Annotated in this window: 53 protein-coding genes (2 of these 53 cut by a window edge); 25 read left to right on the top strand and 28 right to left on the bottom strand. The window is 57.3% G+C overall.

Annotated elements, in window-relative coordinates; genetic code table 11:
* From ABIE63_RS06525 to ABIE63_RS06490, 8 genes are all read right to left on the bottom strand, one after another.
* Positions 1-406: the beginning of a Xaa-Pro peptidase family protein gene (locus ABIE63_RS06525; RefSeq protein ID WP_354503652.1), read on the bottom strand. Its footprint begins 755 nt before the window's first position; 406 of the gene's 1,161 nt are visible here — the first part of the coding sequence; it begins with the start codon at positions 404-406; its stop codon lies beyond the left edge, outside the window.
* A 25-nt stretch (positions 407-431) separates the two neighbouring features.
* The gene (locus tag ABIE63_RS06520) at positions 432-1,310 is read right to left on the bottom strand and encodes a TauD/TfdA family dioxygenase (protein WP_354503650.1); all 879 of its coding nucleotides are present in this window, start codon (positions 1,308-1,310) and stop codon (positions 432-434) included.
* A gap of 35 nt (positions 1,311-1,345) precedes the next feature.
* Positions 1,346-2,203 (bottom strand): TauD/TfdA family dioxygenase, encoded by an 858-nt coding sequence (locus ABIE63_RS06515; protein WP_354503649.1) that lies wholly within the window; start codon positions 2,201-2,203, stop codon positions 1,346-1,348.
* 47 nt (positions 2,204-2,250) lie between these two features.
* On the bottom strand, positions 2,251-4,065 hold the full coding sequence (locus ABIE63_RS06510) for an ABC transporter permease subunit (protein WP_354503648.1): 1,815 nt from the start codon (positions 4,063-4,065) through the stop codon (positions 2,251-2,253).
* 19 nt (positions 4,066-4,084) lie between these two features.
* A complete protein-coding gene (locus ABIE63_RS06505; RefSeq protein WP_354503646.1) occupies positions 4,085-5,257 on the bottom strand; it encodes a Xaa-Pro peptidase family protein in 1,173 nt (390 codons plus the stop codon).
* A gap of 87 nt (positions 5,258-5,344) precedes the next feature.
* A complete protein-coding gene (locus tag ABIE63_RS06500; RefSeq protein ID WP_354503644.1) occupies positions 5,345-6,424 on the bottom strand; it encodes an ABC transporter substrate-binding protein in 1,080 nt (359 codons plus the stop codon).
* A gap of 78 nt (positions 6,425-6,502) precedes the next feature.
* Positions 6,503-7,228: a type 1 glutamine amidotransferase gene (locus tag ABIE63_RS06495; RefSeq protein WP_354503643.1), complete on the bottom strand. Its 726-nt coding sequence runs from the start codon at positions 7,226-7,228 to the stop codon at positions 6,503-6,505.
* A 216-nt stretch (positions 7,229-7,444) separates the two neighbouring features.
* Entirely contained in the window at positions 7,445-8,569 is a 1,125-nt protein-coding gene (locus ABIE63_RS06490) for an ABC transporter ATP-binding protein (RefSeq protein ID WP_354503641.1), read from the bottom strand.
* A gap of 172 nt (positions 8,570-8,741) precedes the next feature.
* Here ABIE63_RS06490 and ABIE63_RS06485 point away from each other — a divergent pair, with 172 nt between their 5' ends.
* The 5 genes from ABIE63_RS06485 (at position 8,742) to ABIE63_RS06465 (ending at position 13,260) form a co-directional block, all read left to right on the top strand.
* The gene (locus ABIE63_RS06485; RefSeq protein WP_354503640.1) at positions 8,742-9,905 is read left to right on the top strand and encodes a Xaa-Pro peptidase family protein; all 1,164 of its coding nucleotides are present in this window, start codon (positions 8,742-8,744) and stop codon (positions 9,903-9,905) included.
* Positions 9,902-11,134 carry an amidohydrolase family protein gene (locus ABIE63_RS06480; protein WP_354503639.1) on the top strand — a complete coding sequence of 411 codons (1,233 nt, stop codon included), beginning with the start codon at positions 9,902-9,904 and terminating at the stop codon, positions 11,132-11,134. Before ABIE63_RS06485 ends, ABIE63_RS06480 begins: the two co-directional genes overlap by 4 nt.
* 12 nt (positions 11,135-11,146) lie before the next feature.
* Positions 11,147-11,860: an SDR family oxidoreductase gene (locus tag ABIE63_RS06475; protein WP_354503638.1), complete on the top strand. Its 714-nt coding sequence runs from the start codon at positions 11,147-11,149 to the stop codon at positions 11,858-11,860.
* Between the two features lie 31 nt (positions 11,861-11,891).
* Positions 11,892-12,764 carry a 3-keto-5-aminohexanoate cleavage protein gene (locus tag ABIE63_RS06470; RefSeq protein ID WP_354503637.1) on the top strand — a complete coding sequence of 291 codons (873 nt, stop codon included), beginning with the start codon at positions 11,892-11,894 and terminating at the stop codon, positions 12,762-12,764.
* Between the two features lie 67 nt (positions 12,765-12,831).
* The gene (locus ABIE63_RS06465; RefSeq protein ID WP_354503636.1) at positions 12,832-13,260 is read left to right on the top strand and encodes a DDE-type integrase/transposase/recombinase; all 429 of its coding nucleotides are present in this window, start codon (positions 12,832-12,834) and stop codon (positions 13,258-13,260) included.
* Here the strand turns inward: ABIE63_RS06465 and ABIE63_RS06460 are convergent, their stop codons facing one another.
* Positions 13,261-14,166, bottom strand: coding sequence for a LysR family transcriptional regulator (locus ABIE63_RS06460; RefSeq protein WP_354503635.1), 906 nt, complete (start codon positions 14,164-14,166; stop codon positions 13,261-13,263). It lies immediately after the preceding gene.
* Between the two features lie 350 nt (positions 14,167-14,516).
* On the opposite strand from ABIE63_RS06460, the gene ABIE63_RS06455 reads away from it, so the two are divergent.
* The 4 genes from ABIE63_RS06455 to ABIE63_RS06440 all read left to right on the top strand — a co-directional run bounded on the left by ABIE63_RS06455 (position 14,517) and on the right by ABIE63_RS06440 (position 17,259).
* A complete protein-coding gene (locus ABIE63_RS06455; protein ID WP_354503634.1) occupies positions 14,517-15,167 on the top strand; it encodes an NADPH-dependent F420 reductase in 651 nt (216 codons plus the stop codon).
* Between the two features lie 49 nt (positions 15,168-15,216).
* Complete coding sequence (locus ABIE63_RS06450) at positions 15,217-15,633, top strand: DoxX family protein (RefSeq protein ID WP_354503633.1); 417 nt, start codon at positions 15,217-15,219, stop codon at positions 15,631-15,633.
* 95 nt (positions 15,634-15,728) lie between these two features.
* A complete protein-coding gene (locus ABIE63_RS06445; RefSeq protein ID WP_354503632.1) occupies positions 15,729-16,286 on the top strand; it encodes an NAD(P)H-dependent oxidoreductase in 558 nt (185 codons plus the stop codon).
* Positions 16,287-16,302: 16 nt separating this feature from the next.
* Entirely contained in the window at positions 16,303-17,259 is a 957-nt protein-coding gene (locus ABIE63_RS06440; RefSeq protein ID WP_354503631.1) for a glutathione S-transferase family protein, read from the top strand.
* A gap of 178 nt (positions 17,260-17,437) precedes the next feature.
* Here ABIE63_RS06440 and ABIE63_RS06435 read toward each other — a convergent pair whose 3' ends face one another.
* The 11 genes from ABIE63_RS06435 to ABIE63_RS06385 all read right to left on the bottom strand — a co-directional run bounded on the left by ABIE63_RS06435 (position 17,438) and on the right by ABIE63_RS06385 (position 27,886).
* Positions 17,438-18,412: a hypothetical protein gene (locus ABIE63_RS06435; RefSeq protein WP_354503630.1), complete on the bottom strand. Its 975-nt coding sequence runs from the start codon at positions 18,410-18,412 to the stop codon at positions 17,438-17,440.
* Positions 18,413-18,437: 25 nt separating this feature from the next.
* The gene (locus ABIE63_RS06430) at positions 18,438-18,854 is read right to left on the bottom strand and encodes a Zn-ribbon domain-containing OB-fold protein (RefSeq protein WP_183415139.1); all 417 of its coding nucleotides are present in this window, start codon (positions 18,852-18,854) and stop codon (positions 18,438-18,440) included.
* Positions 18,854-20,005, bottom strand: coding sequence for a thiolase family protein (locus tag ABIE63_RS06425; RefSeq protein ID WP_354503629.1), 1,152 nt, complete (start codon positions 20,003-20,005; stop codon positions 18,854-18,856). Before ABIE63_RS06425 ends, ABIE63_RS06430 begins: the two co-directional genes overlap by 1 nt.
* 25 nt (positions 20,006-20,030) lie before the next feature.
* Positions 20,031-21,236 carry a CoA transferase gene (locus ABIE63_RS06420; RefSeq protein ID WP_354503628.1) on the bottom strand — a complete coding sequence of 402 codons (1,206 nt, stop codon included), beginning with the start codon at positions 21,234-21,236 and terminating at the stop codon, positions 20,031-20,033.
* Positions 21,237-21,247: 11 nt separating this feature from the next.
* Entirely contained in the window at positions 21,248-22,255 is a 1,008-nt protein-coding gene (locus tag ABIE63_RS06415) for a proline racemase family protein (RefSeq protein ID WP_183415136.1), read from the bottom strand.
* Between the two features lie 41 nt (positions 22,256-22,296).
* Positions 22,297-23,118: an ABC transporter permease gene (locus ABIE63_RS06410; RefSeq protein WP_354503627.1), complete on the bottom strand. Its 822-nt coding sequence runs from the start codon at positions 23,116-23,118 to the stop codon at positions 22,297-22,299.
* Positions 23,115-23,954 (bottom strand): ABC transporter permease, encoded by an 840-nt coding sequence (locus tag ABIE63_RS06405; RefSeq protein ID WP_183415134.1) that lies wholly within the window; start codon positions 23,952-23,954, stop codon positions 23,115-23,117. The genes ABIE63_RS06410 and ABIE63_RS06405 overlap by 4 nt, the downstream gene beginning before the upstream one ends.
* A 7-nt stretch (positions 23,955-23,961) precedes the next feature.
* Positions 23,962-24,291: a DUF4387 domain-containing protein gene (locus ABIE63_RS06400; protein WP_354503626.1), complete on the bottom strand. Its 330-nt coding sequence runs from the start codon at positions 24,289-24,291 to the stop codon at positions 23,962-23,964.
* A 1-nt stretch (position 24,292) separates the two neighbouring features.
* Positions 24,293-25,645 carry an acyclic terpene utilization AtuA family protein gene (locus ABIE63_RS06395; RefSeq protein ID WP_354503625.1) on the bottom strand — a complete coding sequence of 451 codons (1,353 nt, stop codon included), beginning with the start codon at positions 25,643-25,645 and terminating at the stop codon, positions 24,293-24,295.
* A gap of 19 nt (positions 25,646-25,664) precedes the next feature.
* The gene (locus tag ABIE63_RS06390; protein ID WP_183415131.1) at positions 25,665-26,735 is read right to left on the bottom strand and encodes an ABC transporter ATP-binding protein; all 1,071 of its coding nucleotides are present in this window, start codon (positions 26,733-26,735) and stop codon (positions 25,665-25,667) included.
* 95 nt (positions 26,736-26,830) lie between these two features.
* Positions 26,831-27,886, bottom strand: a complete 1,056-nt coding sequence (locus tag ABIE63_RS06385; RefSeq protein WP_354503624.1) for an extracellular solute-binding protein — start codon at positions 27,884-27,886, stop codon at positions 26,831-26,833.
* Between the two features lie 122 nt (positions 27,887-28,008).
* Between ABIE63_RS06385 and ABIE63_RS06380 the strand changes: the two genes are divergently transcribed.
* On the top strand, positions 28,009-28,947 hold the full coding sequence (locus tag ABIE63_RS06380; RefSeq protein ID WP_183415130.1) for a LysR family transcriptional regulator: 939 nt from the start codon (positions 28,009-28,011) through the stop codon (positions 28,945-28,947).
* Positions 28,948-29,073: 126 nt separating this feature from the next.
* On the opposite strand, the gene ABIE63_RS06375 is transcribed toward ABIE63_RS06380, so the two are convergent.
* The 5 genes from ABIE63_RS06375 to ABIE63_RS06355 are packed head-to-tail and all read right to left on the bottom strand — an operon-like array spanning position 29,074 to position 34,029.
* Complete coding sequence (locus ABIE63_RS06375; protein WP_354503623.1) at positions 29,074-29,928, bottom strand: alpha/beta hydrolase; 855 nt, start codon at positions 29,926-29,928, stop codon at positions 29,074-29,076.
* Complete coding sequence (locus ABIE63_RS06370) at positions 29,925-30,992, bottom strand: class I SAM-dependent methyltransferase (protein ID WP_354503622.1); 1,068 nt, start codon at positions 30,990-30,992, stop codon at positions 29,925-29,927. The genes ABIE63_RS06375 and ABIE63_RS06370 overlap by 4 nt, the downstream gene beginning before the upstream one ends.
* Before the next feature lie 14 nt (positions 30,993-31,006).
* A complete protein-coding gene (locus ABIE63_RS06365) occupies positions 31,007-31,219 on the bottom strand; it encodes a hypothetical protein (RefSeq protein WP_183415127.1) in 213 nt (70 codons plus the stop codon).
* Between the two features lie 6 nt (positions 31,220-31,225).
* Positions 31,226-32,629, bottom strand: coding sequence for a hypothetical protein (locus tag ABIE63_RS06360; protein ID WP_354503621.1), 1,404 nt, complete (start codon positions 32,627-32,629; stop codon positions 31,226-31,228).
* On the bottom strand, positions 32,626-34,029 hold the full coding sequence (locus tag ABIE63_RS06355; protein WP_354503620.1) for a hypothetical protein: 1,404 nt from the start codon (positions 34,027-34,029) through the stop codon (positions 32,626-32,628). The genes ABIE63_RS06360 and ABIE63_RS06355 overlap by 4 nt, the downstream gene beginning before the upstream one ends.
* A 351-nt stretch (positions 34,030-34,380) precedes the next feature.
* On the opposite strand from ABIE63_RS06355, the gene ABIE63_RS06350 reads away from it, so the two are divergent.
* The 6 genes from ABIE63_RS06350 (at position 34,381) to ABIE63_RS06325 (ending at position 39,655) form a co-directional block, all read left to right on the top strand.
* On the top strand, positions 34,381-35,517 hold the full coding sequence (locus ABIE63_RS06350) for an ABC transporter ATP-binding protein (RefSeq protein WP_354503619.1): 1,137 nt from the start codon (positions 34,381-34,383) through the stop codon (positions 35,515-35,517).
* Positions 35,518-35,557: 40 nt separating this feature from the next.
* Positions 35,558-36,454 (top strand): ABC transporter permease, encoded by an 897-nt coding sequence (locus ABIE63_RS06345; protein ID WP_354503618.1) that lies wholly within the window; start codon positions 35,558-35,560, stop codon positions 36,452-36,454.
* Position 36,455: 1 nt separating this feature from the next.
* Positions 36,456-37,238 carry an ABC transporter permease gene (locus ABIE63_RS06340; protein WP_183415122.1) on the top strand — a complete coding sequence of 261 codons (783 nt, stop codon included), beginning with the start codon at positions 36,456-36,458 and terminating at the stop codon, positions 37,236-37,238.
* A gap of 39 nt (positions 37,239-37,277) precedes the next feature.
* The gene (locus ABIE63_RS06335; RefSeq protein WP_354503617.1) at positions 37,278-38,309 is read left to right on the top strand and encodes an extracellular solute-binding protein; all 1,032 of its coding nucleotides are present in this window, start codon (positions 37,278-37,280) and stop codon (positions 38,307-38,309) included.
* A 321-nt stretch (positions 38,310-38,630) separates the two neighbouring features.
* Entirely contained in the window at positions 38,631-39,047 is a 417-nt protein-coding gene (locus tag ABIE63_RS06330) for a DUF3830 family protein (RefSeq protein WP_354503616.1), read from the top strand.
* Between the two features lie 308 nt (positions 39,048-39,355).
* Positions 39,356-39,655, top strand: a complete 300-nt coding sequence (locus ABIE63_RS06325) for a DUF1127 domain-containing protein (protein ID WP_354503615.1) — start codon at positions 39,356-39,358, stop codon at positions 39,653-39,655.
* 416 nt (positions 39,656-40,071) lie between these two features.
* On the opposite strand, the gene ABIE63_RS06320 is transcribed toward ABIE63_RS06325, so the two are convergent.
* Entirely contained in the window at positions 40,072-42,060 is a 1,989-nt protein-coding gene (locus ABIE63_RS06320) for a hypothetical protein (RefSeq protein ID WP_354503614.1), read from the bottom strand.
* 144 nt (positions 42,061-42,204) lie between these two features.
* Here ABIE63_RS06320 and ABIE63_RS06315 point away from each other — a divergent pair, with 144 nt between their 5' ends.
* From ABIE63_RS06315 to ABIE63_RS06275, 9 genes are all read left to right on the top strand, one after another.
* Positions 42,205-42,708 (top strand): cupin domain-containing protein, encoded by a 504-nt coding sequence (locus ABIE63_RS06315; RefSeq protein WP_354503613.1) that lies wholly within the window; start codon positions 42,205-42,207, stop codon positions 42,706-42,708.
* Positions 42,709-42,763: 55 nt separating this feature from the next.
* Entirely contained in the window at positions 42,764-43,849 is a 1,086-nt protein-coding gene (gene cysK / locus ABIE63_RS06310) for a cysteine synthase A (RefSeq protein WP_183415117.1), read from the top strand.
* A gap of 3 nt (positions 43,850-43,852) precedes the next feature.
* On the top strand, positions 43,853-45,319 hold the full coding sequence (locus tag ABIE63_RS06305) for a pyridoxal-dependent decarboxylase (protein WP_354503611.1): 1,467 nt from the start codon (positions 43,853-43,855) through the stop codon (positions 45,317-45,319).
* Between the two features lie 414 nt (positions 45,320-45,733).
* Positions 45,734-46,159 (top strand): nucleoside diphosphate kinase regulator, encoded by a 426-nt coding sequence (gene rnk / locus ABIE63_RS06300; protein ID WP_354503610.1) that lies wholly within the window; start codon positions 45,734-45,736, stop codon positions 46,157-46,159.
* 232 nt (positions 46,160-46,391) lie between these two features.
* Positions 46,392-46,820 carry a hypothetical protein gene (locus tag ABIE63_RS06295; RefSeq protein ID WP_354503608.1) on the top strand — a complete coding sequence of 143 codons (429 nt, stop codon included), beginning with the start codon at positions 46,392-46,394 and terminating at the stop codon, positions 46,818-46,820.
* A gap of 450 nt (positions 46,821-47,270) precedes the next feature.
* Positions 47,271-48,203 (top strand): mechanosensitive ion channel family protein, encoded by a 933-nt coding sequence (locus ABIE63_RS06290; protein ID WP_354503606.1) that lies wholly within the window; start codon positions 47,271-47,273, stop codon positions 48,201-48,203.
* Between the two features lie 196 nt (positions 48,204-48,399).
* Positions 48,400-49,470, top strand: coding sequence for an efflux RND transporter periplasmic adaptor subunit (locus ABIE63_RS06285; protein ID WP_354503605.1), 1,071 nt, complete (start codon positions 48,400-48,402; stop codon positions 49,468-49,470).
* An 8-nt stretch (positions 49,471-49,478) separates the two neighbouring features.
* The gene (locus tag ABIE63_RS06280; RefSeq protein ID WP_354503604.1) at positions 49,479-52,595 is read left to right on the top strand and encodes an efflux RND transporter permease subunit; all 3,117 of its coding nucleotides are present in this window, start codon (positions 49,479-49,481) and stop codon (positions 52,593-52,595) included.
* Positions 52,596-52,863: 268 nt separating this feature from the next.
* Positions 52,864-54,921 (top strand): NADH:flavin oxidoreductase, encoded by a 2,058-nt coding sequence (locus tag ABIE63_RS06275; RefSeq protein WP_354503603.1) that lies wholly within the window; start codon positions 52,864-52,866, stop codon positions 54,919-54,921.
* 44 nt (positions 54,922-54,965) lie between these two features.
* On the opposite strand, the gene ABIE63_RS06270 is transcribed toward ABIE63_RS06275, so the two are convergent.
* Positions 54,966-56,060: a mandelate racemase/muconate lactonizing enzyme family protein gene (locus ABIE63_RS06270; protein WP_354503602.1), complete on the bottom strand. Its 1,095-nt coding sequence runs from the start codon at positions 56,058-56,060 to the stop codon at positions 54,966-54,968.
* Between the two features lie 71 nt (positions 56,061-56,131).
* Positions 56,132-57,164 carry the 3' portion of a GlxA family transcriptional regulator gene (locus ABIE63_RS06265; protein ID WP_183415095.1) on the bottom strand. 80 nt of this gene lie beyond the right edge of the window, so the window shows 1,033 of its 1,113 coding nt (coding positions 81-1,113); its start codon lies off the right edge, out of view; its stop codon occupies positions 56,132-56,134.

Raw genomic sequence — 57,164 nt, 5'->3', positions numbered from 1 at the left:
ACCAATCCGCCAACGCCGCATCAACCTGTGCATGGTTGGCTCCGGTCAGGCCATAGGTATCGAGTTCAATCCCGATGCGACTGTTTTTGAGACCTTTCTCTTGAAGAATTGCCCGAAGATCGAGGGCGGGTTTAGCATCCTCGCTGTTAAACCAAATACGAACATCCTCAATCACCGAGGTTTCGCGCGCCTGCTGTAAATCAGGACGACGAGTCAAAAGAGTAATCGGTGTATCGTCGGCGGTGATGACAGCCACCTGAAAGAAAAGATAGCCGGTTGAGTCATACCCTGTCAGGTAGTAGTGGCTTTCTTGCGCAAAGACCAACAAGGCCGACAGATCACGCCGTTTCAATTCCGCGCGCACGGCGGAAATTCGAGCAAAATACTCCTTAGGATCGAACTGCATTCTCGGATCTCCTGGGGCCCGCGTTCTAGAATTTGAGCTGTGCCTGTGGGCGGTAAAAGGGTCGCTCGCCGATTGTGGCTACGCGCAGCAGCCTGCGCTTGAGTGCAGGATTGAAAGCACTGCGCATATGGGCGCAACAGCGGTTGTCCCATAGGACAAGATCACCACTACACCAGTCATGGCTCCAGACGAATTCCGGTCGGGTCATATGCGCCCAAAGGTTCTTTAGGAGTTCCGCACTTTCATCCGCTCCAAGTCCTTCGATATAGCCATACCCTTTGCGACCGAGGAAAAGGCTCTCCCGGCCGGTCTGCGGATGTGTCCGGACAATCGGGTGGTACGTTCCCGGGCCCTTCGCAGGATCATTCGAAGGTCGGTATCCTGCCCGCAGCTCTCCCATAGCCGTGTAGGCCGCATCGTGTAATGACCGGCGCCCCATGATCTGTTCACGCAACTTCTGCGGCAAGGTTTCGTAGGCCATATAGAGATTCGCAAAATGCGTCTGCCCCTGCCCCGAGGGGGCCTCCACGCAATAAAGAATGGAAGCCGCCGCAGGTTTCTCGAACATCGACATGTCAGTATGCCATGTTGCTTCTGCCGAAGGTCGGGCGTCCGCCGGAACAGCGTCTTCCGATTGATTGGATATGATCTCTATCTCCGGCGCAGTTCCAGCCGGTTTGTCGCCGTAGGCCAGACCCTTGGTGACATGCAACTCACCGAAACGTCGACCGAAGGCGATCAACCCGTTTGCTGTCAGCGATTGCCCTCGGAACAGCAAAACGATGTAGCGTCGCCAAGCTGCTTCCAGTTCGGCAAACCGCGCATCATCAATTGGACGGGAAACGTCCAGGCCGCGTATCTCCGCACCCAGCGCTCCATAGCTTGGAATCACTTCAATAGACATAGGAGAATGCCCCCGACATGACCGAGCTACATTTCTCAGGTGTCCATGACCGTGACACGGCGTAGCAAACGCCGTGATTTTGGGTCAAAAGCTCCCCTTGCATGGGCAACGCAACGATTGTCCCAAACGATGAGATCTCCTGCTTTCCACTCCTGCTCCCAAATGAAGCGAGGTTGCGTCATGTGCGCCCAGAGGGCATCCAGCACCCTGTCGCTCTCCTCGACGCTCAACCCCTCGATATATCCAAAACCCATACGTCCCAAGTAAAGTGCCTTGCGGCCGGAATAAGGATGCGTCCGTACTATAGGATGACGTGCACCGGGCCCTTTCGATTTATCGGTGAGGGCCTCGTAACCAGGCCGTACACCGCCTGTCGCCAAATAGGCTGCGTCGTGGATTGACCTTCGTCCCTCTACCAGTTTCTTCAGCTCTGGATCGAGCAAATCATAAGCGTCACAAAGATTTGTGAAACGCGTATTGCCGCCGGATGGCGGGATTTCGTCACCATAGAGCAAGGTCGCGGTTGCAGGAATCTCATACATTGACATATCCGTATGCCACGTAGCCTCGCCAGCCCCCAGGGCGCCAATCGGCTTGCCATCCTTTTCTATGTTCGAAACCAGTTCCACGGCCTCGTGCAGATTCTCCGGCTTGCCGCCGTACTCAGCGCCGGCGGCATGGTGGACTTGGCCAAACCGCAGTGCGAAATCCACGAGGTGCTTGTCGTTGATGGATTGGCCTCGAAACCGAAGGACCAAATGTTCATACCAAGCATCGACAATCTGCTGAAAATCTTCATCGCTGATGCCCTTGCTGATATCCAGCCCGATGACATCCACACCCAATGCCTTTCCCGAAGGTACAAATTTGAGCGGTGTCGCAATGGATGACATGATCAACATTCTCCTTTTCGATTAAGACCACCGAAAATCCGAAGGCCTCAGTTGGTAAGCTCGTCGTGAACCGCGGCGCCCTTCGCCTGTCCCGAGCGGCGCAGCAGTTGAACAATCAAAATGGCAAAAAGCGAAAGCGTCACCAGGATCGCTGCAACGGCAGCTGTGGTGGGGTCAATCTCCTCTCGGATTCCCTCCCACATACGCTTGGGCAGCGTCTTGACCTGCACCCCACTCAGGAAGATTGCCATCACCACTTCATCGAACGAGGCCAGGAAGGCGAAGAGACTGGCCGTGATCACAGCCGGCTTAATAAGTGGAAGTGTGATCTTCCTGAACGTGACGAACTTCGTCGCGCCAAGTGTCCAAGCCGCTCGCTCGAGCGCTGGATCTACACGCTCCAGAGATGATGAAACCACGACGATTACAAAGGGAACTGCCAGTGTGAGGTGCGCAAGGACGAGACCGGTACGCGTTCCCACAAGGCCATAAGAAGCAAACAGATAATACAACGCCACCGCCGAAATGATGGTCGGTACGATGATCGGTGAAAGTAACAGCCCAAGAGTCGCCTTCTTGAATGGGAAGTCACCGCGCACCAAGGCAACTGCGGCGGCCGTTCCGATACCGGTACCAAGAACCATCACAACAACTGCCACCTGGAAGCTAATGAACGTCGGGCGCAACCAGTCGGCTCGCGACAAGTAGTTTTCGAACCATCGCGTTGAATAATCGGGCGGTGGAAAACGCAGATATGGTGCGTCACTAAATGCCAGGGGATAGAGAATCAATATCGGAAAAATAGTGATCGCCAGGACCACCCAAGCAACTATAGAGATCGCCGGGAATTCGCGCGGCGGGCGGCCGGGGTCCGAGTTTGACAGTCGTCCAATCAGGCCAGTTTGATTTGATGATCGCACTGGACCGCCAATTAAACCTAGAAACGAAATTACCCGTACCCAGATTCGGCCGAGGAGCTTCGAATTCGTCGACGAAATGATACGGTTGTAGAGGATAACCAGCACCAGGGTTGCAGCCAGCAGGGAAACCGACATGGCTGAAGCGAGTGGCCAATTAAAAAGCCTATTCACCTGTCGCTCAATCAGCATGACAAAGGTGGTATCGCCAAGGCCGCCGAGAAGTGCTGGCGTGACAAAAAAGCCGATCGACAGGATGAAGACCAAAAGGGATCCCGCCATCACTCCCGGGAGGCTCAACGGAAGGAAAACTGCGAAGAATGTCCGCGTCTTGCTGGCGCCCAGGCTTGATGCCGCAGACATGAGATTCATGTCGATGCGGCGCATTACGGCAAACAGAGGCAAGACCATGAACGGCAGCATGATATGAACCATGCCAACATAGACACTGAAGCGGTTGTAGAGCAGGCTGAACGGCGAATCGATCAATCCAAGCGACAGCAAGGTCTCATTGACTAGCCCTTTGCGACCCAGGATAACCATCCAAGAATAGGTGCGTACAAGTAAGCTGGTCCATAGAGGCAGAATGATCAGCAGCGCAATGAGCCGCTGCAGCCAACCGGCGGAACGTAGCATCAAAAGTGCGACAGGATAGCCTAACAGGACACAAATTGCCGTCACGGCGAGTGAGAGCAACAACGTGCTTATGAGCACGTCGACCAAAACCGGATCCCTGAAAATCTCAAAGTAGTACTTAAATGTGAGCTCACGACCGCCGAAGCTTTCCAGAAAAACACCACCAAGCGGAATGATGAACACCCCCAGGAAGAGTATCAACGCCGGCAGAAGCAGCAACGGCGCTAGCGAGCGATGACGGCGTCGCGGCGCCTCTTTGCCGGGCTTAACGACGTCTTCTTCCCGCAATGTTTCGAATGAAAGGGTCATTGTTGTTGCTCGGCTCCGCTTATCCTGCCGCAGCGGCCAGGATTAGTTCTCTGGGATAGTTAGTAAGACGTTCATATCCAGTCTCGGTAATCAGTATCGTTTCCGAGAAACCGAAACCCTGCGCCAGCAGATAGCTGTGGAGGGTCATGCCTGGCTCGAAACTCCAAAGCGCGGCGGGAGACGCTTCCAGACCTTCACCACCTGAAGGTGGCAGCAGCAGTCCGACACCATAGAATGTCTTGTTGCTGTATCTTTCGGCTAGTCCACGGCTGAGAACACCTTCCCGGTAAATTCGATCCGGCACAGTGGCAGCCACGCCCGGCCCCACTTCTGCCAGTGCGGCGTCCTGAATCGAGATCAACTGTTCAGCCAGCACTTTTTCGGTATCACTTGCGTACTCAATTTTGATGGTTCGCATAAAACGCGCGTGATAGTGGCGCACACAGGCCAAGACCTCGAATTGCAGTGTCTCGCCGGCTTCTATCCTTTTATCTGTGTAGCTACCGTGTAGATGCAGCGCTCTTTCGCCCGAGGCTAAGACCCCCGGCCCCTGCATATCGCTGCCCGCTTCAATCAAAGCCGATGAAATGCTAGCCGCCATAGCGCGCTCGGTTATACCGGCCGCAGCAGTTGCTTCTGCCTTGGCCATGCCCGCCTCGGCGGCCTTCGCCGCCTGTCGCATGAGATAGATTTCCGCAGGCGACTTGCGCTGGCGCAACCGCGCCACGATGTCGCTACCATCCACCAGCTCGCGCCCAGCCAATAAGCTCGTGATCTTGCTATGGCGATCAACCGAAAGCGGCCATGCTTTCAGTTCAATCGCTATACGCCCCGCTGACGGGAAGTAGCTGGCAATCAGGGTGCCCGCAATCTCGGCCGGATTGTCCGTATCACTCCAGAAGCGGCGCTCCGGAAAGACGCCTGTCTTTTCGAAGTAATAGGCCTCCATATCCCGGCAACAGGTCACTGGCTCCCCTTTAGCCGGGACCAAAACGCATTGAAACGACGCATAACCCCGGGTGAAAAACCCCGTAAGCCAAGTGACCGATTCCGGTTGGAATAACAGCAACCCACCAAGCCCACGCTCTACGAGAACTTCCTGAACTGCCGCCAGTCTTGCGTGATACTCCGATACTGCGAACCAGGGTTCGCTCAGCAGCGGCAAGTCCGTTCTACTCACTCCCTGATCCATTTTTCCGAAGCTCCTGGCATTGCAAGACCCGAATGGCCCCGGACACTTCCGAAGCTCGGAAGTGTCCGAAGTCATGTCGGTGTGAAGTTACTGGATGGACCAGCGGTTCCACATTTCCTGATTAAGCAACACGTTGCTCTTGCCTTCATCGTTGGTCGAAGCCCACCAATCGGCACTCAGGAACACCTGCTTTTTCAAATTCTCCGGATAGGAGGGGAGTTGCCGCGCCCGTTCTTCGGGAAGATGGTCAAAAGCTTTCATGTTCACCGGACCCAGAAGCTGCAACTTCACCATTTCCGCTTGCACTTCCGGACGCGTCGCATACTCAATAAACTTCATAGCGTTTTCATAGTTCGGCGCATTCTTCGGGATAATCCAGTAATCGAACTGAATCAGAGCTTGGTTCCAAGTGAAATCGATCGGAGCGCCTTCACTCTTACGACGGACGACGCGGCCGAGGGTGGCGCCGCCAACAACGGCTTCTCCGTCGACGAGCATCTGAGGCGCCATCGCCGAACTAGTCGTAAACTTCGCAACATGCGGACGAATTTTGGACATGCTTTCGTAAGCCCGCTTCATGTCCAATGGATAGAGCTTCTCAGGCGCCACACCGTCCGCCATCAACGCATATTCGAGCGGCGGAACGACCCAGTCACCGGCATCGATGGCACGCGGTCCGGGGAATTTTTCCACGTCCCAAACGTCCTGCCAACTGTTTGGATGATTCTCCCCCGGAAAGGCATCTGTGTTATAGGCAATGACTTTGGAATAAAAGAAATTTCCGATGCCGTAGGGGTGCTCCACCTCGTCGACTATATCGTCGAGCATGCCCTGGAAGTAATTCTCATAATCGAGTTTCTCGACAAGTCCTTCACGAGCCAGGACCAACAGGTCGCCGGGTACAATGCCGGATACATCCCATTCCGTGTTGCCGCTCTCTACCATGGCCTTGATCTTGGCCAGGGATGGACCGGTCGCCTCAATCACTTCGATACCCGTCTCTTTTTCGAAAGGCGCGAAAATCGCCTTACGTTGGTCTTCTTGGAACGAGCCACCCCAGGATGCCACGACGACATGACCTTTGTCCTGAGCCGTCGATTGATCCGCTCCAACGGCAAACACCATCGCCGCAGCTACCGCAGCAGCCATTAAATCAGTTCGTTTCATATTCTCCTCCCTCTCCCTGGGGACTGTCCCCAAGATCTGGCGCAAAGTTCTCTCAAATTTCCACCGCAACCGCGGCCGTCAGGCGGGTCGCTTCGCTGCGCCGTCGCAAGGCGACTCCACTTGTTTCACACTGATGTCGAGAAACCTCGCGAGAATGGTCTTCGCGTTCTCAACTTCATCTGCGTCTTTGATTAAGCGGCCGACATCGGCCCCGTCTGCCTCCAACCGCTTGCGATTTCGTTCAAACCAGCTTGGTGCCTCGTCGACCGTTATTTCCAAATGTCCCTGAACTCCCCAGACAGGTTTTTCGGCATGCCGCCAAATCTGGTTGGGGCAAATATCGCTCTTCGCCAGCACCTTGATACGAGGATGATCGTCGCGCACTTCGTCGTTGTGCCAAACGAACATGCGAACCTGCTTGCCGAGATCACCGCATACAGGATCATCGTTGGCCCCGGTCACTACTTCGAGGTCTTTGTATCCGACCTCGCACGTGCTGCGCCTGAAAACCTGATCCACTCCGAAGAGCGACGAGGCCAAAATCTGACTGCCAAAGCAAATCCCGAGCATTGGTATGGAACGCTCAGCAAGTTCTGCGATGAGACGGTGTTCCCGGTCGATCCATGCCAAACCGTCATAGGAAGATTGCGGACTGCCGGAAAGAATAACCCCGCCGTAACCGTCAAGGGATTCAGGGAATTCGCCACCTGCCGCCCAAAAAGAGTCGACGGTCGCCCGCCCCTTCGCCAGGGACACCAACGCCGGAGGGATTCCTCCCGGATTGACAGTGTTATTCAGAAACATCAGTCGCGGCAATTTTCCATCCCCATTGGCCGCCGACGGCCTTTTTCTGTTTTCCACAACCTTCCGGCTGCTGGTAAAGCAAGGCCAATACTACCGACCCCGCAATCTATCCTCTCGTGTAGGCACATGTATGTTTTCTAATATTCTTTGTGTATACACTATATATACCAACACACAAATTAGAGTCCACCAGAAAACGTCTGGCGGATGCTAATGTCAGACGGCAACGTCCATCACGGCCTTGTTGTCCGGAGAATCGGCAGAAAGCATCACGGTGTCTGCAACCTCCCAACACAGCCTTACGCTGTCGCCGCTCTTACAGGCGGAAAGAGAGCGTGCGGTCAGGGTGTTTGCCGTTACGACACCACAACCGGGAATTTCGACAAAGTACTTGCTGACTCCACCGGTCATAATTTTTTCCCGAAGAATTCCCTGTACACTGTTGTGCGAATCCTGAGCATCCCCGGCAATCTTGATTGATTCGGGCCGCACCATCAAAAAGGTCTCTTTGCTAGAGCGCATACCGTCGCGCAAAGGCGCACGGACCTTCTGCTGACCATCGAGCACTAGGGTAGCGATCCCATCCTGCTCGCCATGTAGCTGGGCGGAAAAAATATTCGATTCACCGAGAAAGTCCGCGGCGAATTTGCTGCGGGGCTGGAAGTAGATTTCCTCGGGCGGGCCAACCTGTTCAATCCGCCCGCTGTTGAAAAGGCAAATTCGATCCGACATCACCATTGCCTCCTCTTGATCATGGGTGACATAGAGGACGGTGATGCCCAGCTGCTCGTGAAGCGCCTTGATCTCAAGCTGCATGTGCTCCCGCAGCTTTTTGTCAAGAGCACCCAACGGTTCGTCCATGAGAATGATGGAGGGTTTGTAAACAATACAGCGCGCAAGTGCGATGCGCTGCTGCTGCCCACCGGATAGGGCCGACGGCAGTCGATCACCGACCTCCGGCAGGCGCACTTTCTCGAGGGCGCCGTGAACCTCCTTATTGATCGTTTGCTCCGGCACCCGCCGCATGCGCAACGGGAAAGCAATGTTCTCGAACACCGACAAATGCGGGAAGAGGGCATAATTCTGGAAAACCATGCCGATATCACGCTTATGGCTCGACAGATAGGTACAATTGCGACCGTCAATCCGGACTTGGCCGCTATCGGGCCACGATAGACCCGCAACCATCATGAGAAGGGTCGTCTTCCCTGACCCAGAAGGCCCAAGCAGCGTGACGAACTCTCCCTCCCTAACATCTAGGTTTGCGCTTTCCACTGCCACCACCGCACCATAGGTTTTGCGCAGGTCGACGACTTCCAATTTATGGCTCGCACTCTTCACGTTTGCACTCCATACATCCACTGTGTATTCACATTGCATCCAATGGTAACTGAAGCTAGTATCCGGTGGCAACAGTTGCTTTAAACATCCGATAAACAATCAGGTGCGCACAGCGGCAGTATGGCCTTTTGAGCAGCGCCTGGACGGACAGAAATAGTTGGAGGGGAAGATCATGGCGCTCCATTTCGCTAGGGACGAGTTTACCGCACGCATAAAGCGCGCTCAGGCGCGTATGCGCGAGCAGGACTTGGCCGCGTTGCTCATATTCGGGCCTGAAAGCCAGTACTACCTGACCGGATACGACACCAATGGGTACGTTTTCTTCCAGTGCCTAGTCCTAACAGTCGAAGAGGTGAACCCGCTAACCTTGCTCACGCGCCGACCAGACTTGGAACAGGCACGGCGAACTTCCATCATTGAAGATATTCGTCTTTGGTATGACCGGGAGGGCAAGGATCCGACGGAGGAATTGCATGAGATTCTGCGAGAAAAGGGACTCGCTGGCCATCGGGTTGGCGTAGAACGCGATACATTTGGGCTCAATGCAAAGAGCTACGATCTGATCCGCGAGCGCCTCGGCACTTGGTGTGCCCTTGCTGATGGTTCAACTGTCATTCGGCCCCTCAGGCTTGTCAAATCGCCTGCCGAGCAGGTTTACGTCCGAAAGGCGGCGGAGTTGGCCGACAACGCGCTAGAGGCAATGCTGGAGAAGAGCCGCCCAGGCGCCTTTGAGGGCGAAATCGCCGCCGCTGGCAGCACCGCCATCTTCGACGGTGGCGGCGACCCACCGGCCTCAGGGCCAGTTTTAGGTTCAGGTGATCGCGCCCTGCTCCTGCGCGGCTCGACGGGCGCACAACATCTCGGCGCAACCGACCAATTGACGATGGAGTTTGCTGCCACCTATCGCCGCTACAACGTCTGCCTTATGAGGACAGCCGCTATTGGCAAGGAACCCCAAGGACATCGCCGGATGTTCGAGGTCACCTTAGAGGCCTTGCAAGCCATGACAGAAGCAGCCCGGCCCGGAAAAGCCCTTGGTGATATTGACGACGCGCACCGTGATATTTTCGACAAACGCGGCTTTGAAAAATCACGCATGGCTGCCTGTGGATACTCCTTAGGTGCTACTTACCGGCCATCCTGGATGGACGTTCCGCCCATGCTCTATTCAGGGAATCCTCAGCCGGTCGTAGCTGGAATGACACTGTTTCTCCACTCCATCCTGGTCGACGCCAATGCAGGCCTTGCCATGTCAATCGGCTACACAATCCTGACAACAAATGGTTCGCCGGAGGTCCTTAGCCGCTATCCGCTCGACTACCTGCTTTGCAAATGACCGAGGTAACGATTTTCCGAGACGCGCGGATCTTCGACTTCGAGCTGGAAGCCTACCGCGAGGATGTAAGCATTCTGGTTGAGGGCAACCGCATTCGTGAGGTTGTCGACGAGCGCTTGTCCATGGACTCCGCGCGTCTTGTCGACTGCAAAGGGCGCATTGTCATGCCGGGCTTAATCGACGCCCATGTGCACGTCATCGGCATCACGCTCGACATTAAAAGACTTGCAAAGATTCACCCCTACCTCGTAGCGGCCAAAGCTAAAGGTGTGCTTGAGGGAATGCTGCTGCGTGGATTCACCTCGGTGCGCGACGCGGGCGGAGCCGACGTCGCCCTCGCCGACGCTGTTGCTCATGGTTATTTCGCCGGTCCACGACTTTTTGTTTCTGGGCTCGCCCTTGCCCGACCCGGCGCCCAAGGCGATTTCCGAGAGGCCGGAGACAAGCATCTTGGTTGTCCAGTATGCCAGGGCCACCGCAGCCTTACGCAGTTAGTGAAAGATGAGGACCAGGCTAGGGCAGCCGTCCGCAGGGAACTTGCTAAAGGTGCACACCAGATCAAAGTCATGGCCTCTGGGGGCATCGCGTCGAGGCTTCCCCTTAAAACCTGCCATTTCTCGCTAGAGGAACTCCGAGCAATCACCGACGAAGCCCACTCAGGTGAGCGCTACGTCATGGCTCATGCATATGAGAATGTGGCCGTCCAGCGCTGCCTCGAAGCGGGTGTCCGTTCCATTGAGCACGGCAGCCGTCTTAACGACGAAACGCTTGGGCTTATGAAAAAAAACAACGCCTTCCTGGTTCCTACGCTCAGTGCTTACGACGCCCTTCGGCGAGAGGGCCGAGAGCTAGGTATGACCGGGCTACAAATCTCCCTCTTCGAAGAAACCCTAAAGGATTCCCTGGATACCCTCGACCGTGCGCGCTCTCTGGGAGTTTACCTCGGTCATGGTTCCGATCTTGAGGGTCGATTGCACTCTCAGCAGTCACATGAATTTGTCCTAAAGAGCGAAGTGCTGTCAGCACGAGAGGTTGTCAAGGCGGCGACGCTTACAAATGCTCAGTTGCTGGGCATGAACAATGACCTCGGCGTCATCGCTCCAGGAGCCTTGGCCGACCTCCTGTTGGTAGAAGGTGATCCCTATGAGGACGCTACTATTCTGGCGAGACCCGAGCAAACGTTGGCGCTCATCATGCAGGGCGGGCGTATCGTCAAGGACGTTCAATAAGGAGCATGTAAATTGATTAGCGACAAAAAGATAAAGGATAAGCCGTCAGCCGGGAGTCCGAGGGTCCTTTTCACAGGCGTTGGTGGAAGCATTGGGGAGGCGATTCGCACCCAACTGAAGGACCTGCCAGCCGAGATCATCGCCCTTAGTCATGAATCCCGTGACGATGCAACGCTGTTTGCCGACTTTAGCGATGATGTTGCCTTAAGCGCCGCGATCGCGGATCTCGATGCATCACTTGACCATATCGTCTTGTCTCACGGAATTCTCGAGAGCGGCCCCTGGTCAAAAGTCACTCCCAAGGATTGGCGTCGAACGATGGATGTCAATCTCAATAGCATTTACACGATTTTACACAGCGCTTTGCCGAAACTAAAACGGGGCAGCAGCATCGTCCTCATATCCTCCACCGCAGCATTCGATCACAGCCCAGTCGGTGGCCCGCATTACACGGCAAGCAAGTGGGCTATCAACGGGCTCGTGCGACATCTGGCGTTCGACCTGGGTGGCCGTGACATCCGGATAAATTCTGTCTGCCCAGGCTTGGTTGAGAACCCAATGGGTTGGAAATATCTCGACGAAAAAAGTCATGCGAGTTCGCTAGATGCCATTCCACTTGGGCGAGGCGGCACGCCGGATGAGATTGCAGCCGTGGTCATGTTTCTTCTAAGCACCCAGGCCAGCTTCGTCACCGGTGCGCACATCCCCGTATCCGGCGGCTTTTAATAAACTAAACCAATGAAGAAAGAAGTTCTCGATGAATAGGAATCCATTTATCACCTGTGCCCTCACCGGTAGCGGCGAAACTGCCGCACGGAGCCAGCATGTACCTGTGACGCCTAAGGAGATTGCCGAATCCGGCCTAGCAGCTGCAAAGGCTGGTGCCGCTATTTTGCATATCCATGTCCGTGACCCTAAAACCAAAAAACAAAGCAGGAAGCTGGATTACTACCGAGAGGTTATCGACCGCATCCGAGACCGGAATAGCGATGTTATCCTGAACTTAACCGGCGGTGCCGGCGGCGACCTCGTCTTCGGCCAGAATAGGCTCCTTGATTTTGCAGAGGGGACTGACTTCGTGCCGCCCGCCAAACGTATGGAGCACATCCTGGCGCTTAAGCCGGAGATTGCGTCCCTAGATTGTGGGTCGCTAAACTTCGGTGAACTGCTTTACGCCACCACTCCCTCAATGCTCCGCACGATGGCTGAAGGCTATAGAGAGGCCGGCGTACTACCAGAGTTAGAGGTTTTCGAGTTGGGGCATATTGAGATGGCCCGCCAATTGATTGTTGAAGGCCTAATCACCGAGCCGCCACTATTCCAGCTCTGCCTTGGCATTAAGTATGGCGCGCCCGCCACCCCAGACGCGATGATGGCCATGCGCAACGCGCTGCCGCCAAGGGCCAGATGGGCGGGCTTTGGCCTTGGTAGGATGCAATTTCCCATGGTCGCGCAAGCCTGTATTTTAGGAGGGAACATCCGCGTCGGTCTTGAAGACAACCTGTATCTTGCGCACGGCGAACTCGCTACTAATGAACAACTCGTCACTCGAGCGGTTTCGATCGTCCAGAGCCTAGGCGGCGTAGTTGCCACAGCAAAGGAAACGCGCGGATTGCTTGGCCTTGGATAGCTACCTGGAGCGGCTTCGTCAGAGCAAATGCGTTGAAGCGGACGAGGCGGTTCTCTAACGCCCAACCATGCCCAAACGCAGCCCATTCCGACACTTCAAGACGTCGCCCGAGATCATCCGCCTAGCGATCATGATGTATATTCGCTTCCCACTTTCATTACGAAATGTGGAGGATCTTCTTCACGAGCGTGGGATTGATATCAGCCACGAAACGGTGCGTTTCTGGTGGCAGCGCTTCGGTCCAATGTTCGCCGCCGAGATCCGCAAACGACGGATCCAAAGCATGCGATCAAGCCTCTGGCGATGGCACCTGGACGAGGTTTTCGTGAAGATCAACGGTGAGCAGCATTATTTGTGGCGAGCCGTCGACCACGAGGGCGAGGCATCCCCCACAATTGCTGCGATGTGGGTTGCATATGGCAGTATACGACCTGTTCAACGCTGGCGGAAGCAAGCTCTCGATACCACGTGGCGTATGTGTCAAGTGTGGGCGTAGTCAGTACTGGTCCCATTCGGGAGACGCACCGAAGCACTTTACTGCGAAATCAACGAATGCGCGCACCTTGCCCGCAAGATGCCGGTTATGCGCGTATACTGCGTAAACTCCCAGGTTGGACCCTTCGTACGCATCGAGAAGAATCTCGAGCCGACCCTGCCGTATGTCTGGCCCGACAGCGAAGGTTGGAATCAGGCCGACGCCCATATCGGCTAGCAGCATTCTTCGGACGGATGCAGCATTGTTGACCGTAAACCGCCCATCAACCTGGATTGATTTCTGCTTGCCATCCTCCTTGAACTGCCAAAGAGACCCGCTGCGAAAATTTCTGTCGACAATACAATCATGCTTCTCCAGGTCGTTCAGGTAGCGTAGCGCGCCTCTGCGCTTAAGATAGACAGGTGACGCACAAACAACTATCCGAGCCGGGGCAAGACGACGCGCAATGAGCGGCGAATCCTCAAGTTCGGCGATGCGAATGGCAACATCTACACCTTCGTCCACAAGGTTAACGAAGCGGTCTGTCAGATTCAGGTCGATTCTGACGTCTGGATGAGCCGCCAAGAACCGAGCGACTACATCAGTCAGGTACAACTCGCCGAACGTTACCGGCGCAGAGATAATCAGCGTCCCTCGCGGTGAGGCGTGGCGATCCTGGACACTTGATTCCAGCTCATCAAGATCGTCGAGTATCTGTTGGCAGCGTTCGAAATAGGCAGCCCCGATCTCAGTTAATGTGAGCGAGCGAGTCGTGCGGTTAAGCAGTCGCACGCCGAGATGATCTTCAAGCTGACCAACGTACTTGCTGACCAAAGCGGTGGACATTCTCCGTCGACCCGCAGCTGCGGTGAAGGAGCCCTCCTTGACCACCGTTACGAACGTTCTCATGCCGTCAATCGTGTCCATGATCACTACCTGTAGGTCTCTCTGTTCTCCGGGCAATCTTGCAAGGAATGATTGCCTCCTACCAGCCTGCTCTCGACGCAAAGGCTTCAGACAACTCAAACTCGACCTTATTCGCACGCACCAGATTTCACCCACTCCGCGCAGTCAAGCCAGTGAGTTCGCTCGGATGCGGGGCATCACCGTTCGAGCCATCGATGGATAGATGCTTAGATTATTATCAATATGTCGTTGATAATCAATATATAATATCTGCGTTTATAAACGATTCGGAAATCCGTATCTAGAAAATAGAGGCGGTTCTCGAACGGGTCGCCACAAGCAAACACGAACGGAAGAAAGGTGTTAGAGCTATGAATATCTCGATTGTCGGAACAGGAAATGTCGGTACGGGACTGGCGAAAGTCCTGTCGAAGACACGGCATGGCGTGGTCATGGGCGCGCGCACGGAAGCAAGGGGCCGCGCGGCAGCCGATGCCATTGTCAAAGAACATGGCGGCAACGTTCGCGGTAGCGATGTTGCCAGTGCTGTCCGCGATGCGGACGTTGTCATTCTTGCCGTTCCTTACGCAGAGACTGCCGACGTGATCGCTATTGCCGGAAGCCTCTCCGGAAAGATCGTCATCGATGCGACCAATCCATTGACGGAAGACTTTTCCGGACTGACGCTCGGCTTCGAAAGCTCCGCCGCTGAAGAGATTCAAAAGCGCGTGGCGGGCGCGCCCGTGGTGAAGGCGTTCAATACGGTATTCGCGCAAATCTACGCAGAAGGCCCCCGCTTCGGCGAACGCCCGGTCCAGGTGTTTTATGCTGGAGACGACGACGCGGCCAAGAAAGCAGTTTCTGAAATAATCAACGCCGCCGGTTTTGATGCCGTCGACGCAGGCCCGCTTAAAAATGCGCGCTATCTGGAGCCGCTGGCGGCGCTGAACATCCAGCTTGGCTACAGCCTCGGACGTGGTACGCAAATCGCACCCGCATGGATTGAGCGCGAAGCGGCGTAGTGAACCGCCCCTGCTTCAATTCGCACACTATTAACAAAGGATAACGATCATGATTCAAGAAAAAACCGCTCCGCACGCTGCGCTTTTATTGCGCGTTTCCTTGGGCGTATTATTTCTCGCCCACGGATTACTCAAAGTATTTGTGTTCACCCCTTCGGGAACGGCAGGCTTCTTCGAGTCCCTCGGGCTGCCGGGGTTCCTTGCTTACCTGACGATAATCGCAGAAGTAGGAGGCGGCGCAGCGCTGATCCTCGGCGTGTTTACGCGTCTGGTCTCGCTGGCCCTCGTCCCTGTCTTGATTGGTTCGATCATCTTCGCACACGCCGATACAGGCTGGCTGTTTTCGAATGAAGGTGGCGGCTGGGAATTTCCCGCTTTCTGGGCGGTGGCGATGGTTGTCCAGGCCCTTCTGGGTGACGGCCCTTATGCCCTGAATCCGAAGACACTTTTCTCTCGGCACTCGTGAACCGCGTTGGTGAAGCCCCGTGATGAGTCCGACTATGGCGGGTTCGCGGGGGCTCCGACGCGAAGACGCACCTGATCAGAGATAGGGAATGAATCATGAGTAAATTTGAAATTGCCGTAGTCGTTGGCAGCCTGCGCCGCGACTCCTTCAACAAGAAGTTGGCGAAGGCGCTGGCAATGCTTGCGCCGGATGAGATGGAGTTCCGCCCGGTCGAAATCGGCGATCTGCCACTCTACAACCAGGATGACGATGAGGATCAGGCGCCTGCCGTGAAGCGGCTGAAATCCGAAATTGAGCCGGCGCATGGCGTGCTGTTCATCACGCCGGAATACAACCGCTCGGTTCCGGGTGTCCTCAAAAACGCCATCGACCATGCCTCGCGGCCTTATGGGCAGAGTGTGTGGGCGGGCAAACCGGCGGGCGTGATCGGTGTCTCCGTCGGCGCGATTGGCACCGCGCTGGCCCAGCAGCATCTTCGCAACACCCTCGCCTGTCTGGACATGCCGACGCTCGGACAGCCCGAGGCGTTCATCCAGATCAGCGAGGAATTGTTCGATGCTGACGGCGGGATTGGCGAGGGAAGCCGCGAATTCCTGCAAGACTGGGTCGACCGCTATGTCGCGTGGGTCAAACAGCACGCGGCTCAATCGTAAAGAGTGGAGCAAGGCAATGCTTGTCGATGGTAAATGGACCGCCGACTGGGACCCGGTTCAAGCAAAAGATGAGAAGGGACGTTTCGTTCGGCAGGTATCCAGCTTTCGCCATTGGGTGACGCCCAATGGCAAGGCGAGCCCCACGGGGGGCGAAGGCTTCAAGGCTGCGCCGGGGCGCTACCACCTATATGTCGCCCTGATCTGCCCGTGGGCATCGCGCACTCTGATGGCGCGCAAGTTGAAAAAGCTCGACGACGTGATCAGCGTGACAGTCGTCGAGCCAGCCCTGACCGATCAGGGATGGTGGTTCGGCGACTTTCCGGGCTCAGGGCCGGATACGCTGAACGGCGCGACATATCTGCATGAACTCTATACCCGTGCCGATCCGGGCTATACCGGCCGCGCCACGGTCCCGGTCCTCTGGGACAAGAAGAGGAAGACCATCGTCAACAACGAGTCGAGCGACATCCTGCGCATGCTGAATTCAGCGTTCGACGCTTTCGGCGACGCGTCTGTCGATCTCTATCCGCAAGCATGCCGCGCGGAAATCGACGCGCTGAACAAGGAGATGTACGAGAAGCTTAACAACGGTGTCTATAAGGCTGGCTTCGCGTCCAGCCAGGCGGCCTATGAGGAAGCGGTAACGGACGTCTTCGCGATGCTGGAAACCCTTGAAGGCCGCCTGTCGGATGGCCGCGCCTTCCTCTTCGGCGATGGCCTGACGGAGTCCGATATCCGGCTATTCGTCACGCTGGTCCGTTTCGATGCGGCCTATCACGGGCTGTTCAAGTGCAACATCCGGCAGCTTGCCGACTATCCGGCGATATCGGCCTATATCGAGCGGATTTATGCGCTTCCCGGAATCTCCGAGACTGTCAATCTCGACCATATCAAGGCCGGATATTACTCGATCAAGGCGCTTAACCCGTCAGGCATTGTACCTGTCGGTCCGCGACTTCGCTTTGCTGCGTAACGAGTCGATGGAAATTTGATTTAGCCAATAGAGGGGGTCTCGATGGTATTGTCAGAAGAGCTTAGGTTGAGAGAGCTTGTGCCGCCCCCTACCTTGCGACCATGCCCTAACGCAGCCCATTCCGACACTTCAAGACGTCGCCCGAGATCATCCGCCTGGCGGTCATGATGCGGATATCTTAGAGCTGCAGAATCGTTCCGACGCCTTTGGCGCGCGCATCCTTGTCTATCAGATCCGCAACAGCCGTATCTTCAATCGCCAGCCCCAAATTGACCGACAGAATACGATCAGCTTCTCCTTTGCGAGCGTGCCCAGGCGCTTGAAAGACCGTGCCAAGCTCCATCAGACTTTCCGGAAGCGCGGCAAAGAAACCATACTCTTTCAAATGTTCAACCTGCTCAACATCATCGGTGAAAACCGCATCAAATTGATTGATCGTCAACGGATCAAGATAACAATCATAGTCCAGCGTTACCAAAAGAGCGCCTGGTTTAAGCCACCGGCCTTGAATAATCCGATCCCCATTTGAGACGATTGGACCGCAAGTGACGACGATGTCCGCGTCGGCGACCGTTTCCCTCACACTAGAAAAACTACAAGCAGCAATTCCATGGGTATTGGCAGCTTCGGCGACATATGCCTTCGCCCTATCCGGGTCGATATCGAAAGCCCGTAATTCACACAGCGAAGAATGGATGATCCGCAAGGCCTGGAGGTTGGTGCGCCCCTGAACGCCGCAGCCAATGATCGCCAGTGTGCGGGGTTCTGAGCAGGCGAGATACTTGGCTGCCACCGCAGTGGCGGCGGCTGTACGCTGCGCGGTGATCCAGGTGGAATCCATTACCGCCCTGGCCCGTCCGGTCGCCAAATCGTTCAGCAGCAAAAGCCCGGTTATGTATGGGAGTCCCAGCTTTGCATTCTCAGGTGATCCACTCTGCCACTTGCAGGTCACTGCGCCGCTCTCCAGCAAAGCCCCACTCATTGCGGAGAAAAACCGCTCTCCCGCTGGCGATATCCAATGTTTGGCCGGCATGATCGCCTTGCCACGTGATTTCTCGCGCAATGCAGATTCGGTCATCTCGATCACTGCGTGCATGGGTATTGCCAGACTATCGATGTCGGACCTACTGAGGTAGAGCACTTCGTTGGACATTTGATGCTGCTTTCTCAATCGACTTTCAGAGGACAGGCCGGAAAGTCGGTAACGGATACTTTTTGCCTTCCTCCGCAGGAAGGAGTTCAAGCAGTAGCCCGCTGCGAATCTGAGTGGGATCGTCACAAATGACGCGCGCAAGCATGGTTGGCCCGTCACGCAACGCGATCTCTGCAAGAATAATCGGTGTTTCCTCGAAGAAAGCCGGGTGGTTCGGGCGCATCACCAGCGAATAGGATACCAAGGTCGCCTTGCCGTCATGTTCGGTCCACCCAAGGTCGGACGACCAGCAATGGGGACAAAGCGGGCGCGGATAGAAGGTCTCTTGTCCGCATGCACCACAAACCTGCAATCGGAGTACTCCCTCCGCCCAGGCCTCGACAAAAGCGCTGTTGATCTGATCAACACGGGGGGTGGGGTACTGCTGGTCATTGTGGGTCATCAGGAACGCTCCAATACAATGCTGCTGGTAGAAAGGCCGTGTCCATAGCCGACCATGCCGTATCCAGACACCAGACCTCGCTGCGCATTCGAAACCTGCCTCTCGCCCGCTTCGTGACGTAGCTGCCGAACCGCTTCGACTAGGCCTATCATGCCGCCACCAGCTCCGGATTGGCCGACGGAAAGCTGTCCGCCTCCGGTGTTGAGGGGAAGTGTGCCGTCCCATGTGAAGCTGTTCTTCTCCAGGAACCGGCCGACGCCTCCTTTTTCACAAAACCCAAGGTCTTCGAGTTGGATAGCCACCATGATGGGATAGTCGTCGTAAGCCTGAACAAGATCAAAATCCTCAGGGCCGTATCCCGCGTCGCGATATAGCGCGTCGCGGAACAGCTCCCAGCCGCCACGAAGTGGACTGATTTCACCGGGTGGGTGGTTGTGATGCTCGTAGCCGGACAGCACACGCACCCCCTTGCCGCGCGGAACGCGATCCAGGCTGCTGACCACGACAGCCTCCGCGCCCGCACAGGGCAAAACGCAATCATAAAGCCGGATCGGGTCGGCAATCACCCGCGCGTTCATGTAGTCGTCCAGGGTCATTGGCCCGCGCAGCAGCGCTGCCTCGTTCTTCTGGGCATTCTTCCGCTGGTCCACCGAGATTCGCCCGAGCTGCTCACGGGTCGTCCCATAGGTTTCCATGTGCTTGCGCTGAATAATCCCGAACAGGCCATTGGCGCCGCCAAATCCATGCGGCGAGCCGTAGCTGGTCAAGGCCCGCCCGAAATTATCCAGCAGGCGAAACAAGCCCGAAACGTCATAGGCATCACCAGCAATACACAAGACGGATGTGGCTTGACCGGCCTCGATGGCGCGGATCGCATTCAGAACAGAAGCGATAGGCCCCGCTCCGCCAGCGGTGCCCAGGTAAGCCCAAGAAAGGGAAAGCCCAAACTGCTCTGCAACCGTCACCGCATTGTCGGGCGGCAATTCAAAGGAACACAGAGCCAAGCCGTCAATGTCGGACTTCTCCAGCCCCGCCGAAGCAATCGCCTCTCGCCCGGCCTGCGCAAGGAAGGTCAGCAAGGGGCGGTCGGCTTTCTTGACGTAGTCCGTGCAGCCGTAGCCGATCACGCCAATATCCCTGCTTTGCGTCATCCTCTGTTCTCCTCCTCGTTCCGGTTCAAATAACGCTCTGCGTCCGAAGCGCAGCCCGCCGGGTCGCGTCGATACCTAAAAGCTCCCCAAAGATTCTGTCGTTGTCGGCCCCAGGCGCGCGGCCAGCCCAGCGAACTTGGCCAGGCGTTGCGGAGAGATGCGGTACGGGCGACGGCAACTTGAGATCACCCAACTCTGGGTCTGATAAAGTCGTGATCGCTTCGCGCGCCGCCACGTGCAGGTCGGCCAGCACGTCATCGATTTGGTTGACCTGTCCCGCGACCACCTGAGCGGCTTCCAGCCGCGCCATCGCCTCTTCGGTCGTTAGACTCGCCATCCAGGAGGCGACAGCTCCATCAATAATCTGACGGTTCTTGACGCGAGCGGTCATCGTCGCAAAACGCGGATCAGATCCAAGCTCGGGCTGTTCCATCGCCTTTAGCAGGTTATCGAAGATGCGCTGCGAACCGCAGCTAATGGCGATATGGCCGTCATCGCCTGTGCGGTAGACGTTGCGTGGCACGTCCTCTTCCATTTGATTGCCGAGCCTGGGCTTCTTCTGACCGGTTTGGTCATAACGGACGACGACTGATTCAATAATTCGCAGCAAGGGTTCGAAAAGGCTGACGTCTACTATCTGCCCCTTCCCGGTTCGGCTGCGCGCATGCAAGGCGACTAGCGCACCATAAGCACCAAACGCCCCCGCGAGGTAATCGCCGAGTGGAAAAGGAGAGACCATCGGTCCGCGGTCTGCATAACCAGCAAATGATGCCAGGCCGCTATAGGCTTCAGCGATGGTGGCGTAGCCACCCCGTTTCCGATAGGGGCCGGTTTGCCCATACCCGCTGACCCGCACCCAAACGATACCGGGGAAATCCTTGGCCAACTCAGCTGGATCGAGGCCCCACCGTTCCAGCGTGCCGGGCCGGAAGTTCTCCACCACGATGTCGCTGCGCCCAATAAGCTCAAGCGCAATTTCACGTGCCTCCGGCGCTGAAAGGTTAAGGGTTACGGTATGCTTGTTGCGCGCCATGGTCTTCCACCACAGTGGCACCTCGCCCTTGTGCGGCGGCCATTCACGCAAGGCATCAGGTGCGCCGGGCTTTTCGACCTTGATCACCTCCGCGCCGAAATCCGCCAGTAGGGAGCCGACAAACGGGCCGGCCAGCATCGAACCAAGTTCGAGCACCTTGAGGTCGGAGAGACCTCCGAAATCGCTATTGTCTGACATTCTGCTCGCCTTCAGCCGATCGCAAAGCCTGATTTCAGGGGATCGTCCGGATCGATCACAAACTGATGAAATCCGGTGACGTAGGCCTGGCCAGACACCTGCGGCACGAAGGCGTCGAAATCACCAACCTTGGTGCGACTGATCATGCGCCCCCCAAAGAGGGAGCCTGTAATACCCTCGGAGATGATCTCCTCCTCCGGGTCCATCTCTCCTCGACCAATCAACAGCGCCATCATATGCGAGGTGCCTGTCCCGCCGGGAGAGCGGTCGAACGAACCGTCGGAGAACACATGAATGTTTTTGTACTTGGTCCCCGGCGCCAATCCCGGGCCGTAGATCGTAACCAAGTCGACCGCGTTGATATGCGCTACCTCCGGGTGCTGGGGTTTGACGACCTTGTTGAGGGCCTTACGGATAGCCAGCCCGGCCCTGACGAGCGCCGGTGTGTTTTCCTCGCGAACGTCGATGCCGAGCTGCTCTCCGCGCACTGCGCCAAAGAAGCTACCGCCAAAGGAAATGTCGGCTGTAATCCGCCCATGCTCGGGAATCTCGATCTCGATGTCTTTTTGGAACAAGAACGAGGGAACATTGGTAAGGGTCGCTTTGCGGGCACGACCGTTCTCAACCTCCACGTCGATCTGAACGAGACCCGCAGGCATATCGACATTCACATGCGTCACCGGCTCTTGGACCGGCACGAGGCCGCACTCAACCACGGTCATTCCGATGCCAATGGTTCCATGACCACACATGTTGAGGTAGGACCCATCGTGATCGACCCAGACGATGCCGAAGTCCACTTCCGGCCGGGTCGGTGGGCAAACAATGGCGCCGAACATTCCGCGATGCCCCCTTGGCTCCCGCATCAGGGCAGCCCGCAGGTGATCATAGTTTTTGCGGATGAAGTCGCGCTGCTCCAGGAGCGTAGCCCCACGGATCGGAATGCCGCCGGTGATCAAGCGGGTAGGCTCGCCGCCGGTGTGGGAATCGATGGTGCTGATGAGATTATGGCTCCGCATGTCGCTTTACCTCGGCTTATTGGTTTGATGGGAAAGGTGGGTCATCGGCTGGCGGTCACTTTGTCCAGGCCGACCATGAAATCGAGAGCCGCGACGACGACGATCGCCACGTAGATGGTTGTCGCGGACACCGCGGCAATCATTGGATCAACGCTGTACTGAATGTAGTTGAAGAGCTTGACCGGAATCGGCACCAGGTTCGCTGTCGTGTTGAAGATGCTGAGTTCCACATTGATCCAGGAGATAATCAGGGCGAAGACAGCCCCGGCGATCACGCCCGGCTTGATCTGAGGCAAGGTCACCAAGAAGAAGGTCTCAAGCGGCGATGCGCCAAGGTCCTGGGACGCCTCCTCCAATGACCGGTCGAGGCCAGAAAGCGAAGCCAAGCAGGTGCGCACGATATAGGGGATGACGATCACCACATGCCCTGCGAGAAGCGCCCCGAAAGTACGCGCAAAACCCAACGCCGATGCATACTGGAGAATGGCAACGCCGATCACGATTACCGGCAGAATCAGGGGGGAAAGGAAAAGGGCTGCGATAGCCGTATTGCCGGGAAAGGAGACCCGCGAGAGCACTAGCGCCGCCGGCACGCCCAGCAAAAGGGCGATCGCTGTCGCCATGATGGCCAACTTGGCGCTCAACCAGATTGCACTAACATAAGAAGGGTCAGACAGGAACTGCGTGTACCAGCGCAACGTAAAGCCTTGTGGCGGAAACTTGAGGTAGGCGGTCTCGGTAAAGGAAATCGATACGATGACCACCAGCGGCAAAGCCATATAAGCGATTGCCAGCCACGCAAAGCCACTGAGCAACAGGCCACCAAAACGATCGGAACTATACCTGGGCTTCAAGCGGCTCATGTTGATTTCACCTTCTTCTCGACGGCCAGCAGATAAAGCGAGATCAAGAGGAGCGTTGTCAGCAAGAGGCCGACAGCCAGCGCCGCGCCAAAGGGGAAATTGAAGACCGAGGCGTACTGCTGAAAGATCAGCATGGAGGTTACAATCTCTTTACCGCCACTCAATATGGCCGGCGTCACGTAAGCGCTGACAGAAAGCGTGAAGACGATCAACGAACCGGCAACCACGCCAGGCAGGCTCAGCGGAAAAGTCACCTTCAGGAAAGTCTCGAAGGCACCGGCTCCCAGATCGCGTGATGCCTCCTGCAAGGATCGATCGATATTCTGCAAGACACTGGCGATGGTGAGCACCATGAAGGGCGTCATGATGTAGCTCAGCCCGATGACGATGCTGACCTTGCTGAACAGCAGCTGCATGGGTCGGTCAATTAAACCAAGGCTCAAGAGAATGTCGTTCACCATGCCCTTGCGGCCGAGCAACACCATCCAGCCAAAAGCACGCACGATGTTACTGGTGAAGAGCGGAACAACGACGATCACGTAGAAAAGACGACGGAGCAGCCTGTTGCGCACCACGAAGGTCATGAAATAGGCAAGCGGATAGCCGACCAGGAACGTGGACACCACAACCCAAAGCGAAACCTCGAAAGTCAGTAAGAGTGTTTCAAGATAGTAGGAATCACCGACAAGCCTCGCATAATTCGCGAGCGTCCAAGAGCCATCCTCCGCCTGGAGGCTGGTTATCGCAACCACGGTAAAGGGGACGATGAAGTAGGCGATAAGCAAGGCTACGGGAACACCAAGCAGAAAAATCGCCCACATCCGCGTGATGCGCATGACCCGTTTATCCTCTCGCTACAGGAAGGTCCAACAGCGGGACGTGCTGCTGGCACCCGTAAACGTCTGTTTCTCCCATTGCCCCTTGGACCACGGGTCGGTGGAGCGTCACTTTGAAGGCGTTTCCCGTTGGGATTTCATAGATCGAGGAAACTTGGTCCTCTCTGATCTTGTAAGCGCGGGCTACGGCTTCCCGGGTAATCGCCTTTGCGTCACGGACGACCTCGAAGGCTTTTCTGTCGGCAAAAAGAATATCGAAGGTCAGGCGAAAGGGCCCAGCGTTCTTGCTGCGCACGATCTTTGCCAATTCCCGAAGTTTTTGCGGTTGACCAGACATGTCACAGATCCTCCAGATGCAAAGGAAAGAGCTCGGTCGGGCTTGTCACCTTCATCAAATGATAGATGGAGAACTCGAAAGCCGGGCCCGCATCGATCTCTGACGGAGAGTAGAGGAACGCGAGGTTACCCGAGGTGTTGTACAGCCCATCATAGTGAAGATGGAGAAGCCCCCCGCTGACATGATGGCAGGCGCCCCGTGCGAGGGCCTGATCCCCGGCGATCGCTTCGATCACCAACCCAATCTCCTGAGAGGAAATGGCGGTTTGAGGTTCCAACGCTCCCATCACACCGTCGCGGCCATAGACAGTGTAGCCAATGTGCAGGCTCGGATCGTCAAAGTACTCCAGGGTCTCCACGCGGACTTGCTCCAACAGCTCATCCAGCCGCGCGATCAAGGTCGGGCAGCGAATACCGGCAACACAGATCGTCCTGTATCCGGTCTGCCGAACGCCCTCCAGTTTCACCCAATAGTCCTCGTCCTCCAGAAACTGCGCACCCGTGACACGGACCCGGCGCTCGCCGGACTGTTCAAAGGTGCACGCGCTTAGGTCGAGCTGATGCCCTGGACCAGCTTGCAAAAATGGGTTCTCGCGCTCATAGAGCGAATGGGCCGCCACAGAGGTGACTGAAGCGCGTCTGTTCGGGCTACCGGGCTCCAACTCGAAGTGCCCCGGCTGCAAAATGCCGAGCATCACATCCATCGCAAAGGGCTCGGCGGAAAAGGCGCCGCACTCCAAGATCTTGCCCATGTGAATTGCGAGTGCCGGATCGGCGCCGCTATAAATTGGGTGCGCGGCAATTGCGCAGTCGTCGCAAGCGCGCCCGGCGATGACGACTTCAGCCCCGGCTTTCAGCGCTTCAACAATCGGTTCATGGCCCATCTGCGCGACAATGGCACCAGCTTGCTTGACCATTTCCGGGGTCAATTGAAAGCCTGCCTCGAAGTCCTTCACCTCATTTCGGCTAAGTGCCTCGGCAAGCCTTTCGCGGGACACATCCGAATAGATCGTAGCCAGCTTAAAATGGAGGTTGGATTCTCTCGCAATCTCCCGGACGATCTCCACGGTCCAATCGACATGCGCCTTGCAACCGGCACCGCCTGCACTACCAACAATCACAGGAATTCCGGCCGCCCGGCCCGCTTTGATCATTTGGGTCAGCTCCCGCTTCGCGCTGATCCGCGATACAAGGGGCTCGCCGGAGCCGAGATAGTGAGGGCCGGGATCGGTCGAGCCTGCATCGACGGCGATAACGTCAGGACTCATAGCCATACCGCGGGCAAATGCCTCAGCCCCAAAGCCATAGCCCAATGTGCCGGTTGGGGTAAGAACGGTGTGTGTCTGCTTTGTCATCAGTGCATTTCCAAATGTGTCATTTGTTGAGAACACGCGCGTGCTCCGCGCGCCAGTGGAGAGTGATTTCAGCGCCCTGTTCCAATTGCTCCGACAAAGCATTGGAGGACGATTCGGCCACGATCTCGTGGCCGGAATCGAGGGCCACCACGAATTTCGTGCCGCTACCGACAAAGATGAGATCACGGAGCCTGCCCTTCAGCAGCACAGCCTCGGATTCAGCCTTGGGCTCGCCGAGCTTTACATGCTCTGGCCGAACCATGAGTGTGACGCGCCGTTGGTCGCCTGCCTCGGCAGGCCGGAAAAGGCGCTCCCCAGTTGCGTCGCCAAGCCGCAGCCAGCCTTCGTGATCAATTTCGCAATCCAGAAGATTGGCATCGCCAATAAAGTCCGCGACGTAACGTGAGTTCGGCTCCCGGTAAATCTCCTGGCCCGTACCCAGTTGGACTATCCTGCCCTCACCCATAACGGCGATGCGATCGGCCATCACGAGAGCTTCTTCCTGGTCGTGCGTTACATAGATGAAGGTCATACGCAGCTGTTCGTGCAGGCGCTTCAGCTCAATCTGCATCCGCTTGCGCAGCTTCAGATCCAAAGCGCCCAGCGGCTCATCAAGCAAAAGCACCTTAGGTTTGTTAATGATGGCCCTGGACAGCGCGATACGTTGTTGCTGCCCCCCCGAAAGCTCACTGGGATAGCGCTTGGAAAAGGCTTCCATACCAACCATTTCGAGCGCCTCGGCCACCAGTTTATCAATCTCCTCGCGCGCTACACGCTTTCGTCTTGGACCAAAGGCGAGGTTGTCGCGAACGGTGAGGTGCGGAAAAAGTGCGTAATTCTGGAAAACAGTGTTAACGGGGCGCTGGTCGGGCGGCACGCGATTCATGCTAACGCCCTCAATCACGATTTCGCCTTCGGACGGATCTATGAAGCCGGCGATAAGGCGCAAAAGCGTCGTTTTCCCGCAACCGCTCGGTCCAAGAAGAGCGAGAAACTCTCCCGGCTGAACCTGCGCACTGACCTCTGCCAAGGCAGTCACGCTGCCATAGCGCTTTGTCAGACGGTCAACCTTGATAATTGGTTCGCCCATCAAAAGCCTCGGAATGATTGAAATTTAAAGACGCCAGGAGAGAAAATGATGCGGACGGCAGACACGTCATCGGCGCCGCCGCCCGCAGAGCTTTTCTATTTTCCGGCGACTTTCTGGTTGAATATTTCTGTGATCCGGTCCCGATTGGCGTTGATTTCATCCCAATCGAAAAGGGCTAGATTTTTCACAGAACCATCAGCGCCCCAGGGCAAGCGCTCCTGCGCCTCGGGCGTCGGCGTAATACCTGCGGTTGCCGGACCGACATAAAGCCGATTGGTCATGCAGGTTGCCTGCTCTTTGGCGACAACGAAATCGACGAACTTCTCCGCCGCCTCCATGGACTTTGTTCCCTTAACTATATGCACGCGGATGTCGCCTGAAGGCGCGCCTTCCTTGGGAACGGCATAGCGAAGCGGGAGGCCCTTGTCAGCCATCGCCCAGGCGGCGTTTGCGTAGTGGGCTCCGGCAATTACTTCGCCGCTTTGGAAGCTGTTGGTCGCATTTCCGGAAGCATCAAAATAGGACGAGACTTCCAACTCGTTCATCTTCGCAACACCTGGATCAAAGTTGTCCATCGTGCCGCCAGCAAGCTGGTTGATCAGGACGAACAACGGCACGCCCATGGCGTTTGCCGGGCTGGGTAGCGTAACAAGGCCTGCATAATCCGGGCCCCATAAGTCCCACCAGCTTTCCGGCGGATTCTTAACATCATCGGTGTTGTAGACCAGACCCAAGGAATAATATCCTGTGCTGAGCGCGTAGACCTGTCCATCGGCGGTACGATATACGCCTTCGTCGATCACTCCTGAAACGCCCGGAACTTTGGCTGGATCTAATGCTGCAACCAGATCATCGGCGGCGGCTAGCTCGGATACACCGCCGTCCAGCCAAGCGACGTCAATGACCGGGTCGCCTTTCTGCTGTTTAAGTTTGGCAAGTGTTACGCTCGACACGCCCGGCTCCGGCGTCACTTGGATGCCCGTGCTCGCTACAAAAGGGTCAACCATGCAAGATTGGATGGCTTCACCCCAGCTACCACCATAGAAAGCCACCGTTAGGCTCTCGGCAGCTTGCGCCTGCATCGTGAAAGCAGCGAGCGCTATCGCACTCGTCGCCGCCCCTATCGATAGTTCTTTCTTTATCGACTTCATACCTTCCTCCCTCCTAGCAATTGATCGAGGCACCAGCGGACTGGCCCTGGGAAGTTTTGATCCTTGCAGTCACATCCCATAAAGTCTAATTAGTTTTTAGCCAAACATCATAAGGTACTCTAATGAAGGTAAACGCACGCCAACTGGAAGCTTTCGTTAGTGTCATGCGGTGCGGCAGCGTGACTGGTGCCGCTGAAATGCTTAACGTTTCCCAGCCGGCGATCAGCCAACAGCTTAAGAGCCTTGAGGGTATTTGTGGCTTTAAACTTTTTGAGCGAAAGCACGGCCGTGTCTATCCGACCTCTGAAGCGGAGACGCTCTTTGCCGAGGCCGATCGAATGTTTACCGGGTTGGAGAAGATTGCGCGGGTAGCAGAGGGTATAAGGGACCGAAACTGGGGCAAACTGACAATAGCGGCCTTTCCGGCAATGGCGTCGCGGTTCCTGCCAAGGGTGGTGTCGGAATATTGCCAGGTTCGGCCCGACGTTCGTGTCACTGTGGAAAGCAGACGATCTCGCTCACTTATTGATTGGGTGGCAGCAAACAACGTCGACATTGGAATCGGCTTGCTTTCCGGGGAACACCCCGGAGTAACCAGCGAAGAACTCTTCAGGATGTCCGGCGTCTGCGCGGTGCCCCGCAATCATCATTTGTCGAGGTTGAAGTCCGTTCATGCCAGGGACCTAGTGCGCGAACCCTTCATATCCTTGGGTCGCGATGACCGTTCACGTTTCGGCGTGGACAAGGTATTCGACAATCTCGGCGTAACTAGAAGAATACAGATTGAAACCGAGCAATCAGAGGCCGCCTGCGCGTTCGTGGCATACGGCGCTGGCGTATCCGTCGTCGATCCCTTCAGCACCTATGAGTTTGATGATCGAGAGATTGCCGTGCTGCCGTTTAAGCCCAGAGTAGAATTCAGGCTTTGGGCGCTTTTTCCTTCCAGTCGCACTCCCAGCCATCTGGCGCGCGACTTCTTGTCTATTTTTAAATCGGCTCTGGAGCGCCTTGACCAGAACACAATCACGCCCCGTACCTCACCCAAAGGTGCGGCGGACTAAATCAAATCGCCCAGATAACCAAATGATAGGATAGCCGGGGCCGCGAACCGCCAAGAGCGCGGCCACTGGCTGAACAACCGAGTGGAGGAATGACAGCAGCCCTTCATGCATCCGACTTTTGCGGTCCTATCGCTTCAGAAACGAGGCATAAATCTCGGCCGAGACGGCCGCGCCGTCTTCGGTTTCCAGATCCCCCACGACCTTTCGTACCGATCCCGATACGCAAGCATGAACTTCATCCAGATGAACCATAAGCGGATCGCGTTCGTTCGAACTGACAAGCGTACGCACCGACACGCGCGCCAGGGCGTCGCGTTTGTCGAAGTTCGCCGCTGCAGAGTAAGACATATGGTAGGTCCCGAGCGCTTTGAGCACCTCAACGACGAGTTCGTGCAACACCTGAGGCTCTGGCAAGTCGACATTCCGGCGGTTGGCAACCGTCGGCTCGTACCACGGCGAAAAAAGATACTGGTCACGGCAATAATGCCAGGCCCAGTTTAATTGACTGCCCATCATGTCGGGCGACACTTTTGGCGAGTTGCGCTCGAAATGTGTCTTCTTCTTCTTGTCCGACCATAGCCCCATATTGTCGATGATCAGTTCTGACACCCGTTCAGGCCGCTGGTTGGCAGCCTCGGTAGCGATGCTAGCGCCGGTGTGGGTTCCCAGCAGGCGTATACGATCAAACCCAAGGGCATCAATTGCCTCCCAAGTTGCTGTTGCGAAATCCGCTATAGTCGGCGTCCCGGGCAAGGGGTCCGAATCACCGTTACCGCGCGTATCGAGCGCATAGACCGGAACGGTTTTCGCCATCGCCCGAACAAACTTCGCCATCATCCGACCCGAACCTGGGGACGGATGCAGCACGACAAGTGGGATGTCATCCAGGCCGGCGCCTTCGGGTAGGGCATAGCGGTAATGCGCCTGACCGCCAGGCACATCGACAAAGCCGCGCCGGATAGGAGTTGCCAAGGTGCTCATTCCGGTTTCCTCGCGCGAATGATGACCCATGGCAGACGCCAACCGTCACTGCCTGCCGTACCATTTTCGTCAAAGGGTGTGACCGTGAAATCTGTAAACCCGGCTGCTTCAAAATCACCGCGCAGGTCCATCGCGGCCAGATCGCGCATGTGGGGCTCTGCATTGCGGCGAGAATGCCCAAAGTAAAGCGCACGAAGAAAGTTGTCCTCAGGCGGGAGGAAATCCAGGTGAGCGACCTCTCCGCCCGGAGCCAGTAGCCGAAAGGCCTCCGCCGTCATAGCCCGGGTCGCGTCGGCCGGCAATTCGTGCAGCAGCATCGTCGAGGTTACCAGATCAAAACTTTCATCAGGCTGCGGCACGTCTGCACCATCCGCCTGAATATAGGATGAGCGACCGCCCTCGGGCAGATCCATGGCGAGAAGCGCCGCGAGACGCAGGCAAGCGTCAGAGAGATCGATCCCCACAACCTCTGTCTCGGCACCCGTCCTTACAAAGGCCAGCGTGCTGCGACCAAAACCGCAGCCAATGTCCAGGACGCGCGCAAAAGTCCGATCTGCTGTGACTTCGCTGGCAAAGAGCCGGTGCAACCCGGCACGTCCGACGACGCCGCCTGATGCACCCGCACTTGCGCGGTAGACGATTCCAGCCAATGGATTCTCTCTTAGTCCGCCAGGGTGGTGGTGGAAATCCGTCTCTTTATAGTAGTCCGGCAGCCGAATGTCGGTGGCGAGCCGCAGCATCCCGTCGGAAACGGGCTGCATCAACGCCTTCTCCAGCGCCGCACGCTGCCCTTCCACCATCGGAATAATTCCGTAGGCTCCGAGGTACTTCATCTGCTGGAGATTGTATTCAAGCCACCCGAAAAGCTGGTGCAACGGTAGGCGCACTAGGTGTGCTTCAAAACTGGCGTAGTTGTCCGAAGACTGATCGGGCAACGCTTCGGCCTGTTTGCGCAGTTCACGGTAGATCGGTCCAGACCAGAGTTTGCGGAACGCACCGATAAAGTTCTGATACGACGCGGTCGCCGTATCCAGTTTCGGTTCCAGGGGGCGGGCAATGGCCATGATTCGTCTCCTCCTTACTTAGCGGCCATCGTTGCAGCGCCGCCAAAGACCGAGGTGACAAAGCTATCGGCGCTTTCAAAACCGTCTGGCAATTCGGTACCGTCCGCCTGCGCTTCGAGCCGCGCGACACGGTCACGCAGCACATTTACCTCAGCGGCGAGAGCGACAAGGCTTTCTAATAGCTTTTCCGATATCGGGTCAGTCAGGAACCGGGGCGATCTCTCCATACCTTCTTACTCCTTTTCAGGCCATTTAAGGCGACCGGGTACACGGTGATGCGCGAACACGTCGGCCAGTGTTTCCCGGACGCGAACAAGTTCAATCTCGCCCTTGGTCCCAACTAGTACGGCTGCCGGGCGTGGCATGCTGTTGAATTGAGTCGCAAAGACTTCTGCGTACATGCCGGCATCTAGAATGGCGACAAGGTCGCCGCGCACCAGCTTCGGCAACAACCGGCCGGCACCAACGACCGAACGGAAGCAGGTTCTTCCGACGATTTCCTGAGCGGTTGTGCAAAGGTCGTGCATCCTGCTTGCGGGCAATGTCTGATATTCAAAAGCCCCCGTCTCGATCCGCATCAGGTTGTTGGTGCTGATATCCACATTGACCCAGCGGAATCCACAGTCCTCCTTAACCGATCCCACGGTAGCGAGCAGAACCTGAGCGTTTCCGCAGATGTAGCGTCCAGGTTCGACCCAGAGCTCGGGTACCGGCCCTTCGACGGGGTCTGCCAAGGGACCGAGGGCACTGGTCAGCGCATCACAGGCTGCCTTAACTTGCGTTTCAACCGTCACCCGTTCGATGGGCACGCCGCGCTGTTCGGGTTCGCGCTCTCTTGCCCATCCTCCGCCGAGGTCAAGAATGCTCGGGCGCAGGTCTAGTTTTTCGCAAATCTTGCGGACCGTGGCCCCAAATGCAGTTGCGATCGAAGCGAATGCCTCGGGTCGGTTGGAAAGGTGGCCGATATGGACAGAAAAACCAGTCAGCTCCAGACCTTGGGTCTGCTGTAGCCGGGCGGCTATCTGCTGCGCAGCGTCTGGGCCAAGCCCCCACTTTGCGCGCCGCACGGAGGCAATACCCTGGCCGTGCCTTTGTGTCGATCCGCCCATGTAGGGCCCTAGTTCGTCGGGGAGAACTTTTAGGCGGATGTTCACTCGCGCGGGAGATCCCGTTCGCGCAATCGCTGCGACGATCAGATCGACTTCATCTGCGGCATCGATGTTGATTGTGACCCCATGCACAAGCGCCAGATCAATAAGCTCCGCCGTCTTGTCACTGCCGTTGAGCGCGACCCTCGACGGATCTGCCCCGCTATCGAGCGTGGACCGTAGCTCACCCTCGCCAAAGCAGTCACCCCCCGCGCCCGCTCGGGACAGCAGGTGACGAAAGGCGAGCGTGTCATTGCTCTTGGTCGAGTAGAGTATTGCGCTCGGACCGGGCCAAGCGGTGCCAATGGCGTCTCGAATACGCTCAAAGTTTGCCAGAAGCGTTTCCTCGACACCGACCACCAGCGGCGAACCGAAGCGCTGCAGAAGGTCACCGACAGAGGCGCCGCCAATACATAACATGCCCTTGGCATCAACTGTCAGGCGATCACTGAAGATGCGCTCTCTCGCAAGCGTCTCTGCGCCGTTCATGGCAAGCTCTTGCGTGCGGCGGCGCTCTGTTCGGCGAAACGTTGGGGAATCTTGTGATTACGATAGATGTCTTCGTAGGTTTCACGCCGCCGGACAAGATCGATATTGCCATCCGGGGCAATCATGATGCCAGCCGGTCTGGGCATGCCGTTGAACTGCGATGCCAGTACCTCGGCATACATTCCGGCATCCGGGATCGCTACGATATCGCCGCGTTGAAGGTCGGGCATGGGCCGATCCATACCCAGAACAGAGGGAATGCAGGTCGGCCCGACGACGGTCGCCACATTCCTGGGGGGTGCAGTCATTCGCGAAGCCGGGAGCAAATTGTACCAGCTTCGGCTTGTCTCGATCCGCATCAGAAGATTCGTACTGGCGTCCACATGGATCCATTTCCGGCCAACATCAGATCGGGTTGTGGTTACAGTGGATAAAAGGACGACGGCATTTCCGACCAGGTAGCGGCCGGGTTCGAGAAAGAGTCGCGGCAAGGGGCCATGGAGCCCTGCCCGCAACGCAGACGTCATGGCCTCGGCATAGTCCTCGATGTCATGTGGATTGACCTCCGATGCGCGCGATTCAGGTTCTCTGAGACGAGGCCATCCGCCGCCAAGGTCGATCACCCGTGGCCAGAACCCAACACGCGCTTTCATAGCTGTCGTAAAACGCGCCAACTCCTGCCCCACTACATGGAAGGCGGCAGGATCGTTGGTAAATCGACCAACATGGGCAGAATACCCGAGGAGGTCGAACTTTGGATCATCCCGGAGAGCGAGGATGACGTCGCTTGCCGCATCCTCGGAAAATCCCCATTTGGCCGACAGCAAGCTTTCACTTGCCGAACTACCGGTCTTAAAAAAGCTTGCACCGAAAGTATCAAGCTCCTTTGGAGCCAGCCGTAACCTGATGTTCACCCTTACCGGGCGTTTGGCGGTCGCAAGCCGGGACAGCACGGCTATCTCGTCCAGACTGTCGATGTTGATGATCGAGTTGCCTTGTACCGCTGCGGCAAGAGCGCTTTCGGTCTTGTCGCTGCCGTTAAGAATGATGTTTTCGCGGCAGACACCAGCTTCGCAGGTTGCGCGATACTCGATATCGCCAAAACATTCTCCACCCACGCCTTCCTGCGATAACAAGGAACGGATCGCGAGGCAGTTGTTCGTCTTAATCGCATAGAAGATTTCGGCGCCGGTTGGCCAACGACTACTAAACGCGTCGCGCAACCGTTGAACGTTCTCGCGGATGACCTGTTCTGTGGTGACGAAAAGCGGAGAGCCATAAAGCGACGTTAGTCTGTCAACCGGCACCCCCGTCAGGGTAAGCATACCGGAAGCATCCACACTCATGCCGTCCGGCCTGCCGCCGATTTGCTTCAGCCAGTCGAGCGAGCCCTCAATCATGATCGCCTCCCAAAGTCGACCGTCGCGAGCAAGATGATGTCGCCAATACCCGGTTGGGCGAGGAGATCACAATCATCTTGACCTCAAGGTTCTACGATCTTGCGCCCAATGGAGACGCGCCCTTCGATAACAGGCGGACTGCCTAGAAATGTCAACACTTTTTCAAGCTAAAGGACTATTCTTTCTGTAATGTGGGGATTTTCCGCAATTCTCTGGCAGAATTATCGTCATAGCGTTAAAATCATGACCCTTGCTACTGTAGTCATACCAAAGTGTTGACAGATCGATAAACTAGCCTCTAGCTTTGTGAAGCAGCGTGGAATCCCAGGCACATCGGGGAATCCCAACTGAATGAGTGAAAAGAATATGTTCGATGATCAAGGACAGGTGCCGGAGGGGTGTTGGCAGCACTCGGCAACCGAATTGCGGTCGGCACCCGACATGCTGAGGATCGAACAACTGAGTCTCCGCTACGGCGATGTAGTGGCGCTCGACAACATCAAGCTCGAGGTCGGCGCGAACGAGTTCATTGCACTCTTGGGACCATCAGGGTGTGGAAAGACCTCCCTGCTCCGTGTGATTGCCGGGCTCAACGTTCCCCAGGACGGCCGGATCGTTTTGAATGGCAAGGATGTGGCCAATCTGCCGCCTCGGCATCGGAACATCGGTATAGTTTTTCAGAACTATGCGCTGTTTCCCCATATGACGGTGCGTCAGAACGTGGCCTTTGGGCTTGAGTGTCGACGACTAACGAAACCCGAAATCAGTACGCGGGCGATGGCCGCTCTCGAAAAGGTCCGGCTGGCCGAGCTTGCGGATCGTCGCCCAAAGGCCCTATCGGGCGGACAGCAGCAGCGAGTCGCCCTAGCTCGCGCAATAGCATTCGAGCCTTCTCTGTTACTGCTCGACGAACCTCTTGGTGCCCTCGACAAACAGTTGCGTACGCGGATGCAGTTCGAGTTGAAGGAGCTGCAACGCAGTCTTGGGATTACCGCGATGTTCGTCACGCACGATCAGGATGAGGCCGTTGCGATGGCAGATCGAATTGTCGTCATGCGCGATGGGAAAATTCAGCAAATCGCCACACCCTCGGAGCTCTTCTCCATGCCTGCGACGGCGTGGGTGGCGGAGTTCATCGATGCAGGAAATCTCCTGTCCGGCAGCACGCGCGTGGAGGGAGGAAAATGGATCGTTCAACTTCCCGGAGGCGTCGAAGTCGAGGCCGCCGCACCGGACGGTGTTGATCGCGAAACAGCGAAGCTCCTGCTTCCCGCGCATAGCCTCGAGGTTTTCCCGTCCAAAGAAGATTCTGCCTACCGCCTAGTGTCGATGCGGCCGAATGGAATGGCGCTCGATCTAGTCATCGCATGTGGCGAACTGCAATTCCGAGCCCAGTTGCCGGTCGGCCGTGCAGCCGAGTTCGTTACCGGAGCCCCTGTCCGGCTTACAGCCGCACCTGATGCCGGCACATGGCTACCCGGCGATTGACTCGTTCACACACGCGCTCCACTCGATTTAGGAAGGAAGCATGACCACAAGCGCAATCCCGGACACAACGAGCTACCGGCCCAGCGCGGAAGGTCTGCGCAAACCGACACGTAGCCAGATGTCGGCATTGCTGGCGCCAATCGCCACGTTCTATGGACTCTGCTTGCTGGCGCCTTATGTGTACATCTTCTGGCTTAGCCTTACGCGATACAGTTCCTCACAATTGTATGTGCCTGACCTCGGCCTCCAGAATTATGTTTCCATTCTGACGGACAATTACTATCTCGGCCTGCTCGCGCAGACTGTCGGGCTTGGAATTTTCGTCACAGTTTTCTCGCTGCTGCTTGGGTATCCGCTGGCGATGCGCATTGTGCAGGGGGGCAAGACCACCAAGTCTATTCTACTGATCCTGACGATGACGCCTTTGCTCGTGAATATCGTTGTGCGGACCTACGCGTGGCTGGTCCTTTTGGGCGACAATGGCGTTATCAACAAAGCGCTCGATGCCGTTGGGCTGATCTCCGAACCGTTGCCGATAAACAATAACTTTTTCTCAGTCGCTATTGGGCTTATTCACCTGAGTTTGCCGCTCATGGTCATCAGCCTCGTCAGTGTGATGGAAAAACTTGACGCCTCCTTGATTGAGGCCGGGGAAAGTCTGGGCGCGGGTTCTCTGCGGACACTCGTAAAGATCCACATTCCACTTTGCCTTCAGGGGGTCGGCGCTGGCAGCCTACTTGTCTTCTGCACTGTGATCAGCGCCTTCGTGACTCCACAATTGCTGGGCGGAAACCGCTTTTCGACTATCAGTACGATCATCTACCAAAAATTTACCTTCTCCATGAACTGGCCGGTGGGCTCGGCTCTGGTCTTCGTCCTGCTGACCTTGAACTTCGCCGTCATACTCCTGCACGGCTTCATGTTCCGGGAGAAGTGAGATGTTTCAACGCTTCATTTCCGCAATTGCCTGGGTTGCCATCATCTTCCTGATTGCACCACTGATCATCATCGTGGGCAGTTCCTTCACTCAAACCGACTTCGTGACCTTCCCGCCCCGTGGATTTACGCTTCGCTGGTACGTCGAAGCAATGTCGGTAGGCGGTTTTGTCCAAGCATTTTTCGATAGTCTGCTGATTGCGGCGGCAACTATGGCGGGCGCAGCCCTCATCGGCATACCGACGGCGCTTGGCCTGCGCATGGGGTCGCCGCGGACGCAAACCCTACTTCGCAGCGTGGTCGTGGCACCGCTGATCCTGCCGGCCATCGTATCTGGAATTGCTTTGCTTCAGATATACTACGCCGCCGGCCTCGACGCGCCGCTCTTTGGCATCATCGTGGGCCATATCCTGATTACCGTTCCCTTCTTTATTCGTACAGTCACTGCCGGACTGGAAAGTGTGCCGGTTTCTGTGCTTGAGGCGGCAGAAACCCTCGGTGCCAGCAAAGCCCGCATCCTATTTCGCGTGCTGCTGCCTTTAATCGTGCCCTCGATCTGCGCGGGCCTCGCTTTTGTATTCATCGTGAGTTTCGACGAAGTAACAATGTCCCTTTTCTTTAGTAATCCCGAAATAATGCCTCTCCCAATAAGAATCTATAACTATATTGAATTCTCGGTTGAACCTGTAATTGCAGCAATATCCACAATTCTAATCTTATCAGCCTTTGTGCTGGTTACGCTTCTTCAGCGGATATTCGGGCTCGATCGTGTCCTTGCGAAGTGACCTCTCTACCCACCATCCCAACAAAAGGAGTATTCTAGAATGACATCCAAATTTGATCTCAATCGCCGCCAGTTCATAGGAGGCACGCTTGGCGTCAGCGCACTGCCGTTGATATCCAAGCCCGTATTTGCGCAGGCTAAAACGAAGCTGCAGTTTCAGTGCTTTGGTGGCGCCTACGAGGAAATTCTGCGCCAGGATATTATCCCTGAATTCGAGGCCGCACATAACATTGAAGTCGTCTTCACTGTCGAGGATGACGTGCAAATGCTGCCCAAGCTCATCGCGGCACGCGATCGCCCAGTCTACGATGTTGTCACGCTCGACAACCCTATTGCATTCCAGGGTAAGGACCTCTGGCTGGACAATATGACGTCAAAGATGCCAAACGCCAAAGACGTCTATTCCAGCTCGCTTCCGCCTGAAACTGCCAACTACGGTGCGATTGTTTACCAGTACGCACTCGTTCACGACAAATCCAAGCTACCTAACGTCGAATCTTGGATGGACCTCTGGACGAACGACATCGTCGTCGGCGTGCCGCACATCTCTCAGGCCTATGGCATGACGTTCCTTTATATTGCCGCAATGCTGCACGGCGGCAGCGCGACCGACCTCAAGCCCGGGATCGAGGCCATCAAGAGCTTGAAGAAATTCAAGGTCTACAAGAACGTGTCGGAAGGTCGAAGCCTGTTCCAGCAGCAGGAGGTCGACGCCGCATTGTTCTACAGTCACCGTGGCCAACAGCTGATCGACTCAGGCCTCAATCTTGGCCGGGCAACGCCGAAGGAAGGTCTATGGGGCCAGCGGACCGGCTTCCAGATTCCAAAGACCTGCCAAAACGTCGACGGCGCTATTGCCTGGGTAAACAACGCGCTTAGTGCGTCCTACCAGTCGAAGTTCCTCAAGGGCCTCTACAGCCCGACGAACAGCAAGGTCGAAGCGCCCGCAGACCTCGAAGAGAAGCTGCTTATGGGAGCGGACACGGTTAACAGCATCCGCGAATTGGACTGGGGAACCGTCCTGCCGCAGAAGGACGAACTGGTCGATCTCTGGGTGCGTGAGATCGGCTAACATTTAGCCTACTCGAACGAAGCCTCTCCAGCGCCGACCCCGGCTCTGGAGAGGTTTTTTCGAGGGCATTCCATCAGAAGAAACCGTCTTGAGGCAGGCTGGGCAGTTGTAGCCTTTGGCGGGCCACGACCAAACGCAGTCCTGTTCAAATTGGCAATGGTGAAATCCACTATCTGAGGGGCGCGGTCGATCACGAGGACGAAGTTCTAGTATCCGATATCACCAAAACGATAAGCTCGAAATGCGGCAATGAGATTCCCAGGATAAGCAAGGCGCTCAGGGAAGTTGGCGCTGCTGTCCCACTGGTGATAAGGAGCCAAAATGAGCGATAAATTGAAGATTACCGCCGGGGAGTTTGTGTTTGGCGGAGTATTTGAAACGGAAAAAGCACCCAATACAGTAGCCGCTTTCCGTGCGCGCCTTCCCTACGAGAGTCAAATCGTGCATGTCCGCTGGAGCGGTGAAGGCGTTTGGGTGCCCTTGGGCGACGAGGATTTTGGCGTGGGCTACGAAAACCACACCAGCCATCCGGCGCCAGGCCATATTGTGTTGTATCCGGGCGGCATCAGCGAAACCGAAATCTTGCTGGCCTATGGCGGGGTCGATTTTTCGTCGAAGATGGGTCAGTTGGCCGGAAACCACTTCATTACCTTGACTTCTGGCTTGGAAAATTTGCCCCGGCTGGGCAACGCCGTCCTGTGGAAAGGAGCCCATCCAATTCGGTTCGAAGAGGCCTGATGGTCCTGTCTTGGCCGGGTGCTAGATGACCGCCTTTCTATTTTTCCCTGGCAACGCACCCATATAGCCCCGATCAGTTGAATACCCGCCCGTGATGGCCATATATGAGGCATGTTGAAACTTGGCCAAAATAAGAGGTTTCTGATCTACGCAGGATCCCTCCTGAACTGCCCGTAATCCCGGGCCGCGCCGATCTATCTGGTCGCCGCCGTTCCGGGAAATCTCCCCATCATTCATAAGTCACGCATCCTCCACCTTAACGCTGGGTCAGTAGCGTGGCGCCACAGTTCTTGGCATAGGAGATCGGCATGTTCTATCTCAAAAAATCACAATTCCAACGTGTAAATTCGACTTCGGGCGGAACGCCCGCAAGAACGGGGATTCTAAGAAAAATAATCGCAGCCTTGGTCAAGAGTTGGCAGCGACGCAGAACGATAATGGTGCTTGATAGTCTCAATGATCAATTGCTTGCCGACATTGGAATTAGGCGTGCCGAGATTCCACAAGTCGTTGACGCGATGTTGCAGCACAGAGCGAAGATAGCGCCATCCCAACCATTAGTTGCTCCGTTGGAAACACCCCGCGATCACCTACGGCAGGCAGCGTAACAGGAGATAGCCCTATCGCGCTCTCCATACTAGCCGATGGTTTGCGCGCGCAGGGGGCCAGAGATTGCAACGCGAGATATCGGACTGATCTTGTGAAAAAGGAAGTACGTCATGAAACGTTTCTCAACAAACTTCGACCAATTGGAATCCTTCGTGCAGAAATTGGAATCCGGCAACAAGCAGAGGCTGATACCTGCGCCGAGCGAAATCTGTATCGCCCTTTGGGAAGATGATGGAGGGCGGATCCCGACGCGGTCGGGGCGCAGCTCGCTCCCATTGGGCTGAGGGTCAGGGCATGCGATCAAGCCACTGGCGGCGGCATCTGGGCGAGGCCCTCGTGAAAATTAACGTTGAGCGGCACTATTTGCGGTGGGACGACGACCACGACAGATCGGCCGCATTCATTCGGTGCTGAATCAATCGAGCCCCAGTTCCCTTGCAGCACGCCTGAAGATAACCTCGGCGTCAGCGGAAAATTTGAACGCATATAGGAATTCGTCGACTTTGTATCCCGGTCGCGTACGTCGGATTGCCGCACCGATAACCCGCCCCTCCTCGATACGGCCGGCAAGTACAAGGCAGAACGCAGCAATCTGCTGAATCAGGATGTGCGCGTTGGGACGCGCGACCGCTTTCAGCGCCCAGTCCGCAGCCTCCTCGTATCTACCGAGCCGCACAAAGGCCATCGCCTTGGCACCCAGAATGGCAAAAAGCAGCGGGTCGAACGGGCTGAGCTGGCGCGAGAGATCGGCATACCCAATTGCCGCCACAGGATCGCCGGATTGCGATTGCACGAAAGCAAGCGCGTAGTGCCCCATGGCGAAATTCGGACTGATGTCCACCGCTTGCTGCAGTTCGTCTATCGCCTGACTTTCGTCGCGGAGCAGCCAGAGCGCGCGGCCCATCGCCCAATGAGCCGACGGATCGTGGTCATCGGCCATCAGGGCACGACCCGCCGCATCGTATGCGAGGTCGGCTTCAATGCGGCTGTCTTTCCAGCTTTGGAAGGCGTTCTGCCAATGCGTGAAGGAAAGCCCCGAATAGGCGCGGGAGAAAGTCGGATCGGCCTCGATCGATTTGTGGAAGAAGTGTTGCGCCTGTCGGTTATCTTCCCGGGTGAAACGGTGCATGTGCCACAATCCGCGATGATGGGCCTCCCAGGCGTTTAACGTATCAGGCGGCTTGAGGACGGCCCTGTTCTTCTCGGCCGTCTCGACTTCGCTGACGATGGCAGAGACGATCATATCGCCAATCTTGTCCAAGATGTCGAAGGCTTCAGCTTCGACTGTCTCATAGACGTCGGACCAGACAATGCGAGCGGTCCGTGCTTCCACGAGTTCCACGTCCACGACAATGCGTCCGCGACGCCGCCGCACGGCGCCGCTGGCAACGTAGCCGACGTCAAGGCGCTGCCCCGCCTCCTCAGGACCAATGCCGCGCTCGGCCAGAGCGAAAACCGAGCCCTGTGCGATTACGAAGAGCGATCTCAACTTTGCAAGCCGGGTTATGATATCGCGGGTCAGGCTGCCCCCAAGCCCCGAATGGTTGGGGGCGATACCCGGTTCGTGGAATGGCATAACGGCAAGCGATATCCGGAACGGTCGCTGCTCGGGCACGGCTGAGAGTGGGGGCGACGCGCTGGATTCCGGCGCGCGCACCACCGCCGGTGCGGACCCCAGCGCGCGCGCCGCCTGCCGCAGTGGTGCAAGATCCAGGCCCTCCGCTTCGAACAACCGCTCGGCCGACGCAAGATGACACTCAGCTTCGAAAGGCCCAGACGCGGCCATCAGCACGTGGTGGGCGCGCGGGTCAAACGGCGCCAGGGCAACCCACGCCTCCGCCAACCGCCGCGCCTCGGGATCGTTCATGGGCAGGCGCCCGATCAACTGGTCGAGAATCGCGGCATGGCAAGAACGAAAACGGGCACGCTGCGTTGTTAGCCAATGGTCGAGCTGCGGGCTCCGGTTGAGGTCCAACCCCTCGGCGAAATCGCCGACAAACCGGGCGGCGCTCCGACGCAAAACGTCAAGGTCTGCCGCGTCTAGACCGGCCCGCACCACGCTCTCTATCTGGACTGCATCAACCTCGGCATCGCTCAGGTCGAGGCTAACCATGTCGTCTTCACCCACGACCCGCCGACGTCCTGAGCGGTCCAGAACAGTTCTCAGTTTGCTCAGATACCAACGCAGCTCGCCGCGCGGATCGCTTGCGACGTCGCCGAGAAGTTCACAAAGGCGGCTGCGTCCCACGGGGTGGGCGGCAACCGCCAAGTAGACAAGCAGCGCCCGCAATTTGCGTGATTGAGGCAATTCCACAGAGCAACCGTGATGGAAAACCTGCAAACGGCCGAGCGTCCGGATCGCAAGCCGGGTGCTGGTTTCGGCAACTGGGCCTAACGATTCCATGCGGATTTCCACGTCGGTTTCCACGGCCGTGTCTGCAAATGGTTTCTAGTATTCCGATGAACCGGAACAAACCGGTTTCCGCGCCACTTGCGAAAAGCAAAATTCGCCAAGTGGTACGGCCGTTCACAATGAAGGAAGATACAGATGAAACAAACTCTCTACAATCCGGTCGTGCCCCTGTCGGCGGCTGTCGGCGTAGCCGTCGCCCTCGCGGTGGCTGGAACGATCAGCGCGCATGACGGGGATATCCATCACAAGGTGGTCTCGTCGGGGGAGGTCGTATTCCAACCCGGTCCTCCGACCCTGCCTGCAGGTGCCCAGTTTGCAGTACTGCACGGCAGTCCGGCTGAAAAAGCACCGTTCGTCATGCGTCTGAAGCTGCCCGCCGGATATATCATCCCGCCGCACTTCCATCCCGAAGAAGAGCATGTCACGGTGATTTCGGGCGGCTTCGGTGTGGGGTCCGGCAAGGTTCACGACAAGTCCGCCGCCCCGATCCTGCCCGCCGGGAGCTTCGTGCAGCTTCCAACCGGCATGGCACACTTCGCTTGGACCGAGGAAGAAACGGTGGTGCAGATCAACGCCATCGGACCGTTTGGCATCACCTACATCGACCCCGCCGACGATCCTCGGCCCAAGATCAACTAACCCTGTACGGCTGGCTCCCCCAGGAGCCAGCCAATCACATAATAGGAAACCGATCATGCAACCTACTGACAGTATCCGCACCACAAACGGCCGGGGGCGTCTGTTCGACAGCGTCCTCGACACGATTGGCGATACGCCCACCATCCGGATAAACAATCTCGGTGCCGGTCAATCCACGATCTACGTCAAGGCCGAATTCTTCAACCCTGCCGGCTCGGTTAAGGACCGGCTGGCACTGAACATCATCGAAGACGCCGAACGCCGCGGCCAGCTAAAGCCCGGTCAGACCGTGGTCGAGGCAACAAGCGGTAATACCGGCATCGGGCTGGCAATCGTCTGCGCGCAGAAGGGCTACCCATTGGTGGTGACGATGGCGGACAGTTTTTCGGTCGAGCGCCGCAAGCTGATGCGGATGCTAGGCGCGCAGGTCGTGCTGACTCCGCGGGCCGAGAAAGGTTACGGAATGTACCGAAAGGCGGCCGAATTGGCCGAAGCCAACGGCTGGTTTCTCGCGCGTCAGTTCGAGACGGAGGCTAACGCCGACATCCATGCCGCCACCACGGCGCGGGAGATCCTCGGCGACTTCGCCGGGCAGCGGCTTGATTACTTCGTGACCGGCTATGGCACGGGCGGCACCGTTACCGGCGTCGGCCGCGTGTTGCGGATGGAACGCCCGGAGACGCGGATTGTGCTGGCGGAACCAGCGAACGCGGCGCTGCTGTCGAGCGGCATTGCGCAAACCCGCGGCGACGATGGCGCGCCGACGGCCGGGCACTCCGCCTTCGAGCCACACCCCATCCAGGGCTGGACGCCGGACTTCATTCCTCTGGTGTTGCAGGAGGCCACGGACCGGGGTCTCTACGACGAGGTGGTCAAAGTCGCTGGTCCCGATGGCATCAAGTGGGCTCGGGAGTTGGCGCGCCGGGAAGGGATCTTCTGCGGTATCTCCGCTGGAGCGACCTTTGCCGTCGCCCGGAGCATCGCCGAGAACGCACCGGCAGGGTCCACGATCCTGTGCATGCTGCCAGATACCGGCGAGCGCTATCTCTCGACACCCCTCTTCGAGGGAATTACCGAGGAAATGGACGATGCTGAGTGGGCATTGTCACGCTCGACTCCCGGCGCACGTTTCGCGGCCTGAACCATGGACCATCGTCTTCCCCCTTCGGAAGAAACGCTCGACCCCGTCGACTGGACAGGGGTCGAGCGTGTCGCGATGCACGTCGTCGCAGACTCCGTGCGTTACCTTGCGGAACGGCGCGAACGGCCGGTCTGGCAGGCGATGCCGGACAACGTGCGGCGACGCTTCGAGATTCCCGCGCCGACGGATCCGACGTCCCTGGAAGAAGTAATCCGCGAGGTGCAGGAGACAATCATGCCCTACCCGATGGGCAACGTTCATCCGCACTTCTGGTCTTGGTTCATGGGCTCGGGCAGCTTCACCGGTGCACTGGCCGAGTTTCTTGCGGCGATCCAGGGATCGAACGTCGGCGGCGGCGATCATGCCGCCGTCTATGTGGATCGACAGGTGGTCGACTGGCTTCGCGGCATGGTTGGCATGCCTGCCTCCGCGGAGGGTACGCTGGTCAGCGGTGGGTCGGCCGCGAACCTCGTTGGCCTGACGGTGGCACGCAACGTCAAGGCCGGAATCGACGTGCGCGAGGCAGGCGTCGCGGCAATGCCGCGACCGCTGCGCTTCTACGGATCCGACCAGATACACAGTTGCCACCGGAAGGCGGTAGAGGCGCTGGGATTGGGCAACCAGGCGCTGCGCCGGATACCGAGTGATGCCGCATTCCGCATCGACCTGACCGCCCTGCGCGCCGCCATTGCTGAGGATCGCGCTAGTGGACTGCACCCAGCCTGCCTCATAGCCAATGCCGGCAGTGTTAACACCGGCGCGATCGACGACCTGATGGCGCTCGCCGATCTCGCCGCCGCCGAGGACATGTGGTTGCACGTCGACGGCTGCATCGGCGCACTGCTCGCCATCGCGCCGGAGAATGCGCATCTGGTCGCCGGCCTAGCCCGTGCCGATTCCCTCGCCCTCGACCCGCACAAGTGGCTGCACGCCCCCTTTGGCATAGGCTGCGCGCTGATCCGCAAGCCTGGCCTGCTTGGGCAGAGTTTCGCCACCATGCCGGAGTATCTAGAGACCGCGCCACGCGGCCTGGCGTCGGGTCCCTGGTTGCACGAACTCGGGCCCGAGACTTCGCGCAGCTTTCGCGCGTTGAAGGTCTGGATGATGCTGAAGGAACACGGACTGGCCCGTTTCGGCCACCTGATTGATCGCAACATTACCCAGGCCCGCCACCTCGCCGACATTGTCGAGACACATCCGCGCCTCGCGCTTGCTGCGCCACAGGCCATCAACATCGTCTGCTTCCGCTATGATCCCGGCGGTCTGGACGCGGCGGAACTGAAGACGCTGAACGTGGAGATCATGCTGCGCCTGCAAGAAAGCGGAACCGCCGCAATCTCGGACACGACGCTAAAGGGGGCGCACAGCCTGCGCGTGGCGATCTGCAACCACCGCACGCGCTTCGAAGACCTGGACCAGTTGGCGGCCGAAGTCGTGCGGATCGGAGACTTGGTTTCAGCGACCGGCTAGGACCCTCCCGAAAGAGCGGGTCCCGATTGCAGACCAATACGGGCCATATTGAATGACTGTTGGCAACCCCACTCGTCGGCATGCCGGCCCTTTGTTAGAGCACAAAAAGTTGGTGCGGACTCGCCTGACAGCACCCCACCACCATGGCTGACCTCCTGGACTTGACATTTCATCGGCCGAGGCGCATTTGAGTTATATGCAAAGCTTACTCGCACTTCTGACACGCCTTTATCCGCTAGCCGGATAGTCCCCCCCGAAATCCCGGACCGGCGCCCTGGATTCCGGGGGCGCGTTTGACGATTCTCGTCAGCGGATTTTGCCTAGCGCCTCACCTCACCTGAAATGAACCCAAAGGGATTCCGTGACTGCCGGTAGACCGGCCGCCGCCTGTCCCAATACACGAGAGCTATAGCTATGTCCGCAACGCTGTCAGACCTTAAACCCAAGATCGTTGTCCGCGAACGTGACTACGAGCAAATACTATCCCTTGCCATCGCAGTTGAAGACCGTGTGCCTGCTGTATCGAGGGATTTGCAAGAGGAGATGGACCGCGCCCAAATCGTGCCGGATAGCACTCTCCTGTCTGGAGTTGTGCGCATGGGATCGCGAGTCACCTTTAGGATGGATGGGAAAGGGCAGCGTCAGGTGAGCCTGGTGTTCCCCGGCGAAGAGGATCTCTCTACTGGCCGTGTTTCGATTTTGACACCCGTTGGCGCCGCCTTGATTGGCCTGTCCGAAGGGCAGGTGATTGCCTATTCCGCCCCAGATGGCCGCTTGCACCAACTGGAGATTTTGACGGTCGAAGCGCCGGAGAAACATGGTGAACCGGGACCTGCTTGAATACTGACGCTGGACTGTGAAATGTGAGTGATCGTATGGCAAACGGTATCTTCTGGGCTGCACTGGTTGGTGGCTGCTCCTCCCTTAGCTTCAGGCGCGATCCATCCTGCTCTTTACCCCCGGCCGGGCGCTAAGGAAACGCGCGCCTGCGTCTGGGGGTTTTCGGAGCCCAAGCGTCTTCCATAGAATTTAGAATGGGAGCCACACCAACTGGCGTGGCTGGGAACTTATCATGTCTCAAATCTCTCGCTCCTTACTTACGCCAAGGGATCTTAATCTCCTCGAATCCATACTGGGCAGCAGCGACGTGCGCCACAGCGAGACCTACGAACGCTTGCTGGCAAACAAGGTTTCAACGGCGATCGTTATTCCTCTCGCGGACATCGACCCCCGTGTCGTTACTCTCAACAGCCGTGTTTCCTTTGCTGTAGGTACGTCCCGGCCGGACTGGCGGATATTGGTTAGCGATGACAGCCTTTCGGTCCCGGGCCTGACTCTTTCGATAATGACCTTACGCGGCCTTGCGATGCTGGGACGTTTCGCGGGAGAGCAGATTCCCGTCGAACAGCCAGACGGCAGGCTGGAGGTAATATCGATTAACGATGTTCTGTTCCAGCCGGATATCAGTTGGACCTATCCCGTCGACACCCCAATCGCATGACGGTGAACCGGGAAACAATCATTAACTTCTTGAAGTTAATAAAATAAATTGCATATCCCCAATATGAGAATTGAGCTTGTCCCTATGCTAATGAGGCCCGCCCGGAAAGCACATGGCTTTGCCCGGAACGGGCAGAGCCTCGCCTAAACAAGGCAGGGCTCGAATCCCGTTCCGGGTTCCCTTTTCCAGAAGCCAGATAACAAGCAAAGACAGGCCTTCGCCTGTCCCTCACGACGGGATGAGATCAATGAACAGCCGCATCACGATGCCTATCTGCGATCATTGTGGTCGCGCCGTACCAAGGGCCGCTGTGCACTGCCTTTGGTGTAATGACTCAAACTCTCAGGTAAAGCCTGGAAGCGTCGATAGCCGCGCTGTAAAGGACTGCCAATCCAACAACTCCCGACAAGCCCACAATGACCGGGAGCTTGCCTATGGGTCCGCCGGATCATGAAGGCAAGAGAACTGCTTGACCGACTTCTTGCGCCGGCCGCTGCCAGCGTTGGCTGCGTTGTGGTCTACCTGACTCACCCTCGCGCATTGGAGGCTATAGGCTTCGAATCGCACGGTCAGGTTATCCTCACACTGTCCGGGGCCGCCAGCCTCTTCTCCTCAGCTTGGCTTTGTGGGAGGTTGGTTGGGCTGGCCCTTGAACGATCAGGCCCGAACCGCCGGCGAGTGCCCAAGCTCCTACAGGAATTGGTTAGCGTTGCCCTGTTCATCGCCGCATCCATTGCAACGGTCATACTTGTCCTCGGGCAATCTTTCAGTGGAGCCCTGGCGAGCTCCGGGCTGGTAATCGCCGTCTTTGGTTTTGCGATTCGAAACGTTCTTGCCGACGTCTTTTCTGGGATAGCCCTTGGCCTTGAGGCGCCTTACCGAATTGGTGATTGGGTCGAAATCGGAAGCAACGTTAAGGGCCGCGTAGTCGAGATCGGGTGGAGAACTACAAGGTTGCTGACCAGAGACAGCACCTACACCATCTTGCCCAACAGTCAGATCGCGCAACAGAAGCTGACCAACTACAGCGCACCACAGCGACACTACCGCAGACAGGTTGAAATACTAGTGAATCACGAGATCTCGGCCTCTCAGGCTAAGGCAATTCTCTCAAACGCAGCGGCGCAGGTGCCTCTCGTTCTTCGGGCGCCGGCGCCGGACGCCCGAATCCTGGCGCACGAGCCCAAGGGTATTCGCTATGCCGTTCGATTCTGGGTTCCCAACTACGCTGAGGACATCGATTGTGTCGACGCAATCTTACAAGCCATCGACCAGGCCCTACGCGACAACGATCTACCGCCACCCTACGACAGGGTCCGTCTTATCCGAGGCACTGTAGCTACCTCTGCAAGGGAGTCTGACCGAATAGAATGCGTTGGTTGAAGCAGGCAGGACAGTCATCTGACATTTGCCCGAGAACGCAGCCTTATCGCTGTGCGGCGCCAAACTACCGATAACCCTGTTAGAAAAAACTTGGTGTTTTCCGGGAACGGGGAGACTTTATTCATCGTATAATGGAAATACACCACCACCGCGCAATGTTTTTCATATCGGTGGTTTAGGGTACTAAGAGAATTTTATGACCATATTCCGCCAAGTTTTATTCGGTGTCTTGTTGCTGATGGTGGCGTTCGGCGTCTGGCAAGGTCAACGCTGGAACTCGCCGCCCGCCGACAGCAAACTTCCCAACGCCAACCTCGAAGCCGTCCCGGTGACTTTAGCCACCGTTGCCCCGACAGCAATCGTTGAAGCTATCGAAGCGGTCGGCAGCACACAGGCCCACCAAGCCATCAATATTGTTCCCCTGGCAGATGGGCAGATCATGGAGATCTCCTTTACCGCCGGGTCGCAGGTCGAGGCCGGGCAAGTGCTGGTCCGGCTAGACGATGAGGCGGAACGCGCCGAGGTAGAAGAGCTGGAGGCGTATCTGACGAAGAACACCCAAGCCCTGGATCGCGCAAAGCGCCTGCTTGCACGGCAGAACGTTTCGCAAGCCACTGTCGACGATCTGCTCAGTGAACGGGATGCCGCGGTGGCCCGTTTACAGGGTGCCCGAAAGGCGTTGGCCGACCGCGTGGTCCGCGCCCCCTATTCCGGAATCGTGGGATTCAAGGAATTGGATATCGGCGCCCGGGTTGAGGAAGGACAGGTTATCACGACCCTCGACGATCTTTCTGTAATCGACGTCGAGTTTTCGGTTCCGGGAATACAGTACAGCAAAGTCCGGTTGGGCATGACGGCCCGGATCACGATCGACGCCTTTCCCGGTCGTACCTTCAACGCCATCATCGACCGTATTGATACGAGAATCGGCCAGGCATCACGGGCCTTCCGGGTACGTGCCACTTTGCCAAACCCCGACATCTTGCTTCCCGCAGGCCTTTTCGTGACCGTTACGGTGGTGGTGGACGAGCGTACAAGTTTGGCAGTTCCAGAAGAGGCCATAGTCGCCGAAGCGAATGGCAGCATCGTCTTCGTCGTGACGGAGAACAAGGTAGAAAGACGCCCCATCTCCGTGGGCGTGCGAACCGGAAACCTGGTGGAGGTGATCAGTGGCGTGAGTGACGGGGAGAAAATTGTACGCGAGGGCGTGCAGCGCCTCCGTGACGGCTCATTGGTTCGTGTTTTGGCTTCAGGCGAACAGGGTTAGCGACGGGCATGGACTTCAGCGGCTTCTTTATTCGGCGACCGGTTTTTGCACTGGTTATGAGCTTGCTGATGGTCGTCATCGGGCTTGCCGCCATGAGCCGCCTGCCGATCCGCGAGTTGCCTGACGTCGATGCCGCAGTGGTAACGGTCACGACGACCTATACAGGTGCCGCGCCAACTATCGTCGATACCGATATTACCGAAATTGTCGAAGGCGCGGTAGCCGGTGTACCGGGCGTCCGCACCATCTCCTCCCAAAGCCGCCGAGGTCGTTCACGCACGACGATCGAGTTCGAGAGCGGCGTCTCGGTAGACGATGCCGTCAACGATGTCCGCGATGCCGTGGCAAGAGTTAGAGCAGACCTCCCCGAGGATGTTGATGAGCCGACGATCGCCAAGAGCGATACCAATGCCGACCCGGTCATGCGATTGAGTCTTGTAAGCGATCGCTTGTCACCCATTGAGCTTACCGACTATGCGCAGCGCTACATCGTTGATCGGCTTGCAACAGTCGACGGTGTCGCCCAGGTGGATATCTATGGCGAAAGGCGGCAGGCCATCCGCATCTGGCTCGACCGCCGTGCACTGGCAGCGAGAAACCTGACGGTCCAAGACGTCGAAACAGCATTACGGCTGGGGAACTTGGAGCTACCGGCAGGTGAGCTGGAAAGCGATCTGCGCTTGTTCACCGTTCGCGCCGATACGTTGCTACAAACGCCCAAAGATTTTGCCGACACCGTAATTCGGGTCGTCGATGGTCACCCGATCAAGGTCGGCGACGTGGCGCTTGTCGATATTGGCCCGGAAGATGATGCGTCTGTGGTCCGGGTCGAGGGGCAGCAGGCGATCGGTCTGGCGATCTTGCGCCAGTCCCAGGCCAATACAATCGCCATCTCAAACCGTATCCGAGATGAGCTGGACGCCGTGAGACCCGCATTGCCCGAAGGCATGATCCTCAAGGTTTCTTCCGACGATGCCATTTTCATCAAGAGCTCAATCACCGAAGTCATCATCACCCTGGGTATCGCGGTCATGGTTGTCGTGCTGGTGAATTTCGCGTTTTTGGGTTCGATACGGGCCACTCTTGTCCCGAGCGTTACCATTCCCGTCGCGCTGGTGGGCACATTCATCGGTATTTTGTCACTCGGCTTCTCGATCAACATACTGACGCTGCTGGCGCTCATTCTGGCCATCGGAATCGTTGTCGACGACGCAATCGTTGTACTTGAAAACATCCAACGCCGTGTTGAACTGGGGGAATCGCCTCTTGCCGCCGCGGCCCGAGGCACGCGCCAGGTGACCTTTGCCGTTATCGCAACGTCGTTGACCCTGATTGCCGTTTTTGTCCCCATCTCTTTCATGCAGGGCACCGTTGGCCGTCTTTTTACCGAATTCGGCTTCGTGCTGGCCTGCGCCGTGGCCATCTCGACGGTTGTCGCCTTAACACTCTGTCCGCCTCTGGCAGCCGCGGTGCTGCGTGATGGTCGATCCGAGAGTCGACTGGGTGCCGCTTTGAATAGGCTGTCCAAGGCGTTGGCCGATGCCTACCGCAAGGCGTTATCCATCGCTCTGACCGCGCCTTTGCTGGTGCTATTGGTGGCAGCGGTCTTCGCAGGGACATCCGGGTGGCTTTACGGCCAGCTGCCTCGCGAGCTGACCCCTCGTGAAGACAGAGGCATCTTTTTCGTCAGCATAGCGACGCCGCAGGGCTCCAACTTGGCAAACACCGACGCGCAAGTGCGCAAGGTCGAAGAGGCCGTCCAGCCTTTGTTGAAAAGCGGTGAAGCCGTTGGCTTGTTCGCCTTGTCAGGTAGCTGGAACCGTCCCCATCGCGGTTTCATCGTCGTGCGGCTTGCCACATGGGACCAACGTGAGCGTGACGCATCCACCTTGGCGACGGAGATCCGCAAACGTCTGGTCGACCTGACCGGTGCCAGAGCAACGCCTGTCGTACCGGTAGGGCTGGGATTGCGCGGCAATCGCACGCCCCTGCGAGTCGTCGTTGGCGGCCCCGAGTACGAGCAGGTCCTGATCTGGGTTGAGGCTATGCTTCGAGAGGCGGAAGCCAATCCCGGGCTGGTGGGACTTGAGATTGACTATGAGAAAAACCAACCGGAACTGACGGTTCGGATGGATCGGTCGAGAGCCGGCGACCTCGGTGTCGATGTTGAAACCGTCGGTCGAACGCTGCAGACCATGCTGGCTTCGCGCGAAGTCACCCGGTTTGTCGATCGTGGCAGGGAGTATCCGGTCATCTTGCAGTCGAGGCCGACTGACCGGCGGACTCCGTCCGACATCGCCAATCTTTTTGTTCGCGCCCAGCCAAGCGGCCTTTTGACACCTCTCGATTCACTGGTGACCTTGAGCGAAACCGCCAGCGCTCCGGAGCTGAACCGTTATGCGAGACTGCCGTCTATCACCATCGAGAGCGCCTTGGCACCGGGTTATGACATGGGCTCGGCAATAGATTACATGCGTTCGTTGGCGCAGAAGACCCTGCCACCTGAGGCTCGGTTGTCCTTCGCCGGGCAATCAAAGGAGTTCCTCGACACATCCAGCGGTGTCGCTTTTACCTTTGTGTTGGCCTTGGTCATTGTCTATCTGGTTCTCGCCGCGCAGTTTGAAAGCTTCATTCATCCACTGATCATCATGTTGTCGGTTCCCCTGGCCGTTTCCGGTGCACTTCTTTCTTTGTGGATTACAGGCAACTCTCTCAACGTCTACAGCCAGATCGGCATCATTCTGTTGATCGGGCTGATGGCCAAGAACGGTATTTTGATCGTGGAGTTCGCGAATCAGCTTCGCGATGAAGGTCAATCCGTCCGCGAAGCCATTCTGAATGGTGCGAGTTTGCGTTTGCGCCCCGTTTTAATGACGGTTGTCTCGACGATTTTGGGCGCCGTTCCTTTGGCATTGGCCAGTGGCGCAGGTGCCGAGAGCCGAGAGGTCATTGGTATCGTGGTGATCGGCGGCTTAGGATTGGCATCCGTTTTGACATTATTCCTGACGCCTGTCCTTTACGATCTGTTGGCGCCGTTCGCCCGCCCCTCCGGTGCTGCCGGACGGGCCCTGGATGCCGCTTTGAACCAAAGTGAAGTGCCATCCTTAACGAAGCCGGCAGAATAAGCAGGCTGTTAATACACAACAAGATTACGCTGGCGATGCGGGCTTCATGGCAAGCGTTCATCTGCCATTGGGCGGGTTTTGGCAGACCGACGACGCGGTCAAGAGAGTCCTCGTACCCAACCCCCTTAGAAAAGGGTAAGACCTTGAACCAAGGAGTCATCATCGGTTCCAGCGAAACCCGCGCCTGCGATCAAGTAGCAGGTTGCTGCTACCCCGCCCGACTTTGGGTGGTGTCTAACCTTTAAGAAGCACGGATTGTGAGATCACGATGAGCAAAACAGCGGAGCCCCAATCAAGGCCGTCAACGGACCCTTTGTTCCAACCGCTGCGGATCAAGCACGTCCTCTTCCGTAACCGGTTCATGAGCACAAGCCATGCCTGCGGGCTCGAGGACGGAGGGTTTCCAACCGAGCGCTATCAGACCTACCACGAAGCAAAGGCTCAAGGCGGCCTTGCGCTGACGATGTTCGGCGGCTCTTCCAATGTTGCACCTGATTCGCCGAACATCTTCAGGCAGCTCAACGTGGGTACCGATGAGATAATTCCGCACCTCCAGCAGTTTTCCGAGCGCATCCATCGTGCCGGTGCAACGCTGATGTGCCAGATCACTCATCTGGGCAGACGCGGCGACCCCTATACACAGGATTGGCTGTCGACCATTGCGCCCTCGCCGATTCGCGAGACACTGCACCGCAGCTTCCCGAAGGAGATGGACGAGTACGATATTGACCGGGTGGTAAAGGCCTATGCCGCCGCCGCGCTCCGATGCAAGGAGGGCGGTCTGGACGGCATTGAAACCCTGACCGGCGCGCACTTGCTCGGTCAATTTCTGTCACCGAAAACCAACAAGCGCACGGACCGTTTCGGGGGCTCGTTCGAGAACCGTTGCCGCTTCCCGTTGATGGTCCATCAAGCCATTCGAAAAGCGACAGGCGATGATTTCCTGGTCGGCATGCGCTTCACCGTGGACGAGGGTGTCGATGGAGAACTGACGGCCGATGAATGCATCAAGATGGGCCAGTTCTTCGAACAGAACGGCTGCGTCGATTTCTTCAACGCGATCTATGGCAGCATGGATACCGAGCGTGGCCTTGCCTATGAGAATATGCCGGGCATGGATTCCAAGATTGCGCCCTGGGTCGAACCCGTCGGGCATTTCAAACGCGCCGTGGGCGTTCCTGTATTCCATGCCGCACGCATCGCCGACATCCATTCCGCGCGCTATGCCATCGCGGAAGGACATCTGGATATGGCCGGAATGACCCGCGCCCAGATTGCCGACCCGCAGATGGTGACCAAACTGCGAGAAGGGAGAGAAAGTGAAATACGGCCCTGCGTTGGCGCAACGCACTGCATGTCCGGCTACCGCCCATCATGTCTGCATAATCCGGCGACCGGCCGTGAAATCACCTTGCCCCACATCATCACACGGTCCAAGCAAGCAGAACGGCGCATTGTGGTGGTTGGCGGCGGCCCCGCCGGGCTAGAAGCCGCGCGTGTCTGCGCCGAACGCGGACACCAAGTCAGCCTTCACGAAGCGGCGGCCAACCTGGGCGGCCAGGTTCTCCTGGGAACGCGCGGCGTCTGGCGGCGCGATTTGATTGGCCTGATCGACTGGCGGGCTATGGAACTGGAGCGCCTGGGCGTCCAAGTTCACACCAACAGCTACATGGAGGCCGAGGATGTCATCGCACTTCAGCCCGATGTAGTGATCGTCGCAACCGGCGGCATGCCTGACATTGACTGGATCGACGGCGCCGTGCATTGCACCACCGCCTGGGACATCATTTCGGGTCAAATACCCGCACGTAATGAGGTCTTGGTCTTCGACGGCACCGGGCGACACCCTGCCCCTCAAGTCGCCACCCAGATTGCCCGTGACGGTAAGACTGTTACCTTTGCCTCAATCGACGGACACTTGGCTGCCGAACTAACCTACGCCGAGCGGATCGCCTGGAAACGGCGCCTTTACGAGCACAAGGTGACGACCTTGTTTGATCACCGGCTGGTTCGCGTGGAGCCTGTCGGCAACCGTCTGGCAGTGACGCTCGCAAACGATGCCACGCTCGACGAGCAGGTTGTCCAAACGGACCAAGTCGTTGTGGAGCACGGAACCGTGCCGATGGACGACGTCTATAAGGCGTTGCGCGGGCAGGCACGCAATGCAGGCGTCACCAATATCGACGCCCTGCTCGCCGTTGTACCGCAACCCTGTACTCTAAATCCCGAAGGAACCTTCGAGCTTCATCGCATCGGCGATGCGGTTTCCAGCCGGAACATTCACGCCGCGATCTATGATGCCCTGCGTTTGTGCGTGGCGATGTAACAGGCAGCTATAGGGTGCCTTAGAAAAGAAGCAACAAAGACCGTCTATCGGGCCGGTGCCAGAGCGAAGCGCTCGACCGCTTTCGGGTCAAATGTAAATCCCGTCCCAGGGCGGTGCGGAATGATTAATGCACCATCCTGTAGTTCCAGTGTCTCGCGGAACAAAGGCGCATGCCAGGGCATGTGCTCGACCGAGATACAGTTAGGCGCGGAGCCGGCGATAGACAGGCTATGCTCCGTGAAGATGTGCGTGGAGATCGGCAGGTTGAAAGAGTCCGCCAGCGCGGCCGCGCGCAGCATCTCCGTGAGGCCACCGATACGCTGCAGATCCGGCATCAGCACATCGGCGGATCGGGCTTCGATCGTGCTTCGTATTCCCTGCTTGGTGTACTCCGTTTCACCGGAGGCTACCGGTATATCCAGTCTTTCGCGCACCAGCGCCTGCCCTTCGCGGTCATAAGCCGCGACGGGTTCTTCGAACCAGACAATATCGAACGGCTCCAGCAAACGCCCCAGTTGGATCGCCTGTTTGGGACGATAGGCCTGGTTCGCATCGACCAGCAGTTTAACCTCCGGTCCAATCACCTCACGAACCCGCCGAACCCTTTCCACGTCCTTGCGAAGGTCGCTGTTGCCAACGCGCATCTTCATCGCCCGGAACCCCTGATCGAGCAAGGCCGCCGCCTCGACCACAAGGTCATCAATCGAGTAGGAAAGCCACAGGCCGCCGCTGGCATAGGTTTCGATACGGTCCCTACAGGCACCAAAAAGATGATGCAGCGGTCGGTCGGCGGCTTTTCCGATCAGGTCCCAACACGCAGTATCCAACGTTGATAAAGCCGCTATTGTGACCCCCTGGTGGCCGGTCGGGTTTATCTCCCTCCAGATGTCCTGCCAGATAGCCTCGACATAATGCGGATCTCGGCCTTCAACCGCACCCGCGAAGCCGTGCAGCATTTCGTCGAAGGCCTTGAGCCGGACACCGTTGATGGTAAAGAGATAGCTTTCGCCCACCAAGCCTTGGTCGGTTTCCAGGCTTACCAGCAGACATCCCACAGACTCGATGCGATGAATCGCCGTTGCTATGGGGCGGTCGAGTGGAACGCTAACCGGCCTTGTTCTTAGTCGCGTGATCTTCATCGCGGGAGGGTCCCTTAGAGATGCGAACGGAGCGCTGTGAGACAGTGGGTGTTAGATCAATCAGCTGGCGCTCAACTGCGAGCGTATTCACCATGCGATCGGCTGCGCCTGATTGAATTCGGTGAGAAGCCGAACTCGTTGACGAAGCTGTGTCCGAAATGCGACGGCGATACGAAGCCCGCAGCATAGGCGACCTCGGTAACCGACATGTTGCCGCTCATCAACAGACTATAAGCCGTTTGCAGCCTAATCTCGCGGTAAACTTTCTGTGGCGGCTTTCCGAGATAAGAGCGAAAAAGCCGCTCCATCTGGCGCCGCGACGTGCCGACACGGCGCGCCAGATCGTCCAGTTGGACCGGGCTTTCGACAGTCTCGTGCATGATCTGGATTGCATCATTCACCTGCCTGCCTCGCGGATGGCCGACAATATAGCTGGCCAGCGGAATCTGATCCGAGGTGTGTAGTGAGTCGACGGAAAAGCGACCTGCAAGCTCCCGTTCCATAACCTGCCCCGGCTCTTCGCGACAAGCCAGCAGGACTTTATTGATTGCCGCCAACGCGCAGGTACCCGCCAAGGACGACACGATGCGCTTGTCCGTGCACAGGAACCGCGCCTTTGCCCGCACTTTTGGAAAAAACTCTCGAAACGCCGGCAGGATGCGCCAATGAACGGCGCAGCTGCGATTGTCCAATAGGCCCGCGCGTGCTGCGAGGAAGGAGGAAGCACCGATCAGACAAAGCTGGGCGCCTTGCCGATTAGCAACTCTCAAATAACTGATTAGTCGTTTGTCCTGATAGGCGGGCCGGTCCTCAGTATCGCCTGGAATGATCACGATATCCGGTTGGTTGCCGGACTCAAAGCCGATGGACTCCACACTTACCGTGCTCACAGAGACCCCACAGCTACTCGCTACGCTACCCGCGCTTTCGGAAATGACCCGCTTGAGAATACGCGGACAACGTTCCGTTGATCCGGCGACAGCAAGGGCTTCCATGACAATTCCGAACTCGGCCAGCGAAAAGCCCGATGGAAGCAGAATATCGACCCGCAACGCCTCGGAGGTCACTCCGCCTCGTTGCGCAATATCGGCACGTTGGGCATCC

Origin of the sequence: Limibacillus sp. MBR-115, assembly GCF_040549425.1 — a bacterium.
Classification (GTDB): domain Bacteria; phylum Pseudomonadota; class Alphaproteobacteria; order Kiloniellales; family CECT-8803; genus Limibacillus; species Limibacillus halophilus.
Note: the sequence above shows the minus strand (reverse complement) of the source record. Positions and strands in the feature narration are given on the sequence as shown.

What these genes read in the sequence shown, in the direction of transcription:
- ABIE63_RS06385 (WP_354503624.1), bottom strand. Translation starts at nt 27,886, where the DNA reads ATGAAGTCGATAAAGAAAGAACTATCGATAGGGGCGGCGACGAGTGCG.
- ABIE63_RS06480 (WP_354503639.1), top strand. Translation starts at nt 9,902, where the DNA reads ATGACCGAGGTAACGATTTTCCGAGACGCGCGGATCTTCGACTTCGAG.
- ABIE63_RS06425 (WP_354503629.1), bottom strand. Translation starts at nt 20,005, where the DNA reads ATGACGCAAAGCAGGGATATTGGCGTGATCGGCTACGGCTGCACGGAC.
- ABIE63_RS06360 (WP_354503621.1), bottom strand. Translation starts at nt 32,629, where the DNA reads ATGAACGGCGCAGAGACGCTTGCGAGAGAGCGCATCTTCAGTGATCGC.
- ABIE63_RS06505 (WP_354503646.1), bottom strand. Translation starts at nt 5,257, where the DNA reads ATGGATCAGGGAGTGAGTAGAACGGACTTGCCGCTGCTGAGCGAACCC.
- ABIE63_RS06285 (WP_354503605.1), top strand. Translation starts at nt 48,400, where the DNA reads ATGACCATATTCCGCCAAGTTTTATTCGGTGTCTTGTTGCTGATGGTG.
- ABIE63_RS06500 (WP_354503644.1), bottom strand. Translation starts at nt 6,424, where the DNA reads ATGAAACGAACTGATTTAATGGCTGCTGCGGTAGCTGCGGCGATGGTG.
- ABIE63_RS06445 (WP_354503632.1), top strand. Translation starts at nt 15,729, where the DNA reads ATGAGTAAATTTGAAATTGCCGTAGTCGTTGGCAGCCTGCGCCGCGAC.
- ABIE63_RS06365 (WP_183415127.1), bottom strand. Translation starts at nt 31,219, where the DNA reads ATGGAGAGATCGCCCCGGTTCCTGACTGACCCGATATCGGAAAAGCTA.
- ABIE63_RS06415 (WP_183415136.1), bottom strand. Translation starts at nt 22,255, where the DNA reads ATGCGGAGCCATAATCTCATCAGCACCATCGATTCCCACACCGGCGGC.
- ABIE63_RS06345 (WP_354503618.1), top strand. Translation starts at nt 35,558, where the DNA reads ATGACCACAAGCGCAATCCCGGACACAACGAGCTACCGGCCCAGCGCG.
- ABIE63_RS06325 (WP_354503615.1), top strand. Translation starts at nt 39,356, where the DNA reads ATGTTCTATCTCAAAAAATCACAATTCCAACGTGTAAATTCGACTTCG.
- ABIE63_RS06400 (WP_354503626.1), bottom strand. Translation starts at nt 24,291, where the DNA reads ATGTCTGGTCAACCGCAAAAACTTCGGGAATTGGCAAAGATCGTGCGC.
- ABIE63_RS06340 (WP_183415122.1), top strand. Translation starts at nt 36,456, where the DNA reads ATGTTTCAACGCTTCATTTCCGCAATTGCCTGGGTTGCCATCATCTTC.
- ABIE63_RS06305 (WP_354503611.1), top strand. Translation starts at nt 43,853, where the DNA reads ATGGACCATCGTCTTCCCCCTTCGGAAGAAACGCTCGACCCCGTCGAC.
- ABIE63_RS06410 (WP_354503627.1), bottom strand. Translation starts at nt 23,118, where the DNA reads ATGAGCCGCTTGAAGCCCAGGTATAGTTCCGATCGTTTTGGTGGCCTG.
- ABIE63_RS06280 (WP_354503604.1), top strand. Translation starts at nt 49,479, where the DNA reads ATGGACTTCAGCGGCTTCTTTATTCGGCGACCGGTTTTTGCACTGGTT.
- ABIE63_RS06370 (WP_354503622.1), bottom strand. Translation starts at nt 30,992, where the DNA reads ATGGCCATTGCCCGCCCCCTGGAACCGAAACTGGATACGGCGACCGCG.
- cysK (WP_183415117.1), top strand. Translation starts at nt 42,764, where the DNA reads ATGCAACCTACTGACAGTATCCGCACCACAAACGGCCGGGGGCGTCTG.
- ABIE63_RS06420 (WP_354503628.1), bottom strand. Translation starts at nt 21,236, where the DNA reads ATGTCAGACAATAGCGATTTCGGAGGTCTCTCCGACCTCAAGGTGCTC.
- ABIE63_RS06270 (WP_354503602.1), bottom strand. Translation starts at nt 56,060, where the DNA reads ATGAAGATCACGCGACTAAGAACAAGGCCGGTTAGCGTTCCACTCGAC.
- ABIE63_RS06380 (WP_183415130.1), top strand. Translation starts at nt 28,009, where the DNA reads ATGAAGGTAAACGCACGCCAACTGGAAGCTTTCGTTAGTGTCATGCGG.
- ABIE63_RS06465 (WP_354503636.1), top strand. Translation starts at nt 12,832, where the DNA reads ATGCCCAAACGCAGCCCATTCCGACACTTCAAGACGTCGCCCGAGATC.
- rnk (WP_354503610.1), top strand. Translation starts at nt 45,734, where the DNA reads ATGTCCGCAACGCTGTCAGACCTTAAACCCAAGATCGTTGTCCGCGAA.
- ABIE63_RS06450 (WP_354503633.1), top strand. Translation starts at nt 15,217, where the DNA reads ATGATTCAAGAAAAAACCGCTCCGCACGCTGCGCTTTTATTGCGCGTT.
- ABIE63_RS06455 (WP_354503634.1), top strand. Translation starts at nt 14,517, where the DNA reads ATGAATATCTCGATTGTCGGAACAGGAAATGTCGGTACGGGACTGGCG.
- ABIE63_RS06470 (WP_354503637.1), top strand. Translation starts at nt 11,892, where the DNA reads ATGAATAGGAATCCATTTATCACCTGTGCCCTCACCGGTAGCGGCGAA.
- ABIE63_RS06320 (WP_354503614.1), bottom strand. Translation starts at nt 42,060, where the DNA reads ATGGAATCGTTAGGCCCAGTTGCCGAAACCAGCACCCGGCTTGCGATC.
- ABIE63_RS06510 (WP_354503648.1), bottom strand. Translation starts at nt 4,065, where the DNA reads ATGACCCTTTCATTCGAAACATTGCGGGAAGAAGACGTCGTTAAGCCC.
- ABIE63_RS06275 (WP_354503603.1), top strand. Translation starts at nt 52,864, where the DNA reads ATGAGCAAAACAGCGGAGCCCCAATCAAGGCCGTCAACGGACCCTTTG.
- ABIE63_RS06430 (WP_183415139.1), bottom strand. Translation starts at nt 18,854, where the DNA reads ATGACCCACAATGACCAGCAGTACCCCACCCCCCGTGTTGATCAGATC.
- ABIE63_RS06315 (WP_354503613.1), top strand. Translation starts at nt 42,205, where the DNA reads ATGAAACAAACTCTCTACAATCCGGTCGTGCCCCTGTCGGCGGCTGTC.
- ABIE63_RS06435 (WP_354503630.1), bottom strand. Translation starts at nt 18,412, where the DNA reads ATGTCCAACGAAGTGCTCTACCTCAGTAGGTCCGACATCGATAGTCTG.
- ABIE63_RS06350 (WP_354503619.1), top strand. Translation starts at nt 34,381, where the DNA reads ATGAGTGAAAAGAATATGTTCGATGATCAAGGACAGGTGCCGGAGGGG.
- ABIE63_RS06290 (WP_354503606.1), top strand. Translation starts at nt 47,271, where the DNA reads ATGAAGGCAAGAGAACTGCTTGACCGACTTCTTGCGCCGGCCGCTGCC.
- ABIE63_RS06460 (WP_354503635.1), bottom strand. Translation starts at nt 14,166, where the DNA reads ATGGACACGATTGACGGCATGAGAACGTTCGTAACGGTGGTCAAGGAG.
- ABIE63_RS06295 (WP_354503608.1), top strand. Translation starts at nt 46,392, where the DNA reads ATGTCTCAAATCTCTCGCTCCTTACTTACGCCAAGGGATCTTAATCTC.
- ABIE63_RS06495 (WP_354503643.1), bottom strand. Translation starts at nt 7,228, where the DNA reads ATGTTTCTGAATAACACTGTCAATCCGGGAGGAATCCCTCCGGCGTTG.
- ABIE63_RS06335 (WP_354503617.1), top strand. Translation starts at nt 37,278, where the DNA reads ATGACATCCAAATTTGATCTCAATCGCCGCCAGTTCATAGGAGGCACG.
- ABIE63_RS06485 (WP_354503640.1), top strand. Translation starts at nt 8,742, where the DNA reads ATGGCGCTCCATTTCGCTAGGGACGAGTTTACCGCACGCATAAAGCGC.
- ABIE63_RS06520 (WP_354503650.1), bottom strand. Translation starts at nt 1,310, where the DNA reads ATGTCTATTGAAGTGATTCCAAGCTATGGAGCGCTGGGTGCGGAGATA.
- ABIE63_RS06355 (WP_354503620.1), bottom strand. Translation starts at nt 34,029, where the DNA reads ATGATTGAGGGCTCGCTCGACTGGCTGAAGCAAATCGGCGGCAGGCCG.
- ABIE63_RS06405 (WP_183415134.1), bottom strand. Translation starts at nt 23,954, where the DNA reads ATGCGCATCACGCGGATGTGGGCGATTTTTCTGCTTGGTGTTCCCGTA.
- ABIE63_RS06375 (WP_354503623.1), bottom strand. Translation starts at nt 29,928, where the DNA reads ATGAGCACCTTGGCAACTCCTATCCGGCGCGGCTTTGTCGATGTGCCT.
- ABIE63_RS06440 (WP_354503631.1), top strand. Translation starts at nt 16,303, where the DNA reads ATGCTTGTCGATGGTAAATGGACCGCCGACTGGGACCCGGTTCAAGCA.
- ABIE63_RS06395 (WP_354503625.1), bottom strand. Translation starts at nt 25,645, where the DNA reads ATGACAAAGCAGACACACACCGTTCTTACCCCAACCGGCACATTGGGC.
- ABIE63_RS06330 (WP_354503616.1), top strand. Translation starts at nt 38,631, where the DNA reads ATGAGCGATAAATTGAAGATTACCGCCGGGGAGTTTGTGTTTGGCGGA.
- ABIE63_RS06515 (WP_354503649.1), bottom strand. Translation starts at nt 2,203, where the DNA reads ATGTCATCCATTGCGACACCGCTCAAATTTGTACCTTCGGGAAAGGCA.
- ABIE63_RS06390 (WP_183415131.1), bottom strand. Translation starts at nt 26,735, where the DNA reads ATGGGCGAACCAATTATCAAGGTTGACCGTCTGACAAAGCGCTATGGC.